The organism is Ruegeria sp. AD9, assembly GCF_056542305.1.
Genome location: NZ_JBQFZP010000008.1, coordinates 1 through 57,671, shown reverse-complemented (window position 1 = coordinate 57,671; position 57,671 = coordinate 1). Strand labels below are relative to the sequence as shown.

The window sequence follows — 57,671 nt, the reverse complement described above, 5'->3', positions numbered from 1 at the left end:
TCGGCGCACGTCAACGCGGGGCGCAGATTCACCGTTTCACGCCGGTCACTGCAACCGAGCAGCAGAAGGATGGCAGCTGGATCGTCAGAACGCCAAAAGGTGACATCAGGACACGCTGGGTGGTGAACGCAGCGGGCCTGTGGGGGCGCGAGGTTGCGGCACTGGCCGGAATCGAACTGCCGCTGCAACCTACAGAGCACCAGTATTTCGTAACCGAATCCATGGCTGATGTAAAAAGCCACGGCACCCGTCTGCCATCTGTGTCAGACCGGGATGGCGAGTATTACCTGCGTCAGGAAGGCAACGGCCTGCTGGTCGGCGCTTATGAGAAAGATATGAGGTTCTGGGCCGAAGAAGGCACGCCGCTGGATTTTGCCCACGATCTGTTCCCTGATGATCTGGAACGGATCGAAGAGAACATGATGAACGCCATCGAACGCCTGCCTGCGGTTGGTGAAGCCGGGATCAAGCGTGTCATCAACGGCCCGATGATCTGGTCACCGGATTCAAATGTTCTGATGGGGCCGGTGCCTGAGGTCGACGGCTATTTCTGCTGCAACGGTATCATCCCCGGCTTCTCGCAATCGGGCGGCATGGGCCTGATGGCGGCGCAGTGGATCATCGAGGGTGAAACGGAATACGACATGTTCGCCTGGGATCTGGCGCGTTTTGACAGCTGGGCCACCAAGGCGTTCACCAAAGCGCGCGTGGCAGATCAGTACAGTCATCGGTTCGCGATCCATTTCCCCAATGAAGAACGCAGCGCCGGTCGTCCGGCACGTGTACGCCCGATCTATGAGGCGCAGAAAGCCATGGGCGCGGTTTTTGGCCTGAACGCCGGTTGGGAACATCCGCTGTGGTTTGCCGCAACGCCCGGCACCAAAGACACCAATGGCTTTACCCGTCAGAACTGGTGGGGACCGGTGGGTGAGGAATGCAGGATGTTGCGCGACCGTGCCGGGATCATCGATATCTCGAATTTCGCCAAGTATCTCTGCAAGGGTCCGGGTGCGGCAGACTGGTTGAACGCCGTCTTTGCCAATACCATGCCCAAAACCGTCGGCAGATCCTGCCTGACCCCGCTGATCTCGAAACGCGGCGGTATTGCAGGCGACTTTACAGTTACCCGCGCGGCTGATGACGAGTTCTGGGTGATCGGCTCGGGCATGGCAGAACGGTATCACAAGCGCTTTTTCAAACAGGTTACGCTGCCTGAGGGAACCACTTTCGAAAGCAAAACCGAAGCGATGTGCGGCTTTAACGTGGCCGGCCCCAGGTCCCGCGACATCCTGCAACGTCTGACCAACACATCGCTGGCAACCGAAGATTTCCCGTTCATGCGGTCCGCCAAGATTGAGCTGGCGGGAGTTCAGGTTCTTGCCCTGCGCGTCTCCTTTACTGGCGACCTGGGGTGGGAGCTGCATTGCGCCACCCAAGATCAAGCACGACTGTACAATGCCTTGATTGAGGCAGGCAAAGAGTTCGGGGCTGGCCCTGTTGGCAGTCGGGCACTGATGTCTATGCGGGTCGAAAAGGGCTATGGGTCTTGGAGCCGCGAATACAGCCCGGAATACTGGCCGCATGAAGTGGATCTTGATCGCCTCTGCAAATTCGAAAAGGACTTCCTCAACAAGGCAGCTGCGCAGAAAGTATTGCAGAACCCGGCTCGGGAACACCTGGTGATCCTGCACCTTAACGAAACGGATGTGACAGCATCTAACGCGGATGCAACAGGTGGCGAGCCGATCTTCAAGAACGGTGAAGGGATCGGCCGGGTGACCTCGGGCACCTATGGCTACACTGTCGGAATGTCGTTGGCCTTGGGATATGTAAAAAACGCCCAGCCAGGTGATGAGGTCGAGGTTATGGTTCTGGGGCGACCGCACAGGGCCACAATCCTGCATGAACCGCCCTTTGATGCCGCGGGAAAAGCGCTTAGGGCTTAAAACAGCAATAGTTCAAGGCCTTGTCCTTCGGGGTATTCCGCCACCTCTGCCGGGATGATCGCCAATCCATCCGCTTGCGCAAGCAAAGCAACACGACCACTGTAGGACGGTTCCATCAGACGCAATCGGGGCCGTCCGTCCGGTGTATGACTGTCAATCTGAACCGGACGATATTCCTGACGGCCCGCGGTGCGGTGCAAGGGTTCCGACAGAACTGCCTGTACGGCTGCCTGCGGGGTATGGTGCAGACCGGCGCGGCGCGCCATCATCTGCGATCCGATTATCTGCCAGGTCACAAAAGCAGAAACCGGGTTACCCGGAAGGCCGATGTAAAGTGCACCGCCACGCCGACCAAATATGATCGGCTTGCCCGGTTTCATTGCGACTTTCATCACATCCGTCACGCCACCGATCTCAGTGAACAGACGCGGCATATGATCCTCATCGCCGACAGAAACACCACCGGTCGTGATGATCAGGTCAGAGGTTTCAGTCGCGTCCAGCAAGACCTGTTTCAAAAGCTCGGGGTCATCTTCAACCTGCCCCTGGTCCGTGAGGTCAATCCAAGGCTTCTGCAACAGCGCAAGCAGCATGTAACGGTTCGAGTTATAGATCTGCCCCGGCCCAAGGGGCTCGCCCGGTTGGCGCAACTCACTGCCGGTTGAAAAGATCGAAACCTTCAGCTTGCGAAGCACCACGACCTCGCCATACCCGGCGGATGCAAGGGCTGCCACCTCACGCGGGCCAATCTCGCAGCCGCGCCGCAGGATCGGCGCTCCGGCATGAAGGTCTTCACCGGCACGCCGGATATGTTGTCCGGGCTTTGGACGGCGGCTGAAGCGAATTTGCCCCTCAACAACATCACAATCTTCCTGCATGACGATGGCGTCGTAATCAGAAGGAACAGGCGCTCCGGTAAAAATCCTCAGTGCACTGCCCGCAGGCGCAGCATGAGACCCGCTGTCCCCCGCCGCGATGCGACCCTCCACCGGCATCTGGAACAGGTCGTCATCGCCAAGATCAGCAGTTCGAACCGCATAACCATCCATTGCCGAATTGTCGAAAGCGGGCATATCGACCTTGCTGAAACAGTCGCGGCCCAATATTCGCCCTATTGCAGCGGCCAAAGGCAGCGTTTCGGTTTCTTTGACCGGATCAGCAGCAGACAGGCCACGGTGCAGGGCCTCATCCACGCTCAGATATATATGCGCGTGTCGATCACAGCCGCATCCATCAGCCATATCCAGCCTCCAACTCTGCGAACATGTCTTCCGCCCATTCTAAGGTGGGCTAGGTTCGCTCAACCGACACGACATCCGCGGTACTGTCATTGACATAGGTCACGTGTCACCGCGTTGCGTGTTTCGAAACCACGGGTTGGCTGGCTAAGCGCGGCTTCCTATACAGTAGCTTCTCGGATGGCTCTCAGGCCGGGATCAGCTCTTCCTGATATGCGAACAGCGCCGGTTGCCCACCCGTATGCAACAGCACAACCTTCTGACCCTGTTGAATGGTGCCGTTTTCACGTAATTCCAACAATCCCGCAAAGGTTTTAGCCGAGTAGACCGGATCCAGAAAAATACCCTCGGCGCGCGCCATCTGTGCAAGCGCCTTCCGTGTGGACGGGCCTATCCGCCCGTATCCAGGGGGTAATGCGCCGTCCCATGTGAGGATGTCTTTCATGACCAGAGCCGGGTCAAACTCCATCATACCCGCCAACCGTTCCAATACCTTTTGCAACCGTGCATGTTGCTGGCGACGGTCGCGGCGAACGCAAATGCCATAAACAGGTGCCGTGTTGCCAGCCAGACGCAGCCCGGCCAGAAACCCGCCGTGGGTCGAACCGCTGCCGGATGGCACCACTGCGACGTCGAAATCGGCGATCTGATCCAGTAGTTCGGCAGCCCCGGCCACATAACCCAACGCCCCCAAGGGCGGATGATCGATGCCCAAGTTAATTACATATGGCTTTCGGCCCTCAGCGATCAGCTGATCTGCCCGCACGTGAAGGGCATTGTCGGCCCCGGCCTCGTCTTCTCCGGTGTGGTAGTGCATGTGCTCGGCACCCAGAATCCGGGCCAGAAGAACATTCCCCGAGGAATAATAGTGCTCTCCCATATCGGGCACGCGCTCTTCCAATTGAAGTACGGCCTCCATCCCAAGCTTCGACGCAGCCATGGCAGCCGTGCGCACGAAATTGGACTGCACAGCGCCGGTGATCAGAATGGTGTCTGCCCCCTGTTTCTGTGCCTCGCCCATATAGAACTCAAGCTGCCGGGTTTTGTTGCCGCCAAAGCTCAACCCTGTCAGATCATCCCGTTTGATCCACAATTCCAGACCAAGCTGGTCGGACAAACGATCAAGCCGTTCGACCGGCGTGGCAGCTGTCATCAGTCTCGCGCGGGGATAACCGGCTAGTTTCTGTTCAATCGTCATGTCTGCGTTCTATCACCTCACCCATTCAGGATCGCGCCGAATAGGGCATATCCAGCAAGAATAGTAAGGATAGTGATTGCCGGAAAGATCGCAGACCGGAAATGGCCAGTTTACTGCCCAGAGAAACAGCCACACGGCTCTATTTTTCGCTCGGGTCGCTTTCCGCGTAATTCCGTAATACATCCATGTCTGCAATTTCCGCGTGGTTTCGGTTGATCTTCACCCCGACTGGTTTCAACCTCGAAAACGCTCGGCTCAGGCTTTCGGGTTTCATCCCCAGACGTCCGGCGATCAGCATCTTGTCATACGGCAGTTCAACTTCGCACTGGCCGGCATCGCTATCACACAGATTCAGCAGAAATTCCGCGACACGCTGCGCACCTGTCTGGGCCTTGAGCTGTTCGAGCTGCGCCACAAGGGAATGCAGGTGCGTGAATGTGGCCGCCAGAATCGACACGCAGATTTCCGGATCTTGCTTCATCAGCGACAGCAGCACCGGACTTGGAATGTGCATGATCTCGCAGGGAGATACCGCCTCGGCCGAAACGGGATAGGGCACATTGCGCAGCGCAACGGCTTCACCAAAGCTTTCACCGCGCGTGAAAACACTCACCACGGCTTCGGCACCGGTCGGGGAAATGCGAAACAGCTTGACCCAACCAGCCAGTACAACATGTACGGCCCTGGCTTCTTCCTCTTGCAGAAAGATTGTCTCGCCCCGGTCGTATTGCCGCCAGACGGCCTGACGCAGCAGAGTATCGACATGTTGCTCTGGCAGGCTTCGCAAGAGCAGTGACTGCCGTGCAACTATCTTTTGTGCCTCGTGTGACAAGAAGGCAGCCCCTTATTCGTCCGTTCCGGGAACACCCCCGGATGATCAACCCCGTGACATGCTATGCCAAAGCCAGCGCGGGGGTGCCACCCTTTTCTCGGTCTCCAACTTGACTATTGTCATGTAAGGGCGCGAACCACTGGCATAGGTTCAACGAAATTTCAGTTATCCGGGGAGCACGCCAGATGGACTTCGAGCGATTTTTCAGCCACAGCCTCGACACTTTGAAAGACGAAGGCAACTACCGGATTTTCATCGACCTGCAACGCCGCTGTGGCGCGTTTCCGAACGCGCGTCAAACTGACGGACCGGTCCAGCGGGATGTGCGGATCTGGTGCTCGAATGACTATCTGGGCATGGGGCAGCACCCTTCGGTGATCTCTGCCATGCACGACGCACTGGATCGCTGCGGAGCAGGCGCTGGCGGTACGCGCAATATCTCGGGCACCACGCATGATCACGTTCTGCTGGAGGCTGAGCTGGCTGATCTGCATGAGAAAGAAGCCGCGTTGCTGTTCACCTCGGGATATGTGTCGAACTGGGCTGCTTTGGGGACATTGGCCGCGCGAATTCCCGGGCTGATCGTGTTTTCTGACGCGCTCAACCACGCCTCGATGATCGAAGGTATCCGGCATTCGCGTGCCCAGAAGGTGATTTGGAAACATAACGACCTCGCGGATTTGGACGCCAAATTGGCCGCAGCGGATCCCGACGCACCCAAGATGATCGCATTTGAATCGGTTTACTCCATGGATGGCGATATCGCTCCCATCAAGGAAATCTGCGATCTGGCTGACAAATACGGCGCGATGACCTATCTGGACGAAGTTCATGCCGTCGGCCTTTACGGCCCGCGCGGTGGCGGGATTGCTGAACGCGATGGATTGATGGATCGCCTGACGGTCATCGAAGGTACATTGGGCAAAGCGTTCGGCGTGGTTGGTGGGTATATCGCGGCCTCAGCCGCGCTGTGTGATTTTGTCCGCAGCTTTGCCAGTGGCTTCATCTTCACGACTGCCCTACCCCCATCGATTGCAGCCGGCGCTGCCGCATCGATCCGGCATTTGAAGCATTCAAGTGCAGAGCGTGACTTGCAAAAGACCCGCGTGGCGCAGGTACGCGCCCGATTGGATGCCGAGGGCATTCCGCATTTGCCCAACCCCAGCCATATCATCCCGGTGATGGTTGGCGACCCGGTGAAGTGCAAGTTCATTTCGGACACCCTGCTTGAGGAGTTTGGCATCTACATTCAGCCGATCAACTACCCAACAGTTCCAAAAGGAACCGAGCGCCTGCGGATCACGCCGTCACCCGTTCATACAGACGAGGATATCGATCATCTGGTGGGCGCATTGTCGGCGCTGTGGCAGCGCTGTCAGATCGCGCGGATGCCAATGGCCGCACAATAACCTAAGCGTCCCTTTGCTTGGTAACCTGCCGCCCCTTTTGGGGCGGCTTTTTTCAGATCAGGTAAAGTGCGAAGATCACAGCAGAGAACCCCGTCAAAACCATGGTGAAACCCCGCAGCCAGCCCGGGCTTTCAGCCAGGTCCAGATATCGGGCCAGGATCACACGGGCTTTGATCAGGGCAAGGAGCAGGATACCACCTGCAATGAGTTCGCCAGGCGTTTTCATCAGGGTCAAAAGCGTTGAGGCTAGACTGAGTGCCAGAAGCACCAGCCATGCGCTGGTGAGTGAGTTCGGACGCCTCCGGCGGGAGTATTTAGCAAAAGATGAAATTGCCGACATCTTGGTTATCCCAGAAGATAAATCACGGGAAACAGCAGGATCCAGACCAGATCGACCATGTGCCAGAACTGTGCGCCCGCTTCGATGTTACGAGGATCATCGCGCCACGCGACCAGCAACAGGATACCCACCCCGGCCAGAACATGCGCCGCGTGAAACCCCGTTAACAGGTAGTAGAACATGAAAAACGGGTGGGTTTCATAGGTAATGCCTTGCCCCGCCTTTCCAGCGTATTCCACGCTTTTGACAACCAGGAATGCAATCCCAAGTACAGCCGCACCTGTCAGGGCCAGCCTGGCCTTGAACCGGAATGCTGCGCGGCGCCAGTTCAGGGCCTGTGCGGCCAGATAACCAGATGTGACCAGTATTGCAGTATTGAAGGCTGCCCCTGTTCGATAAAGATGCGACTGCGCCTCGGCAAAGCCTGCGGGGTCGGTCAGGCGAACGCCCATGAACGCGATCAGCCCGGCACCAAAAACCAGCAGCTCACTGATAATCAGAACCCACATCAGCAATTCGCCCGGAAGCTCGTCGATGAAAGAAGTTTCGCTCATGCTCCGACCAGTTGGCGGTAGATCTGCGGTAGGGCCATGGTCAAGCGGTGTGGGTCAGGAATAACCGCAAACCCACCCTGTCCGAACATGCGCGGGAACCAGCTTTTGCCGGTTTTGTCGATGGTGACGCCAAAAACCGATTGCCCGGCGCGGCGTGCCTCGCGCACGGCCATGCAGGTGTCTTCAATACCGTGGCGCCCTTCGTAATGGTCAAGGTCATTGGGTTTGCCATCGGTGATCACCAGCAACAGGCGGCGTTTGCGGGTCTGGCTTGCCAAATCCTTTGAACAGTGGCGGATCGCGGCCCCAAGTCGTGTGTAATGACCGGGTCGCAGCGATGCGATACGTTGTTCAACTTTGGCACCCATCGGCTCATCAAACCGCTTGCACCGCTGGATATAGACGCGCTGGCGTTTCAGCGAACTGAAGGCATGAATGGCGAAATCGTCGCCGCAGGCGTTCAGGCCCCAGGCCAAAGCGGCCAGAGCTTCACGTTCAATGTCGATCACGGCGCGACCGGTTACGGCACTTTCAGTGGAACGGCTGACATCCAGCAGGATCGAGACTGCCAGGTCGCGCGCCTCGGGGCGGGATTGTTGCCAAATGCGGTCGTTGCTTTCGCCACTGGCCATGCGGTCAGTTTCGGCACGCACGGCGGCTTCGATATCCAGCTGGTCACCATCAAGATGGCCGCGTGTCATCACACGACCGGGGCGCAGCGCCTCGAACTGGCGTTTGACCGCGCGGATGCGGCGAGCGGTGGCTGGGTCCTTGCCAAACGCGGCAGCATCGTCGCGGATATCTGCATCCGACAGCAGGACGTTGACGTGATCTGGCAGATACCGGCCCGAGCGCACGTCCCATTCGGGATAGAGGATGCGGCCGGACAGACGCTCGCGGTTCACATCCTCGGGTGCCAGATCAAGGTGCAGCTTCAGCCGCGTTGGGGGGGCTTTTGATATCTGACCCAGGCCAATCTCTTCCTGATCATCGGCCGCTTTCTTGGCGTTGTCGGGATCGTCATCGTCGATGCGGCGGTTGATGTTCAGGAACTCGGCCCAGCTGAGGATGGCTTCGAACTTGTGCAGGATGAAACTGTCGCTGCGCTCGGCTTGATCCGATTTGCGACGGCGGGCGCGGTGGGTTTTCTCGCCGGATTCCTCGGGCGGACCTTCGGTTTCGGGGTTTTCCACCTCGTTATGTTCGGAAAAGCCAACCGCGCGCAGTTCGGGCCATAGGGGAACCGGGCGCATAGGCTGATAGCCGCGGGGGGCGATCAGGTCCTCGTCCAGTGTCAGAAGCTGCTCGGCTTTCGCCGACAGCGGTTGAGGGTCACCCAGCCTATGTTGGATAAGTTCTTCGACTGCCGCCTCAACCGGTGGTAGGTTGGGGATATCGCGCTGATGCAGCACGCCCTTGCAAAGCTCGGTATATAGCGGGCGCAGGCCGGGGGCGTCGTCCAGGGTCGCATCAACCATGCCCTGCGCGGCGATCAGCGCGCGCAAGTCGGCGCGCAGCGGATCGTCTTCATCAATTCGCGTTCCGGCATGGGCAGCCGCAGCGGCCAGCCAGACATACAGCGCGCCGTTTGCTTCGCGGGCTGGAAAAACCGCCAGCCGGTCCGGTAGGCGCAGAACTTCACCGTCGAACGAGGCGCGTGGCATCAGTTCTGCCTCTGTCGCCAGACGACGACGCCAACCCAGACGGTGGTGTGAAACCTCGGGCGAGACCGGGCGCAATTCTACGCCCGGACCACCGCCCAGCCCTCGAAAGAGGACGGCCAGCCGCCCCGCGACCTCAGAGAGGTCGACCGCGGCTCCATCGTGCACCAGGGGTGCATCGAGGCGGCTGGCAAGGGTGTGCCACAGTTTCCCGATCGTTTCTTCGGGTTCCCATGGCTCAAAATCGATCTTGACCATCGGCCGGCCTCACCCAAAGACAGCCGTAACAAGATCGAGGAGCCCGCGTTTGATATCCTCGTCATCTGTCAGAGGTTCGATCATGGCGGCAAGGATGGCGCGGTCGGTGGACATGCCTTGTGCGATCAGTGTCGCGGCATAAACAACCAGTCGGGTGGAAACGCCTTCCTCAAGATCCTGACCCTTGAGCCCGCGCAGCTTACCCGCCAGCCGCACCAGCGGCTTGCAACGTTCCAGCGGCAGACCGCTTTCCTGTGCAACCACTTCGGCTTCCATCTGCGCGGACGGGAAATCGAACTCCAAAGAGATGAAGCGTTGCCGAGTCGAAGGTTTCAGGGTTTTCAGGATATTCTGGTAACCGGGGTTGTACGACGCCACCAGCATGAAGCCAGGTGCGGCCTCAAGCTCTTCGCCGGTGCGGTCGATTGGCAGGATGCGCCGGTCATCGGTCAGCGGGTGCAGAACGACAGTGACGTCTTTACGGGCCTCGACCACCTCGTCGAGGTAGCAAATCGCCCCTTCGCGCACTGCCCGGGTGAGGGGGCCATCGACCCAGACGGTTTCCCCGCCTTTCAGCAGATAACGGCCAATCAGGTCGGCAGCCGCCAGATCATCATGGCAGGCGACGGTATAAAGCGGGCGGCCAAGTTTTGCGGCCATGTGGGCCACAAAGCGGGTCTTTCCGCAGCCCGTCGGACCTTTCAGCAGAACTGGCAAGTCGTTGTTATAAGCCGCGGTGAACACATCGCATTCATCGCCTTGGGGCAGGTAGAAGGGGGCGTTTGCCGCCCCCTCTTTCAGTTTTATGGAGCCATCCATATCCATTACTCCGCAGGGGTTTCGGCGGCGCCGGGTTCAATAACTTCTTTCCGGGGAACCCAGATCGAATAGATGAACAGCAGCGCACCAAGGACCACGACGATACCGGAACCCAGACGCATCCAGTAGAAGATTGCGATCTGGTCTTGTACGTCCATGAAGTAATCTCCGACCACACGTTGCATGTGCGTCTGCACGGTTCCGCCGAAGGTCAGCACGAAGGTCATAAAGACCATACCGCTGGTCATCAGCCAGAACGATCCCATGTTCAGCACCTGATTGTAAGGATCACGGTTCTTGAGGATCGGCATCGCATAGCTGAAGATCGCCAGGTTGAGGCAGACATAGGCACCGTAAAAGGCCAGGTGACCGTGGGCCGCAGTGATCTGTGTGCCGTGGGTATAGTAGTTTACCCCGTGCAGCGTATGCAAGAAACCCCAGACGCCGGCACCAAAGAAGGCAAGCGTTGCACAACCCAGAGACCACAGCAGAGCGGCTTTGTTGGGATGATCACGACGACCTTTCCAGACCATGACGAAGGCAAAGGCCATCATCGCGAAGAACGGGATCACCTCGAGGCTTGAGAAGATCGACCCGATCCACTGCCAGTAACCGGGGGTACCGATCCAATAGTAGTGGTGACCTGTTCCAAGAATGCCCGAGAACAGCGCGGCGGCGACAATGACATAGAGCCATTTTTCAACCACCTCACGGTCCACACCGGTCAGCTTCAGCATCAGGTAGGCCAGAATTGAGGCCATGATCAGTTCCCACACACCTTCGACCCACAGGTGGACAACATACCACCAGTATTGCTTGTCCAGGGACAGGTTGCCCGGGTTGTAGAAGGCAAACAGGAACAGCAGCGCCAGACCCCACAGGCCCAACAACAGGATATTGGTGATTGCAGTCTTCTTGCCCTTCAGAACGGTCATCGACACGTTGTAAAGGAACATCAGCGCGGCGACGACGATACCGGCCTTGACCCATTTGGGTTGCTCAAGGAACTCGCGCCCTTCTTTGCCCAGCAGCCAGTTGCCTTCGAACAGGTTGAAGACATAGGTCAGAACCACGCCCAACGTACCGACCACAAGGATGATCAGCTGCAGATAAGCCAACTTGGGCGAATGGATTTCACGCTCGGATTCTTCCGGAATAAGGAAGTAGGCTGCACCGAAGAAGCCCAGTATCAACCAGACGATCAGCGCGTTGGTGTGCAGCATCCGCACGATGTTGAACGGCAGAAGCTCGCTCAGGAAGTTCGGGAATACATAGATGAAGCCGGCCAGCAGGCCGCCGATCACCTGTATCGCGAACAGTGCCATGGCTACCGCAAAGTAGGCATAGGCGATTTTTTGGGATTCGTATTTCATTGCTCCATTCCCCTTCTCAGCCAGCCTCGTTGGGCGGCCAGTCCTGAGCGTCGATATTGTCCGTCCAGATCAGGAAGTTGGTCAGATCCCGGATCTCTTCGTCGCTGAGGTTGAATTGCGGCATCTGCCGACGACCGGGAATGCCGGTGGGTTGTGCCTCCATCCAGCCCTTGAGGGATTCAAAGGCCGATTCCGGGTCGTCCAACACGCCCCAACGTGTCATCACATTGCCGACCTCAGGGGCAAAGTACGCCCCTTCACCAAGGATCGTGTGACAGTTGATACAGGCGTGTTTTTCCCAAACATGTTTACCCCGAACCACACTTTCGTCGAGCTTCGCGGCATTTTCAGAATTGACGATATACAGGTGTGAATGGGCTGATAGAGCCAGAAAGATGAGGATGAAGAACAGTGACCCGCCATAGAATATATTGCGAGCCATGCTCTTTGTCATGACTTCTCGCATCGCGCTCTCCTTTGCGCAGATTAGCTAGTGCAGGCAACATGACGTGCGGGTCACAGGACTGCCTTAACGAAAGTCAAGACTTCTAAAGTATCCTCAGGAACAAGATCAGACATCCGCAAACAGCGAAAATAGTGAAATGACCTTGGGGTTGCCTTTAAATCTTAGGCAATTGTGAACACTTTCGCGTCGACTTTTTGACATGAAGGACCTATTCAACCACCTGAGAAAAAGGTGAAAAATTCCGTTTCAATGATTGATGGGTAAAAATGGCGAACTATTCCTATATCGGTTATACCCCTGGTGTAATCACGGTGAATACGATTGGGCCGGACACGGTTACGTTGGATGTCAATTTTGATCCTGACACGGATCGTCGTTTGTTCAGTGTGACTGACGCAGCCGGTGGTTTTATTCAAAACGGAGGTGGAGCACCTGTTGTCGATACAGGGGATGTTTTCAACGGTGACCGCTTTGACGACGAAGACGGCGATGACCTGACGCAGACCGGTACTATCACCACCCTCGATGGTTCGACCACCTTTTTAAGCGGCCCAATATACTTAGAAGAATCGTACGTGCTGTCCAAACCAGGCGGAGGCACAATTACTGTATATCGCGTCGAAGTTGACGGCGTATTGGGCGGCTATATTACCTCTGAACCTCTTGTGCCCGGTACGACCTACTCGATGAACATCGTGAATGTCACGCCGACCAATGCGCCCGACACAACTGACCCTGCTGCCATTATTGACGTGCCGTGCTTTGCTGCCGGAACACTTATCATGACGCCAGAAGGTCCGATACCCATCGAGGATCTGAAGGTGGGTGACATGGTCGTCACTGCCGACAATGGACCGCAACACATACGTTGGATCGGGACGCGAAACCTATCGCATGAAGAGCTGGTGAAAAAACCCAAGCTGCTACCAATCCTCATCAAGGCCGGGGCCTTGGGGTGTGACTTGCCAAAACGCGACCTGCTTGTTTCGCCACAGCACCGCATACTGGTTCGATCCCGAATCGCCGTCAGAATGTTCGACGCAGAGGAAATCCTGGTCCCCGCTCGTATTCTTGTCGCCAGCCCTGGTATCAGCGTTGCAGATGACACCGTGTCAGTCACATATCTCCATCTTTTGTTCGACCGCCATGAAATCATCTACGCAGAAGGTGCCCCGTCAGAAAGCCTTTTTGTCGGCGCACAGGCTCTGTCCAGCGTTCCCCCAGAAGCAAGGGCGGAAATCTTCGACCTGTTTCCGGAACTAGAGACCCCAAACTACGTTCCTCAAGCTGTGCGGCACATACCTGAAAACGGAAGACGCGCACGTGCGCTCGTGTCCCGCCATGTAAAGAACGAACGCCCCTTGATATTCTGAATAGTAATACGCGGTTAAGGTTCCGTGTCAGCCGTGCTTCGCTGCGCGCGGGCCTGTCAGCGCGGGCCACATGGCAAACAGGTACAACCCGATTGCGGCAATCCATAACCCGTCAGCCGTCAGCATGGCCGTCATATATCCACCTGCCAGCCCGGACCCCAACCAGCGGACCAAAGCCGCCGCCGCCATCAGCCCGTATCCGACCGCCATTGGCGACGGTGCAACAAGGGGCCGGCCGCTGTGGCCAAGGGCGGCGCGGCTCATGACGGCAAGGGTCATGCCACCAACGCACCCGATCCCCAAAATGTGAAGCGCGCCGATCTCATTACCATATCCGATGACGGCAGACCCCCACAGCAACAACCCAAGGGCCAGCATCATCAGGCCCAGGTGCAAAGCAATCAGGATCGGCTGCCGCAGCGCCCAACCCGCTCTCCACCGTGCCATGCGCATCAGTTGGGCGCCGCCCAGCAGCAACGCGCAGATACCCGCCAAGGAAACACTGCCCAAGGTCAGCACCAACAACGGCAGCATAAGGGCAAGCGCCATCACGGCCTTTTCCAGCACCGCGTTTGAAACCGGCCACAGGGCTTCGGGCACACCGTCGCGTTTCATTGCATTGCGCGTAAAGGCTGGAGTGATACGCCCCCCCAGTATCGCTATCATTGAACACAAGGTCAGCAGCCCTGCGCGCACCCCGGTATTCAACGTGTCTGTGGTGAGTCCAATCCATTCCAGATGAACCATCAGGTTGGCCACCCATACCAAACTCAGAAGATACAGAAATATCATGTTCTGTGGCTTGGGCCTGCGTACCAGCTGGCTGGCAATTTTCAGGACAAGAATTGGAACAAAGCTCAGGTCGATAATTGCGACGGCAATCGGAGAGAGCGACCCTGATAACCACACCACCAGCCGCCCCGCCATCCAGATCAGCGCTACGACCGTGACAAAACGCGCCCGCACTTCGGGCGTCCCGGTCCAGTTCGGAACTGCCGTCAGAAAGAACCCACCCAGCGCTGCTGTTGCATAGCCAAAAATCATCTCATGGGCATGCCACATGACCGGGGGCATTCCATAACTTTGCTCGTCATAAGGTAAAAGCCCATCCAGTGAGGCCAGCCAAATACCCCAGGCGACACCAGCAAATACGCCATAAAGACCGGCGGAAAGGAAAAATACCCGAAATCCTTCGCTGAAAATGCGCGATATTGCAGATGACATGCCTGCTCTCCATGGCCCATCTCGTCATTCAACAAGCAGTACCGTCCGACGGGATTGAGGCACTTAACCGAAATCAAGACGTAAAAACATGTGAAAAAAAACAGGTTTTATCGCTGAAATCTGCACCTGGTTTTTGTCCAAAGAGCGAAGTTAGCGCCGCGCCCGTTGACTTTGGTCAAGGATGACAATCCCGTGATGGATCAGTCTCCGCATTGCCTCACCACGCAAATGGAGAGTGATCATGTCACTTGGAATCAGCTACAACAAGACCGGCCGCGCTTTTGGGGTCGGATTGGCAATGTTGTTGGGCAGCGTCGCTGCTCCAGCTTTTGCCGACGAGCCAACACTTAGCGACGAAGCCTTTGAAGCTTCGAAACAACTGTACTTTGAACAATGTGCAGGCTGCCACGGGGTTTTGCGCAAAGGCGCTACCGGTAAAAACCTGGAACCGCATTGGAAGAAGACCGCAGCCGACGGCACCGTAACCGAAGGCGGCACCCTGAAACTGGGTCAGGAACGCCTTGAGAAAATCATCGCCTGGGGAACTGAAGGCGGGATGAACAACTTCTCGGACATCATGTCTGAGCAGGAAATCAAGGATATGGCGACATACATCATGATGGAGGCCCCAAAGCCGCCTGAAATGTCGCTGGAACAGATGAAGGCAACCCGCAAGGTCTACGTCGAAGAAGCGGACTATCCGACCGAACCGCTGCACGGCCGCAACTGGGAAAACTTCTTTGTCGTCATCGAACGTGACGTCGGCAAGGTTGCAGTCATTGACGGCGACACGAAAGAAGTGCTGACGCATATTCCGACCGGCTATGCCGTGCACGTCCTGAAGGCTTCGGAGCATCACAACATCACCGAACCCGAAACGCCGGGCCGTTTCTGGTATACAATGGGCCGTGACGGCAAGATGACCAAGATCGACCTCTGGCAAACGCCGGACAAGATGCTGGTTTCGGAAGTCAAGATCGCCTATGACGCGCGCGATGTCGCCGTGTCCGGTGACGGCAAATACGTCATCGGCGGTGGGTACTGGCCGCCTCACTTTGCGATCGTTGACGCGCAGACCATGGAGCCGGTCAAAGTCGTATCGACCCGTGGCACCAACGTAGATGGCGAGTATGTGGAAGAAGCCCGTGTGGCCGCTATCTACACCACGCCGAACGAACCCACCTGGATCGTTGCCGTGAAAGAGCTGGGGCAGCTCTGGCAGGTTGACTACACAGACCTCGACAACTTGCGGATCGACAAGATCAACTCGGCCAAGTTCCTGCATGACGGGTTCTTCGACCCGACAGGCCGGTACTTCCAAATCGCGGCTAACGCATCGAACAAGATGGTCGTTGTCGATACTGAAACGCACAAGCTTGAGGCGATGATCGACACCGCTGCTCTGCCGCACCCCGGTCCGGGCGCCAACTGGATTGACCCGAATTGCGGACCTGTGGCGGGCACAACCCACCTGGGTGTCGGTACCGTGACAGTCTGGGGCAACGACCCAGAAGGTCATCCGGATCAGGCCTGGAAAACCTGTTACGAGGTGGAAACCGACGGCCCCGGCCTGTTTGTCCGCACCCACCCGAACTCGGATTACATCTGGGCTGATCAGACCAAACACCCCGAGCCGGAAATTCAGCAATCGGTTCAGGTCATCTCGAAAGAGACCGGCGAGATCGTGAAAACCATCCAGATCACCGAAGACGAAGGCAGTGCCGCTGTTCACTTCGAATTCAACGCCGATGGTACCGAGGTCTGGGTTTCCAAGTGGAACCTGTCGGACTCGAAGGAACCCAACGGTCAGATTGTGATCTTCGACGCCAAGACATTGGAAGAGATCGGTCGGATTGACGGACTTTACGCCCCGACCGGCAAATTCAATGTCTACAACCGGTCGAACCACGTCACCTGACGGGTTCGCAACCTAAACCGGAAAGGGCGGGCCCCTCGCCCGCCCTTTCCTCGTTTGACAGATCCGCCAAACTCACCGGCCTGCCACCCAAGGCCAGACAAGACAGCCAAAACGGAGCCCGGATATGACTTCCGAACCGGATAAGAAAAAACCGATCTGGCGCCGGTATTTCCTGTGGGGAATGCCCGTGGCCGGCATTGCTGCGGCTTTCGCCGCCGGCATCATCTTCTGGGGTGGGTTCAACACCGCCATGGAAGCCACGAATACCAAGGAATTCTGTGTCTCGTGCCACGAGATGCGGGATTTTGTTTATGCGGAATACCAGGGCACGATCCACGACGTGAACCGGTCGGGCGTTGGTGCGGTCTGCTCGGACTGTCACGTGCCCAAGGACTGGACCCACAAAATCATCCGCAAAATAAAAGCCTCGAAAGAGCTTTATGGAAAGATGGTCGGCACCATCAACACCCGCGAGAAATTCGAAGCCAAGCGCATTCATCTTGCCATGAATGAGTGGGAGAGGATGAAATCGACGGACTCGCGTGAATGTCGAAACTGCCATGACTTTGAATCGATGATGCCCGAATTCCAGCGTCCCCGTGCGCGTCAGCAGCACCTGAACGCAATGGAAACCGGTCAGACCTGTATCGACTGCCACAAGGGCATTGCCCACTCGAACATCCGAGATCGCGCAACCGACGAGTATCTGGAGGAGCTTGAGGCGCCAAATCCGGCTTTCATCCGACAAATACCGCCAGAATACCTTGCCAGTCTTGAGCGGATCGAAGCCAAGGAAGCTGCCGAGGCCGAAGCTGAGAAAGCTGCAAAGAAAGCCCAGCAGGAGGCCGTTCAGGCCCAGATTGCAGCAGCAGTTGACGCGGCTGTCGCGGAAGAGCGGGCAACGGCTGCAACCGATGGTTCGACAACACCTGCCGGCAGTGAAAGCGGCGATGTCGGTGGCAACATCGACTGGAATGCGGTGGCCAGTGCGGAACTGAAACTGTTCTATCCGGGCCAGGCGTCATTTGAATGGGTGCAGAACGGAAAAACCCATGGCGGGGCCCGTCCGCTGACCAAAGGTGGCGATCAATGTTCGACCTGTCATGCCAAGGAACTGGATGCGATTGGTAACAAGATCGTTGCCGGTGGCGAACTGGAACCCACTCCGATCCCCGGCAAACGCGGTGTGATCGACGCAACCGTTCAGGCGGCACATGATGACGAAAACCTGTACATCCGTCTGCAATGGCCGGATTCAGGGCACAACCCTGCTCCGTTTGTTGATGGCGGCAAAATGGACCCCGAAAACCAAATCAAGGTCGCTATGATGATCACCGGAACCGGCATCGAGCTGGGCGATCAGGTCGGGTGCTGGGCGTCGTGCCACGCCGACAACACCTATATGCCCTTTGCGCCTGAGGCGGATGCAATTGCCGCAAACGGGGATGTTTCCGGTCGCCTGACCGCTCAGGACACCGTGACCAAGTACCTCAGCGAAAGCCGCACCGAGATCGAAATCAAAGGCAGGGGCGGCAAGGCTTTGGGCGGTTGGGACAAGTTGCAGGCCGCAGAACAGATCGAACAGTATCTGGCTGATGGCACCTATCTTGACCTGATGCGTGTCTACGCGGACGGCAGTGCCACAAATGGTTATCTGCTGGAACAGCGGGTGGTCAATGATGGTGAGATTGCAGCCTCGGCAAACCTGTCTGGTGGCATGTGGACGGTTGTTTTCACACGTCCGCTGAACTCAGGCGCACCCGGCGATGTTCCGCTGGAGGCCGGTCAAACCTATACGGTCGGTTTTGCCATCCATGATGACTTTGCCGCCGCACGGTTCCACCACGTAACGCTGGATACCAGCCTAGCGCTCGACGACGACAGCGCGTTTATCAACGTGGTCAAGCAATAACAGTTTGGGGCCGGTTCTCCCGGCCCCAATTACTTTGGAAAGGAGACATGGACCATGAAACCCCACCGCCTTCTTCCCGCGCTGCTGCTTCTTGCCGCGCCAGCCTGGTCAGATGAAACCGCCGAGATCTGCGCCGAAGCCGAAGAACGTTATGTCGAGCTGTTCGGCCACCCCTCGGCCTCGGTCGAGGACGCCAAAGTGGTTTTGATGTACAACTACAATTTCTGCCCGTTCGAACTGACCGTAAAGGCAGGTACAACTGTCCGATGGGTGAATGTCGACAAGCGCACCAGCCACAGTGTGTTGCTGAAAGATGGCAGCGAACCCGAAAGCGACCGGTTGTTCCCGGAAGAAACGGTTGAAATGACCTTCCTGACACCCGGCCCTCAGGATTATCTCTGCGGGCCCCATTGGGAGACACAGAACATGATCGGGGTGATCACTGTCGAGCCCTGATCCCGGGTGTTTTCATAGGCTGAACAGAGGGGCGCGGGCGCAAATCCCGCGCTCCTTAACTTATGTCAAGGAGGTTGGTTTTCGATTGCGCCAATCTGCCCTCATGACACGCCCGGCCTACCCAGCAACGTCCCGCAAAAGCATTGGATTCGCGCAGGAAACCCCGGGTTTCGAAGACATTCAGACCCAGCGAGTTTGAACATGAGCGGTAAGGTTTTTCTGATTGGTGCAGGCCCCGGCGACCCCGAGCTGATGACGCTGCGTGCCCTGCGAATGCTGCAGGAAGCAGATGTGGTGGTCTATGACAGGCTGGTGTCTGCTGATATCCTGAATCTGCACGCCAAAGGCGCGCGGCTGATCCCTGTTGGGAAAGCGCCCAAATGCCACACCGTCCCACAGGACCGGATCAACGAAATCCTTCTGGAAGAGGCCAGCGCAGGTCACACGGTCGCCCGTCTGAAAGGTGGCGATCCGATGATCTTTGGCCGCGGCTCGGAAGAAGCCGCTTATCTGATGGCCCATGGCGTGGCGGTCGAATACGCACCGGGGATAACGGCGGCGCAGGGCGCGTCCTGCTCGACCGGCGTGCCGCTGACCCATCGCGGTCTGGCCACCTCGGTTCAATATGTTACCGGACACCGGCAGGCAGACAAAGTGCTGGATCTGGACTGGAAACGCCTGGCCGACCCGGACACGACACTGGTGGTCTATATGGGTGTGGCCAATATCGGCCAGATCGCCATGGGGCTGATGACCGAAAACCTACCGGGATCAACACCGGTTCTGGCCATCGGAAATGCGACGACACCCGATGAACGCCGGCTGGTGTCACGGCTGGACCAATTGGCCAACGACGTGCGCACCTCCGGGTTGAAGGCACCAACGCTTTTCATCATCGGCAAAGTTGTCTCACTCTACGCCGAACAGCCCGTGGCGAACATTCTGGAACGGGCTCATGGCTAAGCTAGGGTGCAGAAATCGTGTGCCGTGTCCCGCGCCGAACAGAAATGTGCCCGGCCACAAGGGGTGGGTTGCCCGAACCTTTCTGACAACTGCGGTTCTGGCCGCAACGTCCGCCTTTGCTGCCGATGTCATTGATCCCAACGCACTGAAAAGACTTGTGCATCAGGATTGCGGCTCGTGCCACGGGTTATCACTGAAAGGCGGCCTGGGGCCTGATCTGCGCTCGAAAACACTGGAGCATTATGACGCCGAGGTTTTGACCGGCGTCATCCTTGACGGCATCCCCGATACGGCGATGCCCCCGTGGCGGCCCCTGATCAGCGAAGAAGAGGCCGAATGGATTGCCCGATACCTGCTGGAACAGGAGGCACGATGAAATACCTTATCCTCAGCCTTGCGGCGACATTGATGATGACCGCGGCCCAGGCCGAGCCGATGGCGACAGGAGACCTTGGGCTGGTGATCGAACGTGCCAGCGGATCGGTCCTGTTGGTGGACCAGTCCGACCGTGCCGCTCTGGCCCGGATAGAAGGATTGGGCGACCTGTCCCACGCCTCGTTGGTCTATTCACCGGATGAACGTTTTGCCTTTGTCTTTGGCCGCGACGGTGGATTGACCAAGGTTGACATTGTCACCCGCCAGATCGTGAACCGCGTTGTGCAGTCCGGAAACGCCATTGGCGGCGCGATCTCGGACGATGGTACGCTTGTGGCGGTATCGAATTACGAACCCGGCGGTGTGCGCGTGTTTGATGCGCAAACGCTGGAGATGGTGGCTGACATTCCCACTGGCAGCAAAACGATTGGTTTGGTCGACGCGCCGGGCCGCCGCTTCGTTTTCACCATGTGGGACACGGGCGAAACATGGATCGCGGATTTTGCACGGGGGGCGCCCGAGATCACCAGGATCACCGATATCGGCAAGAACCCCTATGACGCGCTAATCACTGCCAATGGCCGCACCTATATCGCCGGCCTGTTTGGCGAGGATGGCCTGACCGCGCTTGACCTGTGGTCCGACAACCCGGAACCGATCCGCGTTCTGCCCGGCTATGGCCGTGGTCAGGAGGAAATGCCGGTCTACAAGATGCCCCATCTGGAAGGTTGGGCGCTGACAGGGTCCGAATTCGTCTTGCCCGCCGTTGGCCACCATGAGGTTTTGTGGGTAGACGCCGCCACTCTGACCGAGACCGGACGCACACAAACCCACGGACAGCCGGTCTTTGCCATGGCCCGCCCGGACGGGCGACAGGTCTGGGTTAACTTTGCCCACCCGCTGAACGATACCATTCAGGTCATCGATACTGTCAGCAAACAAATTATTCACGAATTCAAGCCCGGCCCGGCCGTTTTGCACATGGAGTTCACACCACGCGGGCACGAAGTCTGGATCAGTGTGCGCGATGCGAACAAGGTCATGGTTTATGACACGCGTAGTTTCGAAAAACTGCGTGAGATCGAGGCCGAAAGCCCGTCGGGCATCTTCTTTACCGCGCGTGCGCACAAAACGGGTCTGTAAGTCATGCAACACATTACAGACCCGATCGACCGTCGCTTACTGGATGAATTTCAGCGCGATTTCCCGGTAATCGAACGCCCGTTTCAGGTTCTTGGAAACGCAGTTGGGCTTGACGAAAGCGAAGTCATCCACCGCCTGACCAGAATGCGCACCACGGGCCGCATCACGCGGGTTGGCGCAACCATTACACCCGGCGTGGTGACGGCCAGTACTCTGGCGGCAGTCTCCGTCCCGGAGGAGCGGCTGGAGGAGGTCGCCGCCCTGATCGACGCCGAACCGGGTGTAAACCACAATTATCAGCGCGAGGACGCCTGGAACCTCTGGTTCGTCGCAACCGGCCCTGATCGGGCACATGTGGATGATACCCTCGCACGGATCAGCCGGGTCACCGGGCTGCGTGTTCTGGATTTGCGGCTGGTGCGCCCTTTCAACGTTGATCTCGGGTTCCGCATGATCGGCGGGGTCAAAACCGTGCCCACAGCACGTCAGGTGGATGCGTCTGCGATGCGCGAGGGTGATCGGTGTCTGCTGCAGACGCTGAGCTCGGGTTTGTCTCTGGTCGCCGAACCTTATGCAGATTTGGCACATTCACTGAACCGGGACGTTGATGATGTGATGGCGCGAGTCATCGCGTTGCATACTGCCGGTATCATTTCGCGGCTGGGCGTCATCGTACGTCACCGGGCTCTTGGCTGGTCCGCCAATGCGATGGTTGTCTGGGACTTGCCAGCAGAGCAGATCGACACAGCCGGCCCCGCTTTGGCGGCTTTCCCCGGTGTGACCTTGTGTTACGAGCGCAACCCGGTGCCCGGTGTGTGGCCATATCGCCTGTATTCCATGATCCACGCGCGGTCCCGCAGCGAAGCATTGGACGTACTGGCCCGTGCGACGGCCTTGCCCGAACTGACGGGTGTACGGAACAAGGTTCTGTTCTCAACCCGCTGCTTCAAGCAGACCGGTGCGCTGATTCAAACCAAGGAGGTCGCCGCATGACGCTGGACCAAACCGACCGTGCGATTCTGAACCGTATGCAGGACGATCTGCCACTGGTTTCACATCCTTACGCAACAGTCGCCAAAGAACTTGGACTGACCGAGGCCGAATTACTGGCACGCCTGACGCGCATGAAAGAGTCCCGTGTCATCACACGTTTTGGGCCGTTTTTCGATGCCGCAGCAATGGGCGGTGCCTTTTGCCTCTGTGCGATGGCCGTTCCGGCTGGGGAATTCGAAGCGGTCCTGACCAAAGTCAATGCACATCCCGAGGTCGCCCATAATTATGAACGTACGCACCGGCTGAACATGTGGTTCGTTTTGGCCACGGAAACGCCCGAAGGGATCGAGGCCGCAGCCGATGCAATCGAACGGGAAACGGGGATCGAGGTTCTTTGTTTCCCCAAACTTCAGGAATTCTACATCGGCTTTCGGGTGGCGGCATGATCGACGCAACAGACAGACAGATTATCCAAGCACTGCAGGGCGGATTGCCGCTGGTTACCGCCCCATATGCTCAGGTTGCTGATGATCTGGGGATGCAGGAAGCCGACCTGCTTGAGAGGCTGTCAGCCCTCAAAGCACGCGGCGTAATCCGCCGCATCGCAGCCGCCCCTAACCACTACAAGCTGGGAATGACCTCGAACGGCATGACTGTCTGGGATGTCGAAGATGACCGCATCGCCGAATTGGGCGCTCAGATCGGTGCTCTACCCTTTGTCACCCATTGCTATGAACGCCCGCGCGCCTTGCCCGACTGGCCCTATAACCTGTTTGCCATGGTTCACGGTTCGGATCGGGATGAAGTCGAGGAAAAACGCGCCCAGATCACTGCGATCCTGGGTGACGCCTGCCGGGTCAAGGATATCCTCTATTCCACGCGCATCCTGAAAAAGACCGGTTTGCGCCTGAAAAAGAAAGGCTGAGACGATGTTTCGCCTGACCGAATACATGCACCAGCTGGTCAAACCGACCCCGGTGCGAAAACGCCGCCCCGGCCCTGTGAAACCGGTGGTGATCTGGAACCTGACGCGGCGCTGCAATCTGAAGTGCCGTCATTGCTACACCGTCTCGGCGGATGTTGCGTTCCCGGGCGAGCTCAGCCACGAGCAAGCCATGGTAACCCTTGAGGATCTGGGCCAGTTTCGCGTCCCGGCCCTGATCCTCTCGGGTGGGGAACCACTGGACAGGTTCGATTTCTTCGACATTGCCAAACGTGCCCGAAACCTTGTGCCGATGCTGGCGCTGTCGACCAACGGGACACGAATTCATGATGAGACCGCCGACATGATTGCCGATGTCGGATTCAACTATGTTGGCATCTCGTTGGATGGGATCGGGGCCACGAATGACTGGTTCCGCGGTGTTGAAGGGGCTTTTGCAGACGCCCTGCGCGGTGCGCGTGAATGCAAGAGGCGCGGCATCAAGGTTGGCTTGCGGTTTTGCCTGACCGAAGGCACGCAGCATCACCTGCCGGACCTGCTTCAGCTATGCGACGACGAGGGCGTCGACAAGTTCTACCTTTCGCATCTGGTTTATGCCGGGCGCGGTGACAAGAACCGCGGCGAGGATGCCGAACATCAGCGCACCCGCAAGGGAATGGATCTGCTGTTGGAGCGCGCGTGGGAGGCTGCCTCGGGCGGTCGCCCGCTGGACATCGTGACCGGCAACAATGACGCAGATGCGGGGTATTTCCTGAACTGGATTCGTACGCATTTCGACGCTGACAAGGCCGCGCATGTCCGCGAGCATCTGGCCGCTTGGGGAGGAAATTCCAGCGGTTTGGGCGTGGCCAATATCGATAATCTGGGCCGGGTCCATCCTGACACGTACTGGTCCGATTACACAGTAGGCAACGTTAAGACGACATCGTTTTCCGAGCTTTGGACCAGCGACGATCCGATGCTGGCTATGCTGCGCACGCGTCCGCGCCCCCTTAAAGGGCGCTGTGGGGCTTGCGAGCTAAAGGATGTCTGCGGTGGCAACACCCGCATCCGAGCCCTGCAACTGACCGGTGATCCCTGGGCCGAAGATCCGGCCTGTTACCTGACAAACGAAGAAATCGGTGTTGACGACGCAGGCGAGCGTCTGCAGGTTACGCCGTTCCGGGGGAAAAGCCATGATCCGGCGCATCAATTCTTTTAGTTCCGTCTGCTCTGAGCCTTCGACATGGGCGCCAGAGACACCTAAGGGGGCCTCCGGCGGGAGTATTTTTGAAAAGATGAAGCTCGTGTTGATGTGTTCTGTGCTGGGCGCTAGTGGTGCCTGGGCGGATGCACCAACGGATTATGCTGAACATTGTGCGTCCTGCCACGGTGAAAACCGCTTGGGCGGCGTCGGCCCGGCCTTGATCCCCGAGACGCTCCAGCGCATGCGCGGGCCCCGCATCTCAGCGGTAATAGCCGAAGGGCGCGCGGCGACGCAAATGCCTGCTTTCTCGCACGAACTTGACGCTTTGCAGATTGAAGAGCTGGCCGGCTGGCTAAAATCACCGCTGGAAACCGACCCCGAATGGGGCGAGGCCCATATCATGAACAGCCGCACGCTGGATGACGGTTACATCCCCGTTGAGGCGCCAGTGTGGTCAAGTGACCCGATGAACATCACCCTGGTGGTCGAAACCGGGGATCATCATGTCAGTGTGCTGGACGGTGACACGTTTGAGGTTCTGGACCGGTTCGAGACACCCTTCGCGGTTCACGGCGGGCCGAAGTTCAGCCCGGACGGGCGTTACGTATTCATCATGTCCCGGGATGGCTGGGTTCAGAAATACGACATCTGGGCCCTGCAACAGGTGGGGCGCGTACGGGCAGGGCTTAACAGCCGTAACATCGCAATGTCCGGCGACGGCAAGTGGCTGGCCGTTGCGAATTATTTGCCCAACAGTCTGACCTTGCTGTCGACCGAAGACCTGTCGGTGGCAAAAGTCATTGCGATCAAAGGAAAAGCGGGAAAATCCAGCCGCGTATCCGCGGTGTATCAGGCCCCCCCGCGTGAGAGCTTTGTTCTGGCGCTCAAGGATGTTCCCGAGATCTGGGAGGTCTTCTACGGAGCCAACCCGCCGCAATCCGGGCTGGGTCACGACTTTCGCATAGAAGGGCAGTTCAAGAACCCCGATCCTTTCCCGGTGCGCAAGATCACAACGCCCGACTATCTGGACGATTTCTTTTTCGATCAGGGCTATGAATACGTCATGGGTGCCGCGCGCGATGGCAAGGGCGGACAGGTGATCGACCTTGTTATTGGGCACAAGGTGGCCGATCTGGACTTGCCGGGGATGCCGCATCTAGGCTCGGGGATTACGTGGAAGCATGGCGATACGACCGTTATGGCCACGCCGCATCTGACTGACGGCACGGTGTCGGTGATCGACATGGGGACTTGGGAAACCGTCAAGCGGATCAAGACCGAAGGGCCGGGATTCTTCATGCGGAGCCACGAGAATTCGCCTTACGTCTGGGCCGATGTCTTCTTTGGCCCCAACAAGGATGCCATGCATGTGATCGACAAACAAAGCCTTGAAATCATAAAGACTTTGCGCCCTGCCCCGGGCAAGACCGTGGCACATGTAGAGTTCACAAAGGATGGCCGCCACGCGCTTGTGTCGATCTGGGAAGATGACGGCGCGGTGATCGTTTATGACGCACAGACGCTGGAAGAAGTGCGCCGCCTGCCGATGCGTAAACCATCTGGGAAGTACAATGTCTGGAACAAAATCACCTTCTCGGAAGGCACCAGCCACTGAGGGCAAATGGCCGGTCTGGAAACTGGCCATTCTGCTTTATCCAGCCACCATGTTGACCGTGGCTATCAACCTGTTTCTGGCCGGGCTGATCCTGCACAGTGCCGGATTCTCAGCGATAAAACCGGTTCCGGCGATCCTGTGGTCAATCCCGTTGGGCATTCCGGCGACATGGTTGGCTGGGCGCTGGGTTCGAGGGTTGATGGATGAAGCTGACGGGTAGCTGCAAATTCGCGAGCACCTGATCTAAGTCAAGTCTCCGCCTAACAGAATCCCATAGGGTTCGGGAAAGAACGCCGAGTTGGATTCTCAATGCCCACCTTCCACCCCTCGCATAGCTTGTTTGATCGCGTGTCCCGTGCGGTGTGTGGTTTGGTGGGCATTTTCCTGTTGCTTTTGCAAATGCTTGGTCCGGTGCTGGCGAGTCCCGGTGAGAGCATGTGGGTGGAGATCTGCTCGGAGGCGGGCGCGGTCTGGGTCCAAGTTGACCTTGAAGAAGGGGACGACGATCCAACCGCGCCCTGCCCAAAATGCGCGGACTGTGCGCTTTGTGCGGTGACGTCAGCACCTATGCCGGGCGCTTTGCTGTCCGCAAGCGTCGGAAATGTTCAAAATGTACGCATTGAACATGGGGAGCAGTGCATTTTGTACAGCCCCAAACACCTGTGGCCCGAAACCCGAGGGCCCCCGTTTGCGACCCAAGAAGAATCTGAACGCGCCCCGCGCGCGTCCATGGCGTCCACCCAATTGTTCGGAGGTGCGCCGTGGTCGTAAGTCGCGCAATCCATTTCCTTCTGGCCCTCGTTCTGTCCTGCAGTGTTGCAATCAGTGCACGCGCCGACAGTCTTGCCAGCTTTCTTCCCGACATTGATCCGGCTGACCTGGCCCCGGGTGCCGACGCGTTTGGCCCGGTACGCAGCGACGTGAAGGTTGCCCCTGTCCTTCGGGGTGGCGAGACGATCGCATGGGCTTTTCTGACTTCGGACTTTGTCGGCACGACCGGCTATTCCGGCAAACCCATTCACGTGGTTGCCGCCATTGATGCGGACGCTGTTCTGACCGGCGTTCAGCTGGTCAAGCATTCCGAACCCATCGTGTTGATCGGCATTCCCAATTCCCGCATGGTCGAACTGACCGAAGGCTATGCGGGCCTTGACCTGAAACGAGAGGCCGAGACCGGGGGTGAGGGGCATGACCTCGACATTATCTCGGGCGCGACCGTGACGATCATGGTGATCGATGACAGCCTTGTGCGCGGCGGGATCAAAGTGGCCCGCGCGCTGGGGCTGGGTGGATTGTCTCCGGTACAAGCTGGAGGTCCGCAGCGCGAAGTCGACATGGCGCAGGATGCCATGTACGACTGGACCACATTGTCGGGAGACGGCTCGGTCCGGCGGATGACGCTGGATGTCGGGCAGGTCAATGCCGCCTTTGAAGCCACAGGGGATCAGCGCGCGATCAAGCGACCCGAACCGGGCGAGCCGGATGACACGTTCATCGACATGCATATGGCGCTTGTTTCGGTGCCGTCGATCGGCAAGTCACTGCTGGGTGAGGCCGAATACCGGAACCTGACCAACTGGCTGGATGAGGGCGAACAGGCCATTCTGGTACTGGGCCGCGGGGCCTATAGTTTCAAGGGATCGGGCTATGTCCGGGGTGGGATCTTTGACCGGATTCAACTGATCCAGGGCGACGGCTCAGTGCGGTTCTTTGACAAGCAGCAGCGCCGTCTGGGTGAGGTTGCAGCGCCAGATGCCCCCAGCTTTACCGAACTGGATATCTTCAAGATCCCCGCTGATGCCGAGTTTGACCCGGCCGAGCCGTTCCGCCTGCAATTGCTGGTGCAGCGTGCCGTCGGGGCGGTTGAAAAGACCTTTCTGACCTTCGATCTGGGATACAAGCTGCCGGAACAGTACCTGTTGCCAGTCACCACCCCATCGGTTGTGGATGATGCAACCGGCGAAGCGGCCGCCAAGGCCGCCCTGTGGCAGCGCATCTGGAAGGATCGCACTGTAGAGATCGCCGGGCTTGGTGTCATGCTGCTGGTGCTGACGGCCACGTTCTTCTTCCAGTTCCACGCCACGATGAATGCGCGCGTCTTTTACTGGTTCCGCATCGGGTACCTGACGATGACCCTGTTCTTCATCGGCTGGTATGCCAATGCACAGCTGAGCGTGGTGAACCTGATGGCGCTGGCGGGCAGTTTGCGCACCGGGTTCTCGTGGGACGCGTTCCTGCTGGATCCGCTGGTCTTTATCCAGTGGTTTGCCGTGGCCGCCGCCCTGTTGTTCTGGGGTCGCGGAGCCTATTGCGGCTGGCTGTGCCCGTTTGGCGCGCTTCAGGAGCTGACCAATAAGATCGCACGGGCGTTTAAAGTGCCGCAATGGACTTTGCCCTGGGGTCTGAACGAGCGGCTCTGGCCTGCAAAATACATGATCTTTTTGGGTCTTTTTGGTCTGAGTTTCGTGTCGATCCCGCTGGCCGAGCAATATGCCGAGATCGAGCCGTTCAAGACCGCGATCATTCTGAAATTCATGCGCGACTGGCCGTTTGTGGTCTTTGCGCTGGTCCTGCTGGGGATCGGGCTGTTCATCGAACGGTTCTATTGCCGCTATCTTTGCCCGCTGGGCGGAGCGCTGGCGATCCCTGCCCGTATCCGCATGTTCGACTGGCTGCGCCGCTACAACGATTGTGGCACGCCCTGTCAGACCTGCGCCAATGAATGCCCCGTTCAGGCGATCCACCCCACCGGTGAGATCAATCCGAACGAGTGCGTCACCTGCCTGCATTGTCAGGTGCTCTATCAGTCCGAGGACAAATGTCCCGTCGTTATCCGCCAACTGAAACGGCGGGCCAAGACCGGGTCGGTCACACCTAAGACCCCCCTCGGGCAACCACCGGCGAACCATCCAAACGCCAAACCGAAAACCGTTTCCTAAAAGGAGGAACGACCATGTCGGACCAAGAAAACAAACTGAACATCACGCGCCGCGGTATGCTGGGGGCCACTGCCACCGGTGCCGTCATCGCCGGGACCGGTCTGGGATCGACCCTGATGACCGCGAAAGAGGCCAGCGCTGCCGCCAAGCAGCATCTGGAGCCGGGCGAGCTGGACGAATATTACGGCTTCTGGTCGTCGGGCCAGACCGGCGAACTGCGCATTCTAGGCGTGCCGTCCATGCGCGAGCTGATGCGGGTGCCGGTGTTCAACCGCTGCTCGGCCACGGGCTGGGGCCAGACCAACGAGTCGCTGAAGGTTCTGACCGAGGGCCTGCTGCCTGAAACCAAGGAGTTCCTGGCTGCAAACGGCAAGGTCACCTATGACAACGGCGACCTGCACCACCCGCATATGTCGTTCACCGACGGCACCTATGATGGCCGTTATCTGTTCATGAACGACAAGGCCAACACCCGCGTGGCCCGTGTGCGCTGTGACGTGATGAAATGCGACAAGATCATCGAGATCCCGAACGCGCATGACATCCACGGCCTGCGTCCGCAGAAATTCCCGCGCACCGGCTATGTCTTTGCCAACGGTGAGCACGAGGCCCCGCTGGTCAATGACGGCCAGATCCTTGATGATCCGTCACAATATGTGAACATCTTTACTGCCATCGACGGCGACACCATGGAAGTTGCATGGCAGGTGATGGTGTCGGGTAACCTCGATAACACCGACTGCGACTATCAGGGCAAATACGCCTTCTCGACCTCGTATAACTCGGAAATGGGTATGAACCTGGCCGAGATGACCGAGAACGAGCTGGACCATGTGGTCGTGTTCAACCTCAAAGGTATCGAAGAGGCCGTAGCGGCCGGGAACTATCAGGAACTGAACGGCGTCAAGGTCGTGGACGGGCGTAAAGAGGCGGGTGGAAACCTGACCCGGTACATCCCGATCCCGAACTCGCCACACGGTGTGAACGCTGCGCCTGACAAGAAACACATCATGATCAACGGCAAGCTGTCGCCGACCGTGTCCGTAATCGATGTGGAAAAGGTCGATGCGCTGTTCAGCGAAAACGCCGATCCGCGTTCCGCTGTTGTCGCCGAGCCGCAGCTGGGTCTTGGCCCGCTTCACACGGCGTTCGACGGCAAGGGCAACGCTTATACCACCCTGTTCCTGGACAGCCAGGTGGTGAAGTGGGACATCGCCAAGGCGATCGAGGCCTATGCGGGTGCTGATGTTGACCCGATCGTCGACAAGGTCGACGTGCATTACCAGCCGGGCCACAACTCGACCTCGATGGGTGAAACTGCCGAAGCCGATGGCAAGTGGCTGATTTCGATGAATAAATTCTCGAAAGACCGCTTCCTGAACGTAGGCCCGCTGAAGCCCGAAAATGAGCAGCTGATCGATATTTCCGGCGACAAGATGAAGGTGGTCCATGACGGCCCGACCTTTGCCGAGCCGCATGACTCGATCATTGTTCACCGGTCCAAGGTGAACCCGGTGAATGTCTGGGACCGCAACGACCCAATGTGGGAAGAGGCGCGCGCGCAGGCTGCGGCTGACGGCGTCGATCTGGACGAAGGTGCCGAGGAACCGATCCGGGACGGCAACAAGGTGCGGGTCTACATGACCTCGACCGCACCCGTGTTCAGCATGGAGAAGTTCACCGTCAAACAGGGTGACGAAGTGACCGTTTATGTCACCAACCTGGATGACGTGGACGATGTGACCCACGGCTTCTGCCTGTCGAACTTCGGTATCGCGATGGAAGTTGCACCGCAGGCCACGGCCTCGGTCACGTTCATTGCCGACCGTCCGGGCGTGCACTGGTTCTATTGCCAGTGGTTCTGCCACGCGCTGCACATGGAGATGCGCGGCCGGATGTTTGTTGAGCCGCGGAGCGCATAAACATGCGTTGGCCCCTGCTCATACCGCTCCTGCTCGGCTCGCCCCTTTGGGCGGCGGACTGGGATGTGCCCAACCGGGCGGGGGCCATCAACGAGATACTGGCGCAGGCGGCGGATGGAGACACCCTTCGCCTGAGCCCCGGCGTTTACGTCGAGCAGTTGGTTCTGGACCGGCCCGTGACCCTCGACGGGCTGGGACAGGCCACCATCGACGGACAAGGCCAAGGCAGCGTGATCACAGTGACCGGGCCGGGCGTGACCCTGCGCGGGCTGACGGTGATCGGATCAGGCTCGGATCATGACGGGATCGACAGCGGCATCCAGCTGACCAAGACGGCGCGCGCGCCGGTGGTCGAGGATAACGTGCTGCTGGGCAATCTTTACGGCATCGACATACACGGTGCGAAGGACAGCATCGTACGACGCAACCGGATTGAAGGGCGACAGGATCGCCACATGAACGCGCGTGGCAATGGTGTCTATGTCTGGAACGCGCCGGGTGCAGTGGTTGAAGGCAATGACATCCGCTATGGCCGCGACGGGATCTTTGTGAACTCGTCCAAGAAGAACACCTTTACCGGCAACCTATTCCGCGATCTGCGGTTTGCCGTTCACTACATGTATGCCGACGACTCGGTCGTCAGCGACAATGTCTCGATCGGCAACGATCTGGGCTATGCGGTGATGTTCACGACCAATGTGCGGGTCGCCAACAATGTCTCGATCGGGGACCGCGAACATGGCGTGATGCTGAATTACGCCAACAAGAGCGTCATCACCGGCAATGTGGTGAAAGGTGCCAAGGAAAAATGCACCTTCCTCTATAACTCGAACAAGAACGAATTCACCGACAACTGGTTTGAGGGATGCGGCATCGGCATCCATTTTACCGCTGGCAGTGAACGCAACCGCATCGTCGGCAATTCATTCATCGGCAACCGGACGCAGGTGAAATATGTCTCGACCAAGTGGGTCGAGTGGTCCGAAGACGGGCGCGGCAACTACTGGTCCGATTTTGCCGCCTATGATGTGGATGGCAACGGCATCGCCGATGTCCCCTATCGACCCAATGACAGTATGGACCATGTGCTGTGGACCCAACCCGCAGCCAAATTGCTGCTCGGCTCGCCTGCCGTGCAGCTGGTACGCTGGTCGCAATCAGCCTTCCCGGCACTGTTGCCGGGGGGTGTGATGGACAGCAACCCATTGATGCAAGCCCCTGAACCCCCAGCTATGAAAAAGGTGCCTCATGACGGATAAGGCCCTGTCAATTGACCATGTCAGCAAGAACCGGGGGAAAACCTGCGTTCTTGACGATATCACCCTATCCCTTGCCCCCGGTCAGCGCGTGGCGCTGCTGGGCCATAACGGCGCGGGAAAGTCGACCCTGATCAAGTCCATCCTTGGCCTGACGCCCATTCGGGACGGGGCCATTCGGATCGGGGACGCCACCCCTGGCAGCGCGCAGGCGCGACAGGATACGGCGTATCTGCCCGAGGCGGTCTCGTTTCACCCGGCGTTGACCGGGCGCGAGCAGCTGACACTGTTTGCGAAACTGTCCGGGTCAAAAGCCGATGTGCCCGGCCTGTTGGAGCGCGTTGGTCTGAGCGATGCATTGGATCGCAGGATCGGGGCTTATTCCAAGGGGATGCGGCAACGTCTGGGGCTGGCGCAGGTGCTGCTGGGACAGCCGAAAGTGGCGCTGCTAGACGAGCCGACATCCGGCCTGGACCCGATCTCGCGGCAGGACCTTTATGCCATCATTGATGAATTGGCCGCGCAGGGTACCGCAGTGCTGATTGCCAGCCATGCTTTGACCGAGGTTGAGGCGCGCACCGACCGGATCGCCATCATGCGCAAGGGTCGGATGGTCGCCGATGACACGCTGAACAACCTCTCGGCGCTGGCCGGGCTGCCGATCCGCCTGAAGGTGCGTGCCAGCGCCAATGCGGATGCCTTGGCCGCCGAACTGGGCGGCAACCGGATCAACGGCGCGTCCGTTGAGCTGCTCTGCACACCCGAAGACAAGATGGAGGCCCTGCGCCGGATCGCCGGGTTGGGCGATGCGGTGGCGGATGTGGAAATGACACCGCCCAAGCTGGAGGACCTTTATCGCCACTATGCACAGGAGGAGAGGACATGACCCGCTTCCTTGCCATCACCCGAACTGAAATGCTGATCCTGCGCCGCAACCGCTGGCTGTTGGTTGCCACGCTGATCATGGTGCTATTCGCCTTGGCGCTGACCTTTGCGGGCAGTGCGCCCACCGGCACATTGGGTGTTGATATGCTGACCGTATCGGTCGCGTCGATGACCACGTTGTCGGTCTATCTTGCGCCTTTGCTGGCGCTGATGATTTCCTTCGATGCCATCGCGGGCGATGTGGACCGGGGCAGCCTGTCGCTGCTGCTGTCCTATCCGGCCGGGCGCGGGGAAATCCTGTTGGGCAAGTTCTGCGCCCATCTGGCCGCGCTGGCCTTTGCCATGACCGTCGGTTTTGGCACCGCAGGTGCGGTAGCCGCTTACTTTGGTGGTGCGGGGCCGGAAAGCCTGATGGCGCTGGTGCGACTTGTCCTGACCTCGATCCTGCTGGGCGCCGTGTTTCTGGCGCTTGGATACCTGCTGTCCGCTTTGGCGAGGGGCGCCACGGCGGCGGCGGGTCTGTCGGCCGGGCTTTGGCTGGTTTTTGTCGTCCTTTATGATCTGGGCCTGTTGGGGGCTGTCGTCATGGACAAGGGCGGCGCCTTCACCCAATCCGTCTTTCCATGGGTGATGGTGGCCAACCCGGCCGACGCTTTCCGCTTGTGGAACATCGCCGCGACGGAAGGCGTGGCCATGGCTTCGGGCATGACCGGGGCCGCACAGGCCCTGCCGGTCTGGGCCGCGCCCGCGTCGCTGCTGATCTGGCCGGTGCTGGGCTTTGCCCTTGCAAGGCTGGCTTTCCGGAGGGTTGAGCCATGAGACGTCTTGCCCTGATCGCATTGCTCGCACTGGCGGCCTGCAAGGAAGAGCTGGCCGAGGCCCCCGACCCGGTCGATCTGACACCCGATGCGCTGAGCTATTTCTGCCAGATGAATGTCGCCGAACATGGCGGCCCCAAGGGGCAGGTTCATCTGGAAGGCTATCCGGCCCCGCTTTTCTTTGCACAGGTGCGGGACATGGTGGCCTATCTGAAAAGCCCCGAGCGCGATGCGGATATCACGGCCATCTATGTCAGCGATATGGGCGTTGCGCCAAGCTGGCGGCAGCCGGGGATTTCGAACTGGATCGCTGCGGATGGTGCGACTTTTGTGGTTGGTGCCGATGTGGCCGGCGGCATGGGCGCGCGCGAAGTGGTGCCTTTTGCCGATCCTGCCGATGCCCAGGTTTTCGCGAATACCTATGGCGGGACCGCGATGCGCCTGCCCGACATTCCTGATGCCGAAGTGCTTGGCCCGGTCGATCTTGATCTGAAGTTGGAGACCCCCGTATGACCGCCCTGTCCCGTCGCCGATTTCTAATCATTTCGGCCGCCTGTGCGGCCTCCCCGGCCATGGCCTTTGACACGCACTGGCGCGGCACCGCCCTTGGGGCTGCCGCCAGCCTGCGGCTGGTCGGGCTGACAGATGCCGAGGCCGCACCAATCATTGCCGCCGTCGAGGGTGAGGTGACCCGGCTGGAGGATATCTTCAGCCTGTACCGTCCGCAGTCACAGCTGAGCCGCCTGAACCGCGACGGTGTTTTGACCGAACCCGCGCCTGAGCTGTTGAATGTGCTGAGCCTGAGCAGTGCGCTGCATCAGGCATCCGGCGGCGCATTCGACCCCAGCATTCAACCCCTGTGGTATGCCTTGGCAACAGGCGCTGGCCCAGAAGATCTGGCTGCCGCCCGCGCTGCTGTGGGCTGGGAACGGGTGTCTTTCGATGCCGCGTCGGTGCGACTGCCGGTGCCGGGTCAGTCGGCCCTGACGCTGAACGGTATCGCCCAGGGAGCGATCACGGATCGGATCGCTGCGCTGCTGCGTGGCTTTGGCCTGCGTGATGTTCTGGTCGACATGGGAGAGGTTGCCGCCTTGGGTGTGCGTGGCGACGGCACGCCCTGGAAAGCCGGGTTGGCCGCGCCGGACCAGCGGGTTTTGAAACGGGTCGCGCTGCGTGACCGCGCGGTCGCGACATCATCGTCGCTGGGGACGCAGCTGGGACAGGGTTTGGGCCACATCATCACCCCGGACGGACCTGCAAACCGGGACAGAACGGTTTCGGTTTCTGCCCCTGACGCGGTGATCGCAGATGGGCTGTCTACTGCGATATGCGCGGCGCCCGAAAGCCAAGTCGCTGAAATCTTGAGATATTTTATCGGAGCCCGTGTCGAGCTGAATGTATGACGCATGGTCGCAAATCTCAGGTGGGTCAGGAAAATTCACCAAGAACATGATATTCGCGAAAAACATGATATAGGTCAATTCGTGCGCTGCTTCGCGCAGTTAGGAAGTAAGGACGCGAACCAATCTATCCACACTCGAGTCGCCAGCCATGAGCCAGTTGACCAGCAGACGCGCTTTTCTGAGCGCACGTATCCTACGGGAGGATCCTGATGCGATCCGACCGCCGGGCGCGGGCGTGACAGGCTTTGCCGATCTGTGCACAGGCTGTGAAGACTGCGCCGGGGCCTGCCCGGAAGACATCATCACATTCGACGACAGCGGCTTTCCGGTTCTGGATCTTTCCGCAGGCGGCTGCACCTTATGCGGTGCATGTGCCGAGGTTTGCCCGACCCCGGCGCTGTTGCCCGAGCGTGTGGCCGAGTGGCCGTGGCGCGCACGGATCGAGGCCGCAAGCTGTCTGTCGATGAACGGGGTGAGCTGCCGCCTGTGCCAGGACACTTGCGAACAGGAAGCCATCCGCTTTCGCCTGCAACTGGGCGGGCGGGCTGAACCGGCGCTTGAAACCGAAACCTGTATCGGATGCGGCACATGTTCTGCCGCGTGCCCTGCCGGGGCCATCACGATGCACCGCCCCGCCCCTTTGCACCCGGAGGTGACCCAATGAATATCTGTGGCTGTCTTGTCCACATCGCCCCCGATCACACCGACGCCGCGCGCGCGGCGATAACCGGCACCGATGGCGTCGAGCTTCATGCCGAGGCCGAGGATGGCCGGTTCGTCGTGGTTGTCGAGGATACAGCCGAACGGCTGGCCTCGGAAACCATCATGGATCTGCACCAGATCCCCGGCGTGATCTCATTGTCGCTGACCTATCACCATTTCGAAGATCCCGCGGAGGCAGCTCCGCGTCCTGATGCTCCAAGCCAACCGTCCAGCAGGAGGCCCATGCAATGACCATCTCTGAATCCCGTCGTACATTCCTGAAAGCGTCCGCAGCGGCTGCCACGGCCTCGGCTGCCGGCATCCCACTGGCCGCTGGTTCGGCCAGCGCTCAGGCCGCCGCGCCTGATATCCGCTGGGACAAGGCCGCCTGCCGGTTCTGCGGTACGGGCTGTTCGGTTCTGGTGGGCACCAAGGATGGTCGCGTAGTCGCCACGCAGGGCGACCCGGATGCGCCGGTCAACCGGGGTCTGAACTGTATCAAGGGCTATTTCCTGTCCAAGATCATGTATGGCAAGGACCGCCTGACCACGCCGCTTTTGCGCAAAACCAACGGCGAATATGACAAGAATGGCGAGTTTGAGCCGGTCAGCTGGGACGAAGCCTTTGACGTCATGGCTGCCAAGTGGAAAGAGGCGCTGGCCAAGAAAGGCCCGACCAGCGTGGGCATGTTCGGTTCTGGTCAGTGGACCGTCTGGGAAGGTTATGCGGCGGCCAAGATGATGAAGGCCGGGTTCCGGTCGAACAACATCGACCCCAACGCGCGTCACTGCATGGCGTCGGCCGTGGTCGGCTTTATCCGCACCTTCGGCATCGACGAGCCTATGGGCTGCTATGACGACCTTGAGCACGCGGATACGTTTGTTCTGTGGGGGTCGAACATGGCCGAGATGCACCCGATCCTGTGGTCGCGTCTGACCGATACGCGCCTGACCAAGCCGGGATGCGAAGTGCATGTTCTGTCGACCTTCGAGCACCGCTCGTTCGAGCTGGCCGACAATGGCATGGTGTTCAACCCGCAGACCGATCTGGCGATCCTGAACTATATCGCCAATTACATCATCCAGAATGGCGCGGTGAACGAAGAGTTCGTCAAGAACCACGTCAATATCACCAAAACAGCCACCGATATCGGTTATGGCCTGCGCGACAATCATCCGCTGCAACAAGAGGCCGCGAACCCCAATGTCGGCAAGATGGAACCGATCAGCTTTGAGGAATATGCCGAGGCGGTATCGGAATACACGCTGGAATACACTTCAGAACTGTCCGGTGTTCCGGCGGACAAGCTGGAGCGTCTGGCCCAGCAATATGCCGACCCGAACCGCAAGGTCATGAGCCTGTGGACCATGGGGTTCAACCAGCATACCCGCGGGTCGTGGGTGAACTCGTTGATGTACAACGTGCACCTGCTGGTGGGCAAGATTTCCGAGCCCGGAAACTCGCCCTTCTCGCTGACCGGTCAGCCGTCGGCCTGCGGAACCGCGCGTGAGGTTGGCACCTTTGCCCACCGTCTGCCTGCCGACATGGTTGTCATGAATGACGAGCACCGCAAGATTTGTGAAACCGCCTGGAACGTGCCTGCGGGTACCATTCCGGCCAAGCCCGGCTTTCACGCCGTGCAGCAGCACCGCAAGCTGAAGGATGGCGATCTGAACGCCTATTGGGTGCAGTGCAACAACAACATGCAGGCCGCACCGAACATCAACGAAGAAGGCTATCCCGGGTATCGCAACCCCGAAAACTTCATCACCGTATCAGACCCCTACCCGACCGTCACGGCCGTGTCCGCCGACCTGATCCTGCCTACCGCCATGTGGGTCGAGAAGGAAGGTGCCTATGGCAACGCGGAACGCCGTACCCAGTTCTGGCGGCAGCAGGTCAAGGCACCCGGCGAGGCCAAGTCGGACATGTGGCAGGTGATGGAATTCTCGAAACGCTTTACAGTCGAAGAGGTTTGGGGCGAAGAGTTGCTGGCCACCATGCCAGAGCATCGCGGCAAGACCATGTACGAGGTTCTGTTCGCCAATGGCAGCGTCGACAAGTTCCCGCTGTCGGAAACGGCCGAGGGCTTTGACAACGACGAATCCGAGCATTTCGGGTTCTACGTTCAGAAGGGTCTGTTCGAGGAATATGCCAACTTCGGGCGCGGCCACGCGCACGATCTGGCTCCGTTTGAAACCTATCACCAAGCCCGTGGCCTGCGCTGGCCGGTCGTGGATGGCAAGGAAACGCTGTATCGTTTCCGCGAAGGCTATGACCCTTATGTGCCCGAAGGTGCGGGCGTGAAGTTCTATGGCAAGAAGGATGGCAAGGCGAGCATCATCTTTGCGCCTTACGAACCTGCGGCCGAGGAACCGGATGCCGAATATGATCTGTGGCTGTGCACCGGTCGTGTGCTGGAACACTGGCATTCGGGGTCGATGACACGCCGTGTGCCAGAACTGCACCGCGCCTACCCGGCGGCTGTGGTTTACATGCATCCGCAGGACGCCAAGGATCGGGATCTGCGCCGGGGTCAGGAGATTGTTCTGTCCACCCGTCGGGGCGAGGTCACCAGCCGGGTCGAAACCCGTGGGCGCAACAAGGTGCCGCGCGGTCTGGTGTTCATGCCGTGGTTTGATGAAGGCCAGCTGACCAACAAGCTGACGCTGGACGCGACCTGCCCGCTGTCGAAAGAGACCGACTTCAAGAAATGCGCCTGCAAGGTCGAGCGCGCATAGGCAACAAGGATCGTACGGGTATATCCTCATGTCTTTTGCCGACAAACCCCTTTCGCCGCAGCGGCGCCGGTTCCTGCAGGATTCGGCGCGGGCGGCGGGCGGCTGCGTGGTCGCCGGGACGGTGCTGGCCTATCTGGCCCGCGACGCCCGCGCCCTGCCAGCCGAGGCTTTGCGCCCGCCCGGCGCGCTGCCGGAAAAGGAGTTTCTGTCGGCCTGCATCCGCTGCGGATTATGCGTGCGGGATTGCCCATACGATACCCTGAAACTGGCCGAGTTGGGCTCGGACGCGGTGGCGACGGGAACACCCTTTTTCACCGCTCGGGATATTCCCTGCGAGATGTGCGACGACATCCCATGTGTCGCCGCATGTCCGACCGGGGCACTGGATCCCGCGCTGGACAATATCGACGATGCGAAGATGGGGGTCGCGGTTCTGGTCGATCAGGAGAACTGCCTGAACTTCCTCGGGTTGCGCTGCGATGTCTGTTACCGCGTCTGCCCCGTCATCGACGAGGCGATCACGCTGGACACCACGCACAACACGCGGTCGGGCCATCACGCGATGTTCATCCCGACCGTCCACGCCGACCGCTGCACCGGTTGCGGCATGTGCGAGAAAAGCTGTGTTCTGCCCGAGGCCGCCATCAAGGTGCTGCCTGCCCGGCTGGCGCGGGGCAGTTCGGCAGAGCACTACCGCAAGGGCTGGGAAGAAAAGGCCGCGAAAGGCGCGCCGGTGGTCGAGGGGATCATCGATCTGCCGGACCGTTTGCCCGGACCGGGCACGGACAATCTGGTCACGCCCGGCGGCTTTGCGCCGGGATATGATCTGCCGGGGGTGGGACAATGAGCGCCCGCACAGATATGCCCACAGGTCACGAGGCCATCGCCAGCAAGGGCTGGATCGGCGCGCATCGCTATCTGCTGCTGCGCCGTGCAAGCCAGCTGTTCTTTCTGGTTCTGTTTCTGCTGGGCCCATGGTTCGGCATCTGGATCGTTCAGGGCACGCTGGCCGGGTCGCTGACGCTGGACGTGCTGCCTTTGACCGATCCGTTCATCCTGTTGCAGAGCATGGTTGCAGGCCACTGGCCCGAGGTGACGGCACTGATCGGCGGGGCGATCGTTCTGGTGATCTACGCGCTGATCGGCGGGCGGGTATATTGTTCCTGGGTCTGCCCGATCAATCCGGTGACGGATGCGGCCAACTGGCTGCATCGCAAGCTGGACCTGCCGAAGGGCTGGCAACCAAAGCGCGGCACGCGCCTGTGGATTCTGGCAACCGTCCTGCTTGTTTCGGGTCTGAGCGGCATGATCGCGTGGGAACTGATCAACCCGATCACCATGCTGCATCGCGGGCTGGTCTTTGGAATGGGCTTTGTCTGGGCCCTGATCGCCGCCATCTTTGTCTTTGACGTTTTTGTCTCGCGCCACGGATGGTGCGGGCACCTGTGCCCGGTGGGCGCGTTCTATGGCCTGATCGGAGCAAAAAGCCTGCTGCGGATCAGCGCCACAAACCGCGCCGCCTGCGATGACTGCATGGATTGTTACGCGATCTGCCCTGAAAATCAGGTGATCTCGCCCGCGCTGAAGGGCAAACCGGGAAGTACCCCGCTGATCCTGTCACCCGACTGCACGAATTGTGGCCGCTGCATCGATGTCTGCGCGGTCGACGTCTTTACCTTTACTCACCGGTTCGACGACCACGTCGTCCAACCTTTCGATCCAGTTGCCGCGCCCGAGCCGCGCGCCGCCAGACCTATCTAGGGGAGTGCCAAGATGAAAAAATCGATCGTTACAGGCGGAATTGCCCTTCTACCCGTATTATTGCTGAGCGGTTGGGCCGTCGCGCAATCTGCTCAGGTTGAATCCCTGCGCGGTGCGGACGTGGATGAGCCGGTGCCGCTGGACCAGATCCACCGCAATGTCGAAGGGCGGCAGCAGCGCAATTACCGGCAGCAACCGCCATTGATCCCGCATTCGGTTGAACAGTACCAGATCGACATCCGTACCAACCAGTGCCTGTCCTGCCATGACTGGACCAAAGCCGGTGACCGCAACGCACCGACGCTGTCGATGACCCATTATCTGGACCGCGAAGGCCGCGAACTGGATCGGATCGCCGGAACCCGGTATTTCTGCAACCAGTGCCACGTACCGCAGGCCGACGCCCCGCCGCTGGTCGACAACGTGTTCCAGCCCTCCGCCGGCAATTGATCCAACGCAAGACTGAAAGGAGCACCGACATGGCCGACTCCCCTGAAAACCGCGGCTTGCTTGGTCGCCTCTGGAACGCGATCTGGACGCCGACGGTGCTGTTCAGTTCAGGCTTTCTTGTCCTGGCCGGATTTCTGGCCGGTATCCTGTTCTGGGGTGGATTTCACTGGACCCTTGAGCTGACGAATACCGAAGAATTCTGTACTTCGTGCCACACGATGGAAACGAACCTGGGCGAATATCGCGAAACGGTCCATTACAACAACCATTCCGGCGTTCGTGCGATCTGTTCCGACTGCCACGTGCCGGATGAATGGAGCCACAAGATCAAAGCCAAGATCATGGCCGTCAAAGACGTCTATCATGAGCTGGCCGGAACCATCAGCACACCCGAGCAATACGAGGCGCATCGCCTGAGCATGGCTTCGGCCGTGTGGAAGAAGATGAAGGAATCGGACAGCCGCGAATGCCGCAACTGTCATAACTTCGACTACATGGACTTTACCATTCAGGAAACACGGGCCGCGTCGGAACACCAGCGCGCCATTGACACCGGCATGACATGTATCGACTGCCATCAGGGCATCGCGCATAATCTGCCCGCAAACTATCTGGAACAGTACCAGAAAATAAGCGAGGCCGTGGAGGGCGAGGTTCTGCAGGAACATGCATCCGCCTCTGGCGACGACATTCGCGCGTTTCTGAACAACAGCTCGAATTGATGTGGGGACGGACATGCTAGACTTACTTGGAACAATCGGCGCCAATGTCCTGGGCCTGCCCGGCATACTGGGACTGGCGCTTGGAATGATGACCCGCAAGCTGTGGTTGGGCGCGGCACTGGGGGCCGTTGTCGGCATGCTGGAAACGCTGGTTTTTGCGGGCTTTCAGTTTGCTCATGTGGAAGCGGTGGAACTGGGCATCTCGATTCTGGTCGGGCTTTGCGCGGGCAGCCTTGGCACTGCCATCCGCCTGAAAGGCGCAACCGTCTGAAGAAGACACCGGTTCTGCCCATTTGGTGGAACCGGTATCCTGTCAGGTAAACTTTCCAGCGCCAAAGCGGATGCTTGTGTCGCACGCGACGCGACTATTGACGTAGGGGAAGCGCTTAAGGCGCGCGTCAGTGTCGAAAATCGGCAGGGTCTGATTTTCGCATTTCCACAACTTCGATAAAAGCGCACGAGGCCCTGGCGCCTATGGGAAAACACCCTTCCCCATTACGCGCGGCAAGGCAGTATGCCGGGCCCAGTTTTGCGCGTGAAAAATCAATATGAAACTGAAAGCCAATGATTTGACACGAAAAACTCAAAGTGGAGTGGAATTTCAACCCTACATCTGTCACAGCAGATAACAAGTTAACAATGGTGTCCCTGCGTCATGTGGATTGAACGTAAATTCCTCTCTATTTTTGCTTATACAAATACAATATGTTTTGAGGGGAGTAAGGGGAGAAGGAAAATGGGCGGGGGCGCAGAACGATGACGGGGGTCCTTGAGGCATCGCCGCGTATCTCAAAAGTTCTTCGACTGGCTGATCTGGAAAACCATGCCACCCTGTTTCGGCAGGAAGGCGTGGATGATGATATTCTGGACGAGTTGACAGATCCCGAACTGCGCGATCTGGGGCTAACGGTTGGCGAAAGAAAGCGGTTTCGCAAGGCGCAGGCCCGTCTGAAATCTGAGGAGGCATCGACCCGGCAGGAGCTTAGGTCCGAAGCCGAGCGGCGACAGCTTACGCTGGTTTTCTGCGATCTAGTGGGGTCCACGCAGCTGGCCCAGCGGTATGACCCGGAAGACCTGATGCAGATCATGAACCTGTATCTGGATACGGCGATCGGCACCCTGAAACAGCATGGCTGTCACCTGGCCTACAGGCAGGGTGACGGGATCATGGTCTATTTCGGATATCCAAAAGCCATGGAGGACGATGCCGAACGCGCCGTTCGCGCCGTGCTGGAGACCATTGAAGCCGTACAAAACCTTGAAAACAGGTTTGGCGAAAAACTGGATCTGCGGGCGGGAATTGCCACCGGTATGGTCGTTGTGGGGGTGGTCTCGTCAACAAGTCTTGGGTCGCAGGACTTTCTGGTCGGTGAAACCGCGAACCTCGCATCCCGCCTGCAAGGTCTGGCCGAGCCGGGCGAGGTGGTCGTTTCCGCAGAGACGTGGCGGTTGACACAAGGCGCATTCGAATTCGAGCCCCGTGGCAGCCACAACCTGAAAGGATTTGACAATCAGCGCACTGTCTATCGCGCCATTTCCGAAAGCGTCGCGACCAGCCGGTTCGATGCGCGTGTCGGACAGTCAGCTGTTGATCTTGTCGCCCGGGGCGACGATCTTTCAGTCCTAACGCAGCTTTGGAAAGATGCACAGGCGGGGTCCGGCAGGTTCGCGTTTGTCGGCGGCGCCGCAGGCATTGGCAAGTCGCGGCTGATCAAGTCCCTGTCTGAAACAATTGGCGTCAAACCCTTTACGTTGCAGTGTATTCCGCATCTGGCCAGCCTTCCGCTTCATCCGATCGTGGGAGAGTTGAGGCGGGTTTCAGGCGACAAGTCCGATGATAGCATCAGGGCCGCGATTTCCGATTTTGTTCAGGCGGCCTCTCGTCTGAACGACACGGATTTGCCTGTTCTTCTGGATATGGCCGGGGTCGAAACGGGCGCAGCGCCGGATCCCGACCCCCTGAAGAAGGCCCGCAAGTCGCTGGACGTGTTGTTGCGCAGCATTGGCAGCCTGTGCGACAGGCGCGGCACCTTGCTGCTGGTGGTGGAGGACGTGCACTGGGCTGACGCAACCACGCTGGACGTGCTGGAGGCGCTGGCATCAGGACTGGACGGGTTCCCGATACTGGTGGTCCTGTCGCATCGCCCTGAATATGAGCCGCCAGAGCATTACGAAGGCCGCGCGGCGCGCATCGATCTGACGCCTTTGGCCAGCAGTGAAGCCTCGGAACTGGTCCGGCGCGTGGCCGAGCCATACAGTTTGCCGGTCATCCTGATCAGGCAGATTGTCGAGAAAGCCGATGGCGTGCCGCTTTACATCGAAGAGATGACCAAGGCGGTTCTGGACCAGCTGCCGCAAGATGCGCCGATCAACGCCGAGGTTCTGGATGCCCTGAGTATCCCCGCAACCCTTCAGGATTCGTTGATGTCGCGTCTTGACCGGATGGAAAACGCCAAGCCCATTGCGCAGCTTGGGTCTGTTATCGGGCGCAGTTTCACCTCGGCGATGATCCAGGCGGTGGCGCAGGAAGACATGGATGTGGAAAGCGCGCTGATGCAGCTGATGGCGGCTGGCGTTGTGCTGATCACGGGCGAAGCCGGAACGGCCACCTATACGTTCAACCACGCGCTGGTTCAGGATACGGCCTATAACTCGCTGCTGCGCGAAGACCGGCAGAAGGTTCACCTGAAAATCGCACGGGCCTTGCTGGCCGGACATAACGCATTCGGAAGCCCCGCCCCCGATACCGTGGCGCATCACTGCGACCATGGCGGGTTGAAGGATGAGGCGGTGTCCAACTGGTTTACGGCAGGCGAACAAGCCCTGTCGCGGTTGGCGAACCTGCCTGCGATCTCGGCGTTTCGCGCGGCCCTGCGCAATATCGGAACGATGCCCGCCAATGCCGAGCGTGACGGGTTCGAGCTTCGGGTGCAGATGAATATCCTGCCGGCTTACATGGCGATTTATGGATGGTCCTCCGATCAGGTCGGAGAGACAGCCGCCCGCGCGATGGAGCTTGCCCATGCATTGGGCGATGGCGAAACCCTTTTTGCGGCCACCTTCTGCCGCTGGACCAATTTCTTTGTCGCGGGCCAGATGAACCGCGCAATGGAGATGGGACAGGCCCTGGACGCGATGGCCGGTATGAGCGGCGACACTGTTCCCAACGTGCTGGCGGCCCGCGCGCTGAGTTTCACGCATTACTTCCGTGGGGAATTCGAGGATTGCGAGCAGCAGCTTGACCGTGCCTTTGCCCTGATCACGCCTGAGCTGGACATGGCCATGATGCCGATGACCCAGTCCTCGACCACGGCGTCATTGCTGGCCATTCAGGGGTGCCTGCTGTGGCAGCAGGGCAAGTTCGATGAGGCGGAGGCCGCACGTCTGAAAGCCATCGACGTCAGCCGGGCACTGAACCACGCGCCCAACCTTGTCTACATCATGGGCGCGTGCAGCATGTTCCTGCCCTACGCAGGCGAATGGGACCGGCTGGACGTCACTATGAAGGAAGCCCGCAAGATCGCCGACGAGGAAGGGTTCCTGTATCTTCACGCCATGCAGGATATCTACATGGGTCTTGCGCAGGCGGGAAAAGGCGACATCGAGGGCGTTCCGGCCCATATCGAAGCGTGCATGAACCTGATCTCAAAGTCTGGTGGAAACTTTACTTTTCCGCAGAATCAGATTGTTCTGTCTGAGTTGATGATCGATCAGGGGGATATTGATCAGGCCCTGGACCGGCTGGAAACCGTGTGTGCCCCCGGTTGGGAACGAGGAGAAACGCTGAACAAACCGGAATATCACCGCGTGCGGGCCAAGGCCTTTGCTGCCAAGGGTGATCGGGACAGCGCGATTGCCGAGCTTGAACTGGCATTGGCGCTTGCCCGCGAATGTGGTGCCGTTGTTCAGGAACAACGCGCCGCGGCACTACTGGACAGTTTGACGAAAGCCGAATGAACGAGACGGACTGCCCGGACAAACAGGGCAGCATCACCAAGAGGGATTTACAATGACCGATGCATTGGATTGGAACACCGAACAGTGGAATGCCGTTAACAAGGCCGTCCATGATGAGGCGCTGCGCGCGCGGGTGGCTGCGAGCTTCCTGCCGCTTTATGGGCCGCTGCCAGCGGACACGCAATCTGTTCCCCTGAACAAGCTGGGTCTGATTGACAACGCGTCAGGCGCGGCCAAACGTCTGGAAGTAAATGATTATGACACCCTGCGGCTGACGACGGTTTCCGTCAACGTCTACCTGAAAGGCGCGCAGGTGGCTGATCCGGAACTGGCCGCGGCCATGATCATGTTCCGCCGGGCCGCCGCCGTCGTGGCCAAGGTTGAGGATGACATCATTTTCAACGGCCAGCCGGGCACCGGCGAAGCCCCCAGACATGCCGGTGGCGCACCTGCCGATCTGCCGCCGATCTATACCGTCAGTGGAGGCGGCAAATATCCGGGGCTGCTGGAGGCTGGCGAAGGTCAGTCCATATCGATCAACGGGAAGAAAAAGCCCTGTTCCGGCCCCGAGGTTTTCGAGGCCGTGGTTGCGGGCATCAATAAACTGGAAGCGCACGGATACCTTGGGCCTTTCGCCTGCGTGATGGGCAATGGATTGTTTCAGGCCGTGACCACGCCAATTGAGAACTCGATGGTGCTGCCGCGTGACAGTATTCTTCCGTTCCTTGACGGCCCGTTGCTGCGATCGGGCACCCTGCCCGCAAACAAGGCTGCACTTGTATCACTGCAAGGTGCGCCGGTCGAGATTGTCGTGCCTTCGGATATCGCGGTGAAATATCTGCAAACCTCGTCTGACGGCGAACATATCTTCCGCGTTCAGCAGAAATTCCATCTGAGGATCAAGGAAGCACAGGCGATCTGCACCATCACGTGTTGACCGGAGATCTGGTCATGGGGGAGTTTACAGACCGGGGCGTGACATTGCGTTGGTCCGAGCTGATCAACGAAAATGGGCTTAATCGGGTGCTGATCGAAGCCGGACCCGCCGTGTCTTCGCATGACGTGGTGCGCGTGATCTGTTCCGAAGATGGCGGCCCCGAGCGCGCCATTCGCGGCTGGCCCTTGCAATGCGACCCCAAGACCGGGTTTCAGCAGTTTGCAGCCATGCTGCCATCTGTGACCCAGGAAAAGACATTGACCTGGCGACCGGTGCTGACGACCGGTGGTCGCGAATATGATCCCGGCCGCGGAAAGGCCCCCGAACCTGCGCCGCCACGCCCGGCAAAGCCAATCACGCAAGTGCCCGCGCTGGAACATGTGGGCAGGTTTGTGGTGCCGTTCAACGACGAGTTCTATCCTTCGGGTGAAACGCCCGACGGTATCTGGCTGCATTTCGGGATCAAAAACGGCGGAACGGTTGACGGGCCTCATCTGAAGGGGACGATCGATCCGCTGGGGGGCGACTGGATGCGCGTGCGGTCCGACGGTGTGGGGCTTTTGCACGCCCGAGCGCTTATTCAACCGGTTGAAGGAGGCGCGCCGATCCTGTTTGAAGATACCGGCGTGTGTGACTTTGGGCCGGATGGGTATGCCGGGCTGGCGAAGGGCAATCTGCCCGCCTCGGCCCCGGTCCGGCTGGCACCGCGATACCTGACATCAAACCCGAATTATGCCTGGATGAACAGGTTGCAGGGTTTCGGCGTCGGGGAAGCAAGCCTGTCCGATATCACCCTGCGCTTTGACGTCTATTCCGCGAAAGGAACATCCGATGGCTGAAAAGGTTGTCATACTGGGCGGTGGCGTGGCCGGAATGAGCGCCGCGCATGAGCTGATCGAGCGCGGGTACGAGGTCGAGATTCACGAGCGCCAGCTGATCCCCGGCGGCAAGGCACGCAGCATCCCCGTGATGAAGGGCGAAGGCGATCACGGGTCCAAGGCGAAACACATCAAGGCGCTTGAAAAATGGGCCGAGATGGACGGTGCCAGTTATCCCCCCGGTGTGAAACGCCCCTGGCTGCCCGGCGAGCACGGGTTCCGGTTCTTTCCGAATTTCTACCGCCATATCACCGATACGATGGCACGCACGCCCTATTATGGCAAAGGCACCTGTTACGATAATCTGGTGTCCACCACTCAGGTTCTGGTCAGCCAGTTCGATGACCCAGGCATCATCGTTCCCGAACGGTTTCCCCGCACGCTGAAAGACGTGGCCGACGTGCTCAAGACGGTTGCATTCACGCTCTCGCCACGGGACCAGATTGCCTATGAGGATGTCGAACATTTCATCGCCTGCATGTGGCGCATCGCGACATCCTGCAAGGAGCGCCGGTTCGACGAATATGAGCGCATCGGGTGGTGGGATTTCATCGGTGCCGAGCAGCGCTCGGAAGCGTATCAGAAGTTTCTGGCGATTGGCCTTACCCGTTCGCTGGTGGCCGCCAAGGCGACAACTGCCAGTACAAAGACCGTGGGCGACATTGCCGTTCAGCTTCAGCTGGGTATCGCGACGCCCGAGCCGCATGGCAACCGGCTGTTGAACGGCCCCACCAACCTTGTCTGGATACAGCCGTGGCTGGATTACCTCAAAAGCAAGGGGGTCGTGTACAAGTTCAACTCAAAGGTCACGGGCATCGACTGCCAGGATGGCCGCATCGTCAGCGCGACGGTTGAACAGGATGGCGAAGAAAAGCAGGTCACCGGGGATTGGTTCATCAGTGCGATGCCGATCGAACGGATCGCGCCCCTCATCACCCCTGCGATGACGGCAATTGACCCGTCTCTGGCCAAGCTGCCCCTGCTGGCCGAAGACGTGCAATGGATGAACGGAATTCAGTTCTATCTGACCAAGGATGTTGAACTGACCCATGGCCATGTCATTTTCATTGACAGCCCCTGGGCCCTGACCGCGGTTTCACAAAAGCAGTTCTGGTCGGCCATCAACTTTGAAAACTGGGCAGAAGGCAAGACCAAGGGCCTGCTTTCAATAGATATCTCGGAATGGGACAAGCCGGGGCTGAACGGAAAAACCGCGCGTGATTGTAGCCGCGAGGAGATTGCGCACGAGGTTTGGGAACAGCTCAAGCGCAGCGTCAACGTGGATGGCCAGACCGTCCTGCGCGACGAGGACATGCATTACTGGTTCCTTGATCCGGATATTGTGCAGGATCCCAACGACCCCAAGCGCCAAACCAATGTGGAGCCGCTGTTGGTCAACCGCATCAACAGCTGGCGGTTGCGCCCTGAGGCGGCCACGTTGATCCCGAACTTCATGCTGGCGTCGGATTATGTACGCACCTACACCGACCTTGCCACCATGGAAGGAGCAAACGAAGCGGCACGTCGGGCGGTCAATGCCATCCTGCAACGCGGCGGATCAAAAGCAGAGCCCTGCCAAATCTGGGACCTGCACGAACCGGATATCCTGAAACCGCTGCGCGCCTATGATTTTGCCCGCTATCAGGCCGGCCTACCCTGGGACAACCGGTTTGCGGTTGCGGTCGAGGCGGCGCTGAGGATGGGACAGGATGCAGTGGGTGTTGAGCGTGGCGGCGAAGGGCCGCTTGCCGTCATTGCGAAACCGGCTACGGAATACTCAAAACCCGGCGGGATTACCGAAGACCCTGCGATTGCGGACGCGTTGCGTATGATCTGCCCTCCGAAAGAGCTGCTTGACCTGATCGTGGCCTACGAGCCGACGGCTGATCTACCGATCCCCGGAGAGGAGATTGCAGAGGATGTTGCCTTTGATCTGGGCCGGGACAGCGGCCAGTCGGGGGTGTTGTCCAAAGCCTTGCCGCTGACGGATGCACCTTTTTCGGCGGCCGGACCCAACCTTGCCGAGACGGGCAGGAACGAGACCAAAACCCGTGTGATCATCACCCAGAAGGGATGACCCTTTGGCCACTGGCACAGCACATTTGGATCCTGCGGCACAGCAGGATTTTCTAAAAACGCTGACCTCTTACGGGGATCGGGCCCGTGAGACGCTTTTGCAGCTGTTGCCGACGGGCGAGCCGCAGGCCTATTTGTACGGGCCGATGCGGGATTACATCGAAACCTCGGGCAAGGGGTTGCGGCCCGCACTGTTGCTAGCCACCTGCGAGGCTTTCGGCGGTGACAGCGAGACCGCGAGGGTGTCAGCCGCTGTTCTTGAACTGCTGCACAACGCGTTTCTGATCCATGACGATATCGAGGATCAAAGCGATTTTAGGCGTGGGCGCGCGTGTATGCACAAGCGTCTTGGGGTCCCTTTGGCCATCAATACCGGTGACGGGATGCAATCGCTGGCCCTGCGCCTGTTGCGCCAGAACCTTGGGCCGCTTGGCCCTGAAACCGGCATGCGCGTGGTGGACGAGTTTGATCATCTGTTGCAGCAGTCCATCGAAGGTCAGGCGCTGGAGCTTGGCTGGATACGGGACAACCGGCTGAACGTGGATGCATCGGATTATCTGACGATGTGTCTGAAAAAGACCTGCTGGTACAGCTTCATTCACCCCATGCGCATCGGGGCGCTGATCGCCCGGCCGCATGATGTCGCGTCAGGCGCGTTGAATCTAGACGATTTCAACGCGTTTGGGTTTTTTCTGGGCGCCGCGTTTCAGATACAGGATGATGTTCTGAACCTCGTGGGATCGCAGGACAAATATGGCAAAGAGATCGGCGGGGACATCTACGAAGGCAAACGCACGCTGATGCTGGGGCGGCTTAGCTTGCAGGCGGACGAGTCCGAAAAAGCACGCCTGTCGGATATGCTGTCAAACCCGCGCGACAGCCGCTCGACGCAGGATGTGGGCTGGGTTCTGGATCGCATGGATCATTATGGCTGCATCAGATATGCACAGGAGGCGGCCAATGACTTGCTGGCCTCGGCCCGTCAGGAGTTTGCGCAGGTTTTTGCGGCCACCGAAGAAGTGCCCCGCGCGTTTCTGGGCCATTTCATGGACTACCTTGTAACCCGTCAGGTTTGAGCGTTCGCCACCTCATACATCACGAGGATCGAAGTTTGCACTGTACCCGTGCAGGCAATCCGGCCGTGATATTCGCCGGGATCGGCAAGGTCCGGCACGGTTACAATGACGGCAACATCCGTTGACTCGCCGGGGTTTAGCTGGATTTGCGGGGGGACAACATTAACCCGGTTTGCTGGAAGAGTGTCGCCGTTCCGGTTGATCAGGTCACCCGGTTCGAACTGTAATGCGACAGGCCCGCCACCGTTTGGTGCGTCAAAGGACAGCAATATGGTCGCGGTGCCGCCGGGGTGGCAAGTTTTGCGGCACGCAAATGGCCCCTCAAGCGGCTGTTTCGTGCCCCGTTCAGCCCCAAGCACGCGGCGTGCGATATCAGAGATCGGTTGCGCGTCCGGCTGCGGAGCGATCGGGCTGACCGGAAGCGGCGTGCTAACGTATGGTTTTCGTTCGAAATAAGGCATACCCAACTGTGCACCTGTGACGCGGATCAGTAAATGGGAAATTTACCGGATCCGCGCGACAAACACACCGCGTTATTATTTGCCTTTCCAGACCGGATCACGTTTTTCAGCAAATGCACGCGCGCCTTCAAGCTGGTCCTCACTGGAATAGAGGACATCCACGCTGCGCAATTGCCGTTTGGTGATGCGGTTCATGGCGTCCTGAAACTTGGCGTCTTCAGCATCGCGCACGATTTCCTTGATGGCCGCATAGACCAGCGGCGGCCCTGACGCCAGCAGGCGGGCGAGTTCCCACGCGCGGTCCATCAGCTGATCAGCGGCAATAATCTCATTCACCAGACCCCAGCGGTTGGCTTCTTCGGCATCAAACCAGCGGCCTGTCAGCAGCAGCTCCATCGCGATGTGATAGGGGATGCGCTTGGGCAACTTGACGCTGGCGGCATCCGCAACAGTGCCCGAGCGGATTTCCGGCAAGGCAAAAGTGGCGTGATCAGCGGCAAGGATCATGTCCGCGGACAAGGCCAGCTCCAGCCCGCCACCGCAGGCGATACCGTTGACGGCGGCAATCACGGGCTTGTTCAGGTCGCGCAGCTCTTGCAGGCCTCCGAACCCACCGACGCCGTAATCTCCGTCCACCGCGTCGCCGTCGGCGGCAGCTTTCAGATCCCAGCCGGGGCAAAAGAATTTTTCGCCCGCACCGGTCAGGATGGCCACACGCAGGTCCGGGTCGTCGCGGAATTCAGCAAAGACTTCGCCCATTCTGCGGCTGGTGATCAGATCAATCGCGTTTGCCTTGGGGCGTTCCAGCGTGACCTCGAGGATTGAACCATCGCGGCGGGTTTTGATCGGGTCCATATCTCAGGCCTTTCTTATCAGGGCGTCCACGGCAACAGCCTTATCCGGCGTGCACAGGAGCGGGTTAATCTCGACCTCGCCAAGCGTGTCGGCATTTTGCATGACATAGGTCTGAACGGCCTCGACCGCGGCAACAATCGCATCCATATCAGCCGCCGGTTGGCCGCGATAGCCCGCCAGCAGTGGGACGATCTTCAATTGACCGAGGGCGGAGCGGATGTCTCCGGGCGGGCTGGGCACCAGCAAGGATACCGTGTCGCGCAGCAGTTCGGTCAGCACGCCCCCTGCCCCAAAGGTCAGAACAAACCCATGCGCAGGGTCACGCACCACGCCAATCAGAAGCTCGGCAACGGTTCCGGTGACCATCTCTTCGATCAGGATGTCTTCGGTGCCGATATCAGCCGCGACAGCCGCGACGTCGCCGGCCCGGATGCCCAGCCGAACGGCGCTGTGTTCGGATTTATGCGCAAGCCCGACACCCTTGACGGCAAAAGGGCCTTCCATCTGGTCCGCTGCGGCACGGGCAGCTTCCGCGCCCCGCACCGTCCGGTTTTGCGGGATGCGTAGGCCGCATTCCGCCAGCGCCGCCTTCGAGGCGCCTTCGGTCAGGATTTGGGTTGGTTCCATCATACCCGGCTGCAAAACGGGCGTTGCGGATGGGGCCTTGACCTGCCCTGCGGCGCGGGTCGCCGACAGCGCCTCGCGCAGCCCCATGAAGGGTACAACACCCCCGACCATCAGCTGTTGTGCGATGTCTTCCGGTAAAAGCTCCGGCAAGGTGGCGACAATCGCGAACCGGGCGCCGGTTTCCGCCCGTACGTTCAACGCTGCCTGCGTTGCGCAGGCCCAATCGGTGGAGTCGGTGGTCGGGTAGTCGACGATCGAGAATGTCATGTCGATATCGTCGCCCGTCATGCCCGACCAAGCCCGCGTCATCGCCAGTTCGTCACGCCAGATATAGGTGTGATAATCCAGCGGGTTGTTCAGCGCGACCATGGGCCCGAGCGCGCCGCGCAGGCGGGTCAGCTTTTCATCGCTCAGCCGTGGAAATTGCAGCCCAGTGCCAACGGCCATATCGGCAATCAGGCTCGCCTCGCCCCCCGAACAGCTGATTGAGGCGATGTTGCCCCCCGGCAGCGGCCCGTAGCAGTGCAACAGTTTAAGTGTTTCAAGGAAGTCAGGCAGCGCCGAAAGGCGTGGAATGCCAAGCCGGTCAAGCAGCGCCTGCGCCCCGGCATCGCTGCCCGCCAGTGACGCGGTATGGGAAACGGTTGCCGCCTGCGCCTGTTCCGATGCGCCGACCTTGAGGGCAACCAGCGGGACGCCTTTTGCATGGGCTTTGGCGGCCAGTGCTTCCCATTCGCGGACGTTCTTGAAGCCTTCGATATGCAGGCCCACTGCGGTCACGCGCGGGTCATCGATCAGGGCCGAGGCGATCTGCGCCTGACTGGTCTGAGCCATATTTCCGCAGGTGACCATATAGGCAATCGGCAGCCCGCGTTTCTGCATGGTCAGGTTGATCGAGATGTTCGAGCTTTGCGTCAGGATCGCCACGCCCTTGTCGACGGGCACAACCCCGTGCTGATCCGGCCACAGCAATGCCCCGTCCAGCGCGTTGATGAAGCCATAGCAGTTCGGGCCCAGAATGGGCATGTCGCCGGCCGCGTTGATCAGTTGATCCTGCAAATCCCCGCCGGTGTCGTCCTCGGCCACGGCTTCGGAAAAGCCCGAGGCGAAGCAGACAGCGCCACCCGCACCCACGCTGGACAGGACTTGAACCGCTTCAACCGTGGCGTGGCGGTTGATGCCGATGAAAACCGCGTCAGGTGCGTCGGGCAGGTCTTCGATATGGCCATAAACCTTGTGGCCCGCAATGTCAGAAGCCTTGGGATGGACCGGCCAGATCTGACCGGCATATCCCATGCGTTCTGATTGCAGAATAACCTGTTGGCACCATGCACCGCCGCCAATGACAGCGATGGATTTCGGGCGCAGCAGCCGGGTCAGGTCTTTGGTCATGGTCAGGCGCCCAGCGGACGCAGAAGATCGCGGCTGATGATGTGGCGCTGAATCTCGCTGGTGCCGTCCCAGATCCGTTCGACCCGGGCGTCGCGCCAAAACCGTTCGATCGGGAAATCATCCATCAGGCCCATGCCGCCGAAGATTTGCAGCGTCGTGTCGGTGACCCGCGCCAATGCCTCGGAGGCATAGAGCTTGGCCGAGGCGATCTCGCGGTTTGCGGGCAGGTTCTGGTCCAGGCGCCAAGCGGCGGCAAGGGTCAGCCAGTCGGCGGCGTCAATCTCGGTGATCATGTCGGCAATCTGAAAGCCCACACCCTGAAACTTGCCGATGGGCTGGCCGAATTGCTTGCGCTCGGCGGCGTAGTTCAGCGCATAATCAAAGCAGCGCCGCGCGCGCCCAACCGAAAAGGCCGCAACCGTCAGCCGGGTCGCGTAGAGCCATTCGTTCATCACGGCAAAGCCGCCATCGACCTCGCCCAGAACCTGCGCATCAGACAGGCGACAATTATCGAAATACAGGATACAGTTTTTATAACCCCTGTGGCTGACGGATTTGTAGCCGTCGCGCACTTCAAAGCCCGGTGTGCCGCGATCCACCAGGAAGGTGGTGATGCGTTTTTTGGGGCCTTTCGGGGTCTCATCCACGCCGGTGGCAACGAAGACAATGAAGAAATCCGCGTGTTCCGCGCCCGAGATGAAATGTTTCGAACCGTTGACGACCCAGTCGCCACCGTCGCGCACTGCCTGACATTTCATGCCGCGCACGTCCGATCCGGCATCCGGTTCGGTCATCGCCAGGGCGTCCATCTTTTCCCCGCGCACAGCGGGCAGCAGATAGCGTTCGCGCTGTTCGTCGTTGCAGGCCATGAGGATGTTCTGCGGGCGGCCAAAGAAATGCGTCAGCGCCATCGACCCACGGCCCAGTTCACGCTCGACCAGCGTAAAATCCAGATGCGACAGGCCCGCGCCTCCCACTTCTTCGGGGAAGTTGCAGGCATAGAACCCAAGATCGATACATTTCTGCTTGATCTCATTGCCAAGCTCCAGCGGGACCGTTCCGCTGCGTTCCACCGCGTCTTCATGCGGGTAGATTTCTTTTTCTACAAAGCTGCGGACCGTCGAGACGATCATGTCCTGTTCTTCTGTCAGACCAAACTGCATGGCGCGTATTTCCTGGATCGGTGGTTGACCAACCAAACGCCATCGCTCATGGTCGCGGCATGCAGAGATAGATCAGTTTCATGCCAAACTCGAAAATATTATCGCAGCAGTACAATGTCCTGCTGTTCAACGGGTTCTCGAACCATTGCCTTGCGAACATGGTCGAACCGTTGCGGGCGGCGAACACCCTGTCGCGACGGGCGTTATATGCGTGGCGCTTCTGTTCGCTTGACGGCAACCCTGTTCAAAGCTCCAGCGGCCTTGTCGTCACCCCGAACGGGGCCATCGGCGATCAACAGGGGGATTTTCTTGTTGTCATGCCGTCATATGGATACATGAAGCTGGATACGCGGTCGACCATGCGTGCCGTGCTGGCAGCGGCCAAGAAACACAAGCATCTGGCCGGGCTGGATACGGGAAGCTGGCTACTTGCCAGTGCCGGATTGCTGGATGACCACAGGGCGACCATTCATTGGGACGAGTTTTCGCGGTTCGAGGAAAGGTTTCCGGCGGTGGAGGCCGTGCGGGAAAGGTTTGTCATTGATGGCAACCGGCTGACCTGTTCCGGGGCCATGGCAGCCTTCGATCTGGCCCTGACCTTGATCCGCCGGGATCACGGCCCGCTGCTGGCGATGGAGGTCGAGCACCTGTTCATGAGCCGGAACGGGCGTGGCCATTATGACCTGCCTCTGAAATCCGAGGACACGCTGGTCAATCGCGCGCTGACTGTCATGCAGGCGCATCTTGAAGCACCGCTTTCGGTCCGGAGTGTGGCCCGGAAAATCGGATGTTCGCAAAAACGGCTTGAAACACGTGTTCAGGCGGAACTGAAAACAACTCCGCAAGCGCTGTATCGGCGTCTGCGCCTGAACCGCGCACGCAATCTGGCCGAGGATACGGAACAATCCATCGCCGAGATCGCGGGGCGCTGTGGATACGAAAACGCCAGTGCCATGACCCGTGCGTTCAAGGCCGAGTTCGGTCAGACGCCGACCGCATTTCGGAACGGAAACCTGTCGAGGCCGTGAACCGGGATTGGCGGGGTGCCGGTTTCAGGTGTCGAACTCGGAAACATCCCTTGCTTTTGTCGTAGCGATTTAAGGCAGCATCCGTTTGCTGGTCAAAATGTGACAAACGTTTTAGGGAGGCAATTTTCGCGAAACGCGGACAGCCGATTTATGTTAGCGCCGTAGTCCGCCCGTCAAAGCGCTGGAGAATATGCGTGGACAGTGCGCCCACGCAAGTCAGGTTTGGTGCGGGCGATCAGGCCGCAGCGATCTGGCTTGCCTTTTCAACCAGCACTTCGGCCTGACGGATCGAGGCATAGTCGATCAGACGGCCATCCAGAGACACGGCACCTTTTCCATCCGCCTCGGCCTCGGCCATGGCGACAAGGATACGCCGTGCCTTGGTGACTTCGGCATCCGAGGGTGACATCACCTCATTGGCCAGCGCGATCTGGCTGGGGTGGATGGCCCATTTCCCCTCGCATCCCAAAACAGCGGCGCGTTTGGCCGCGGCCTTATAGCCGTCGGGGTCCTGAAAATCACCGAACGGCCCGTCGATGGGACGCAATCCATTGGCGCGCGCCGCAACCACCATGCGGGCAAGTGCATAGTGCCACATGTCGCCCCAGTGGGTCAGGCGGCCTCCGTCGGCATCCGGGTCGGTCAGAACCGAATAGTCCGGGTTCACGCCCCCGATGATTGTGGTCCGCGCGCGGGTCGAGGCCGCATAATCCGCGACACCAAAATGAAGGCTTTCATTGCGCTTTGATGCCGCCGCGATCGCGCTGACATTCTGCATACCAAGCGCGGTTTCGATGATGTGTTCGAACCCGATCCGTTTCTTGTATCCCTTGGCGTCTTCGATCTGGGTCACCAGCATGTCGACCGCATACACATCTGCGGCTGTCCCGACTTTTGGGATCATGATCAGGTCCAGACGCTGGCCCGCCTGTTCGACGACATCCACGACATCCCGGTACATGTAATGGGTATCCAGACCATTGATCCGCACCGACATGGTCTTGTTGCCCCAGTCGATTTCGTTCAGCGCCTGAATGATGTTCCTGCGCGCCTGTTCCTTTTCATCGGGCGCGACGGCGTCTTCCAGATCGAGGAAGATGACATCCGCGTCCGATTTCGCGGCCTTCTCAAACATTCCGGGCTGGCTGCCGGGCACGGCAAGCTCGCTGCGGTTCAGGCGGGCGGGGGCTTGTTCAATTGGGTGAAAGCTCATGGTTGGGACCTTTCGGCTTACAGGTTCGGGTAGATGGGGAAGCGGTTGCAGAGATCTGCGACCTGGACGCGGACGCGGGCTTCGACTTCGGAGTTGCCGTCTTCGCCGTTGGCAGCCAGGCCATCGACCACTTCGATGATCCAGTCGGCGATCTGGCGGAATTCGGTCTCGCCAAAGCCGCGGGTGGTGCCGGCGGGGCTGCCCAGGCGGATGC

General features: G+C 59.2%; 51 protein-coding genes and 1 pseudogene (1 of these 52 running past the window's edge). 36 read left to right on the top strand and 16 right to left on the bottom strand.

The window, feature by feature from the left end; all coding sequences use genetic code 11:
- Window positions 1-1,946 carry the 3' portion of a GcvT family protein gene (locus ACR0AM_RS13245; RefSeq protein ID WP_480623147.1) on the top strand. 475 nt of this gene lie to the left of the window's left edge, so only the last 1,946 of its 2,421 coding nucleotides appear in the window; its start codon lies beyond the left edge, outside the window; it ends in the stop codon at window positions 1,944-1,946.
- On the opposite strand, the gene ACR0AM_RS13240 is transcribed toward ACR0AM_RS13245, so the two are convergent.
- The 3 genes from ACR0AM_RS13240 to ACR0AM_RS13230 all read right to left on the bottom strand — a co-directional run bounded on the left by ACR0AM_RS13240 (window position 1,943) and on the right by ACR0AM_RS13230 (window position 5,214).
- Window positions 1,943-3,187 carry a molybdopterin molybdotransferase MoeA gene (locus tag ACR0AM_RS13240; protein WP_480623146.1) on the bottom strand — a complete coding sequence of 415 codons (1,245 nt, stop codon included), beginning with the start codon at window positions 3,185-3,187 and terminating at the stop codon, window positions 1,943-1,945. The two genes, ACR0AM_RS13245 and ACR0AM_RS13240, sit on opposite strands and share 4 nt — an antisense overlap.
- Window positions 3,188-3,371: 184 nt before the next feature.
- Entirely contained in the window at window positions 3,372-4,382 is a 1,011-nt protein-coding gene (locus tag ACR0AM_RS13235; protein ID WP_480623145.1) for a D-cysteine desulfhydrase family protein, read from the bottom strand.
- Window positions 4,383-4,521: 139 nt separating this feature from the next.
- Window positions 4,522-5,214 (bottom strand): Crp/Fnr family transcriptional regulator, encoded by a 693-nt coding sequence (locus ACR0AM_RS13230; RefSeq protein ID WP_480477349.1) that lies wholly within the window; start codon window positions 5,212-5,214, stop codon window positions 4,522-4,524.
- Between the two features lie 185 nt (window positions 5,215-5,399).
- Between ACR0AM_RS13230 and hemA the strand changes: the two genes are divergently transcribed.
- The gene (gene hemA, locus ACR0AM_RS13225) at window positions 5,400-6,623 is read left to right on the top strand and encodes a 5-aminolevulinate synthase (protein ID WP_480623144.1); all 1,224 of its coding nucleotides are present in this window, start codon (window positions 5,400-5,402) and stop codon (window positions 6,621-6,623) included.
- A gap of 52 nt (window positions 6,624-6,675) precedes the next feature.
- Here hemA and ACR0AM_RS13220 read toward each other — a convergent pair whose 3' ends face one another.
- The 6 genes from ACR0AM_RS13220 to ACR0AM_RS13195 are packed head-to-tail and all read right to left on the bottom strand — an operon-like array spanning window position 6,676 to window position 12,094.
- Window positions 6,676-6,963, bottom strand: a complete 288-nt coding sequence (locus ACR0AM_RS13220) for a cytochrome C oxidase subunit IV family protein (RefSeq protein WP_480623143.1) — start codon at window positions 6,961-6,963, stop codon at window positions 6,676-6,678.
- A 5-nt stretch (window positions 6,964-6,968) separates the two neighbouring features.
- Window positions 6,969-7,517 carry a cytochrome c oxidase subunit 3 gene (locus ACR0AM_RS13215; protein WP_480477355.1) on the bottom strand — a complete coding sequence of 183 codons (549 nt, stop codon included), beginning with the start codon at window positions 7,515-7,517 and terminating at the stop codon, window positions 6,969-6,971.
- On the bottom strand, window positions 7,514-9,436 hold the full coding sequence (locus ACR0AM_RS13210; RefSeq protein WP_480623142.1) for a nitric oxide reductase activation protein NorD: 1,923 nt from the start codon (window positions 9,434-9,436) through the stop codon (window positions 7,514-7,516). Before ACR0AM_RS13210 ends, ACR0AM_RS13215 begins: the two co-directional genes overlap by 4 nt.
- Window positions 9,437-9,445: 9 nt before the next feature.
- Entirely contained in the window at window positions 9,446-10,255 is an 810-nt protein-coding gene (locus ACR0AM_RS13205; RefSeq protein WP_480477359.1) for an AAA family ATPase, read from the bottom strand.
- Window positions 10,256-10,260: 5 nt separating this feature from the next.
- Window positions 10,261-11,628, bottom strand: coding sequence for a cbb3-type cytochrome c oxidase subunit I (locus tag ACR0AM_RS13200; RefSeq protein WP_480623141.1), 1,368 nt, complete (start codon window positions 11,626-11,628; stop codon window positions 10,261-10,263).
- 16 nt (window positions 11,629-11,644) lie between these two features.
- On the bottom strand, window positions 11,645-12,094 hold the full coding sequence (locus ACR0AM_RS13195) for a c-type cytochrome (RefSeq protein ID WP_209597154.1): 450 nt from the start codon (window positions 12,092-12,094) through the stop codon (window positions 11,645-11,647).
- Window positions 12,095-12,360: 266 nt separating this feature from the next.
- On the opposite strand from ACR0AM_RS13195, the gene ACR0AM_RS13190 reads away from it, so the two are divergent.
- The gene (locus ACR0AM_RS13190) at window positions 12,361-13,467 is read left to right on the top strand and encodes a Hint domain-containing protein (RefSeq protein ID WP_480623140.1); all 1,107 of its coding nucleotides are present in this window, start codon (window positions 12,361-12,363) and stop codon (window positions 13,465-13,467) included.
- A gap of 27 nt (window positions 13,468-13,494) precedes the next feature.
- Here ACR0AM_RS13190 and ACR0AM_RS13185 read toward each other — a convergent pair whose 3' ends face one another.
- Complete coding sequence (locus tag ACR0AM_RS13185; RefSeq protein WP_480623139.1) at window positions 13,495-14,691, bottom strand: NnrS family protein; 1,197 nt, start codon at window positions 14,689-14,691, stop codon at window positions 13,495-13,497.
- Window positions 14,692-14,932: 241 nt separating this feature from the next.
- On the opposite strand from ACR0AM_RS13185, the gene ACR0AM_RS13180 reads away from it, so the two are divergent.
- The 32 genes from ACR0AM_RS13180 (at window position 14,933) to ACR0AM_RS13025 (ending at window position 50,718) form a co-directional block, all read left to right on the top strand.
- Window positions 14,933-16,609 (top strand): cytochrome D1 domain-containing protein, encoded by a 1,677-nt coding sequence (locus tag ACR0AM_RS13180; protein WP_480477367.1) that lies wholly within the window; start codon window positions 14,933-14,935, stop codon window positions 16,607-16,609.
- Between the two features lie 124 nt (window positions 16,610-16,733).
- Window positions 16,734-18,521, top strand: a complete 1,788-nt coding sequence (locus ACR0AM_RS13175; protein WP_480623138.1) for a NapC/NirT family cytochrome c — start codon at window positions 16,734-16,736, stop codon at window positions 18,519-18,521.
- Window positions 18,522-18,575: 54 nt separating this feature from the next.
- Window positions 18,576-18,977, top strand: coding sequence for a cupredoxin domain-containing protein (locus ACR0AM_RS13170; RefSeq protein WP_480488725.1), 402 nt, complete (start codon window positions 18,576-18,578; stop codon window positions 18,975-18,977).
- 201 nt (window positions 18,978-19,178) lie between these two features.
- The gene (gene cobA / locus ACR0AM_RS13165) at window positions 19,179-19,940 is read left to right on the top strand and encodes a uroporphyrinogen-III C-methyltransferase (RefSeq protein WP_480623137.1); all 762 of its coding nucleotides are present in this window, start codon (window positions 19,179-19,181) and stop codon (window positions 19,938-19,940) included.
- A gap of 46 nt (window positions 19,941-19,986) precedes the next feature.
- Window positions 19,987-20,316 (top strand): c-type cytochrome, encoded by a 330-nt coding sequence (locus tag ACR0AM_RS13160; RefSeq protein WP_480623136.1) that lies wholly within the window; start codon window positions 19,987-19,989, stop codon window positions 20,314-20,316.
- Window positions 20,313-21,458 (top strand): cytochrome D1 domain-containing protein, encoded by a 1,146-nt coding sequence (locus tag ACR0AM_RS13155; RefSeq protein ID WP_480477377.1) that lies wholly within the window; start codon window positions 20,313-20,315, stop codon window positions 21,456-21,458. Before ACR0AM_RS13160 ends, ACR0AM_RS13155 begins: the two co-directional genes overlap by 4 nt.
- A 3-nt stretch (window positions 21,459-21,461) precedes the next feature.
- The gene (ahbB, locus tag ACR0AM_RS13150; RefSeq protein ID WP_480623135.1) at window positions 21,462-22,451 is read left to right on the top strand and encodes a siroheme decarboxylase subunit beta; all 990 of its coding nucleotides are present in this window, start codon (window positions 21,462-21,464) and stop codon (window positions 22,449-22,451) included.
- Window positions 22,448-22,897: an Lrp/AsnC family transcriptional regulator gene (locus ACR0AM_RS13145; RefSeq protein ID WP_480520488.1), complete on the top strand. Its 450-nt coding sequence runs from the start codon at window positions 22,448-22,450 to the stop codon at window positions 22,895-22,897. The genes ahbB (ACR0AM_RS13150) and ACR0AM_RS13145 overlap by 4 nt, the downstream gene beginning before the upstream one ends.
- Complete coding sequence (gene ahbB, locus ACR0AM_RS13140; RefSeq protein WP_480623134.1) at window positions 22,894-23,376, top strand: siroheme decarboxylase subunit beta; 483 nt, start codon at window positions 22,894-22,896, stop codon at window positions 23,374-23,376. The genes ACR0AM_RS13145 and ahbB (ACR0AM_RS13140) overlap by 4 nt, the downstream gene beginning before the upstream one ends.
- A gap of 4 nt (window positions 23,377-23,380) precedes the next feature.
- Complete coding sequence (gene nirJ / locus ACR0AM_RS13135; RefSeq protein ID WP_480623133.1) at window positions 23,381-24,595, top strand: heme d1 biosynthesis radical SAM protein NirJ; 1,215 nt, start codon at window positions 23,381-23,383, stop codon at window positions 24,593-24,595.
- 76 nt (window positions 24,596-24,671) lie between these two features.
- Complete coding sequence (locus tag ACR0AM_RS13130; protein WP_480623132.1) at window positions 24,672-26,195, top strand: cytochrome D1 domain-containing protein; 1,524 nt, start codon at window positions 24,672-24,674, stop codon at window positions 26,193-26,195.
- A complete protein-coding gene (locus tag ACR0AM_RS13125; protein WP_480494072.1) occupies window positions 26,152-26,415 on the top strand; it encodes a hypothetical protein in 264 nt (87 codons plus the stop codon). The genes ACR0AM_RS13130 and ACR0AM_RS13125 overlap by 44 nt, the downstream gene beginning before the upstream one ends.
- Window positions 26,416-26,956: 541 nt before the next feature.
- Window positions 26,957-29,134, top strand: a complete 2,178-nt coding sequence (locus ACR0AM_RS13120; protein WP_480623131.1) for a 4Fe-4S binding protein — start codon at window positions 26,957-26,959, stop codon at window positions 29,132-29,134.
- 14 nt (window positions 29,135-29,148) lie between these two features.
- Window positions 29,149-31,056, top strand: coding sequence for a TAT-dependent nitrous-oxide reductase (gene nosZ, locus ACR0AM_RS13115; protein ID WP_480484303.1), 1,908 nt, complete (start codon window positions 29,149-29,151; stop codon window positions 31,054-31,056).
- 2 nt (window positions 31,057-31,058) lie between these two features.
- Window positions 31,059-32,315, top strand: a complete 1,257-nt coding sequence (locus ACR0AM_RS13110) for a nitrous oxide reductase family maturation protein NosD (RefSeq protein WP_480588486.1) — start codon at window positions 31,059-31,061, stop codon at window positions 32,313-32,315.
- Entirely contained in the window at window positions 32,305-33,198 is an 894-nt protein-coding gene (locus ACR0AM_RS13105; RefSeq protein ID WP_480559916.1) for an ABC transporter ATP-binding protein, read from the top strand. Before ACR0AM_RS13110 ends, ACR0AM_RS13105 begins: the two co-directional genes overlap by 11 nt.
- Window positions 33,195-34,016: an ABC transporter permease gene (locus ACR0AM_RS13100; RefSeq protein ID WP_480477397.1), complete on the top strand. Its 822-nt coding sequence runs from the start codon at window positions 33,195-33,197 to the stop codon at window positions 34,014-34,016. The genes ACR0AM_RS13105 and ACR0AM_RS13100 overlap by 4 nt, the downstream gene beginning before the upstream one ends.
- Window positions 34,013-34,528, top strand: coding sequence for a nitrous oxide reductase accessory protein NosL (locus ACR0AM_RS13095; RefSeq protein WP_480623130.1), 516 nt, complete (start codon window positions 34,013-34,015; stop codon window positions 34,526-34,528). The genes ACR0AM_RS13100 and ACR0AM_RS13095 overlap by 4 nt, the downstream gene beginning before the upstream one ends.
- Window positions 34,525-35,418, top strand: a complete 894-nt coding sequence (locus ACR0AM_RS13090; RefSeq protein WP_480623129.1) for an FAD:protein FMN transferase — start codon at window positions 34,525-34,527, stop codon at window positions 35,416-35,418. Before ACR0AM_RS13095 ends, ACR0AM_RS13090 begins: the two co-directional genes overlap by 4 nt.
- Window positions 35,419-35,566: 148 nt before the next feature.
- Window positions 35,567-36,082 (top strand): ferredoxin-type protein NapF, encoded by a 516-nt coding sequence (gene napF, locus ACR0AM_RS13085; RefSeq protein ID WP_480494067.1) that lies wholly within the window; start codon window positions 35,567-35,569, stop codon window positions 36,080-36,082.
- Window positions 36,079-36,372 (top strand): chaperone NapD, encoded by a 294-nt coding sequence (locus tag ACR0AM_RS13080; RefSeq protein WP_480606874.1) that lies wholly within the window; start codon window positions 36,079-36,081, stop codon window positions 36,370-36,372. The genes napF and ACR0AM_RS13080 overlap by 4 nt, the downstream gene beginning before the upstream one ends.
- Window positions 36,369-38,861 carry a nitrate reductase catalytic subunit NapA gene (napA, locus tag ACR0AM_RS13075; RefSeq protein WP_480520463.1) on the top strand — a complete coding sequence of 831 codons (2,493 nt, stop codon included), beginning with the start codon at window positions 36,369-36,371 and terminating at the stop codon, window positions 38,859-38,861. The genes ACR0AM_RS13080 and napA overlap by 4 nt, the downstream gene beginning before the upstream one ends.
- Before the next feature lie 28 nt (window positions 38,862-38,889).
- Window positions 38,890-39,708, top strand: a complete 819-nt coding sequence (gene napG / locus ACR0AM_RS13070; protein WP_480520461.1) for a ferredoxin-type protein NapG — start codon at window positions 38,890-38,892, stop codon at window positions 39,706-39,708.
- Complete coding sequence (gene napH / locus ACR0AM_RS13065) at window positions 39,705-40,622, top strand: quinol dehydrogenase ferredoxin subunit NapH (RefSeq protein WP_480477411.1); 918 nt, start codon at window positions 39,705-39,707, stop codon at window positions 40,620-40,622. The genes napG and napH overlap by 4 nt, the downstream gene beginning before the upstream one ends.
- 12 nt (window positions 40,623-40,634) lie before the next feature.
- A complete protein-coding gene (locus ACR0AM_RS13060; protein WP_480477413.1) occupies window positions 40,635-41,072 on the top strand; it encodes a nitrate reductase cytochrome c-type subunit in 438 nt (145 codons plus the stop codon).
- A gap of 29 nt (window positions 41,073-41,101) precedes the next feature.
- Complete coding sequence (locus ACR0AM_RS13055; RefSeq protein WP_480477415.1) at window positions 41,102-41,794, top strand: NapC/NirT family cytochrome c; 693 nt, start codon at window positions 41,102-41,104, stop codon at window positions 41,792-41,794.
- Between the two features lie 13 nt (window positions 41,795-41,807).
- Window positions 41,808-42,065: a hypothetical protein gene (locus tag ACR0AM_RS13050; RefSeq protein ID WP_480477417.1), complete on the top strand. Its 258-nt coding sequence runs from the start codon at window positions 41,808-41,810 to the stop codon at window positions 42,063-42,065.
- 485 nt (window positions 42,066-42,550) lie between these two features.
- Window positions 42,551-45,751: an adenylate/guanylate cyclase domain-containing protein gene (locus tag ACR0AM_RS13045; protein ID WP_480623128.1), complete on the top strand. Its 3,201-nt coding sequence runs from the start codon at window positions 42,551-42,553 to the stop codon at window positions 45,749-45,751.
- A gap of 52 nt (window positions 45,752-45,803) precedes the next feature.
- The gene (locus ACR0AM_RS13040) at window positions 45,804-46,688 is read left to right on the top strand and encodes an encapsulin (RefSeq protein ID WP_480477421.1); all 885 of its coding nucleotides are present in this window, start codon (window positions 45,804-45,806) and stop codon (window positions 46,686-46,688) included.
- Window positions 46,689-46,702: 14 nt separating this feature from the next.
- Complete coding sequence (locus ACR0AM_RS13035) at window positions 46,703-47,527, top strand: DUF3237 domain-containing protein (protein ID WP_480494059.1); 825 nt, start codon at window positions 46,703-46,705, stop codon at window positions 47,525-47,527.
- A complete protein-coding gene (locus ACR0AM_RS13030; RefSeq protein ID WP_480623127.1) occupies window positions 47,520-49,643 on the top strand; it encodes a hydroxysqualene dehydroxylase in 2,124 nt (707 codons plus the stop codon). The genes ACR0AM_RS13035 and ACR0AM_RS13030 overlap by 8 nt, the downstream gene beginning before the upstream one ends.
- A gap of 4 nt (window positions 49,644-49,647) precedes the next feature.
- Window positions 49,648-50,718, top strand: coding sequence for a polyprenyl synthetase family protein (locus tag ACR0AM_RS13025; protein ID WP_480623126.1), 1,071 nt, complete (start codon window positions 49,648-49,650; stop codon window positions 50,716-50,718).
- On the opposite strand, the gene ACR0AM_RS13020 is transcribed toward ACR0AM_RS13025, so the two are convergent.
- The 4 genes from ACR0AM_RS13020 to ACR0AM_RS13005 all read right to left on the bottom strand — a co-directional run bounded on the left by ACR0AM_RS13020 (window position 50,709) and on the right by ACR0AM_RS13005 (window position 55,216).
- Complete coding sequence (locus tag ACR0AM_RS13020; RefSeq protein ID WP_480477429.1) at window positions 50,709-51,179, bottom strand: hypothetical protein; 471 nt, start codon at window positions 51,177-51,179, stop codon at window positions 50,709-50,711. The genes ACR0AM_RS13025 and ACR0AM_RS13020 overlap by 10 nt on opposite strands.
- 75 nt (window positions 51,180-51,254) lie before the next feature.
- Window positions 51,255-52,034, bottom strand: coding sequence for a carnitinyl-CoA dehydratase (locus ACR0AM_RS13015; RefSeq protein ID WP_480623125.1), 780 nt, complete (start codon window positions 52,032-52,034; stop codon window positions 51,255-51,257).
- Between the two features lie 3 nt (window positions 52,035-52,037).
- Window positions 52,038-54,053: an acetate--CoA ligase family protein gene (locus ACR0AM_RS13010; protein ID WP_480623124.1), complete on the bottom strand. Its 2,016-nt coding sequence runs from the start codon at window positions 54,051-54,053 to the stop codon at window positions 52,038-52,040.
- 2 nt (window positions 54,054-54,055) lie between these two features.
- Window positions 54,056-55,216, bottom strand: coding sequence for an acyl-CoA dehydrogenase family protein (locus ACR0AM_RS13005; RefSeq protein ID WP_480520441.1), 1,161 nt, complete (start codon window positions 55,214-55,216; stop codon window positions 54,056-54,058).
- An 80-nt stretch (window positions 55,217-55,296) separates the two neighbouring features.
- Here ACR0AM_RS13005 and ACR0AM_RS13000 point away from each other — a divergent pair, with 80 nt between their 5' ends.
- Entirely contained in the window at window positions 55,297-56,244 is a 948-nt protein-coding gene (locus ACR0AM_RS13000; protein ID WP_480623123.1) for a GlxA family transcriptional regulator, read from the top strand.
- Window positions 56,245-56,479: 235 nt separating this feature from the next.
- Here ACR0AM_RS13000 and ACR0AM_RS12995 read toward each other — a convergent pair whose 3' ends face one another.
- Window positions 56,480-57,457 (bottom strand): HpcH/HpaI aldolase/citrate lyase family protein, encoded by a 978-nt coding sequence (locus ACR0AM_RS12995; protein WP_480623122.1) that lies wholly within the window; start codon window positions 57,455-57,457, stop codon window positions 56,480-56,482.
- A gap of 17 nt (window positions 57,458-57,474) precedes the next feature.
- Window positions 57,475-57,671, bottom strand: a pseudogene (gene glyA, locus ACR0AM_RS12990) (serine hydroxymethyltransferase); the annotation flags it as partial.

Coding starts and splice junctions, on each gene's coding strand:
- ACR0AM_RS13040 (WP_480477421.1), top strand. CDS start 45,804: ATGACCGATGCATTGGATTGGAACACCGAACAGTGGAATGCCGTTAAC.
- ACR0AM_RS13050 (WP_480477417.1), top strand. CDS start 41,808: ATGCTAGACTTACTTGGAACAATCGGCGCCAATGTCCTGGGCCTGCCC.
- ACR0AM_RS13110 (WP_480588486.1), top strand. CDS start 31,059: ATGCGTTGGCCCCTGCTCATACCGCTCCTGCTCGGCTCGCCCCTTTGG.
- ACR0AM_RS13095 (WP_480623130.1), top strand. CDS start 34,013: ATGAGACGTCTTGCCCTGATCGCATTGCTCGCACTGGCGGCCTGCAAG.
- ACR0AM_RS13145 (WP_480520488.1), top strand. CDS start 22,448: ATGACGCTGGACCAAACCGACCGTGCGATTCTGAACCGTATGCAGGAC.
- ACR0AM_RS13045 (WP_480623128.1), top strand. CDS start 42,551: ATGACGGGGGTCCTTGAGGCATCGCCGCGTATCTCAAAAGTTCTTCGA.
- ACR0AM_RS13185 (WP_480623139.1), bottom strand. CDS start 14,691: ATGTCATCTGCAATATCGCGCATTTTCAGCGAAGGATTTCGGGTATTT.
- ACR0AM_RS13205 (WP_480477359.1), bottom strand. CDS start 10,255: ATGGATGGCTCCATAAAACTGAAAGAGGGGGCGGCAAACGCCCCCTTC.
- nirJ (WP_480623133.1), top strand. CDS start 23,381: ATGTTTCGCCTGACCGAATACATGCACCAGCTGGTCAAACCGACCCCG.
- napF (WP_480494067.1), top strand. CDS start 35,567: ATGAGCCAGTTGACCAGCAGACGCGCTTTTCTGAGCGCACGTATCCTA.
- ACR0AM_RS13210 (WP_480623142.1), bottom strand. CDS start 9,436: ATGGTCAAGATCGATTTTGAGCCATGGGAACCCGAAGAAACGATCGGG.
- ahbB (WP_480623134.1), top strand. CDS start 22,894: ATGATCGACGCAACAGACAGACAGATTATCCAAGCACTGCAGGGCGGA.
- ahbB (WP_480623135.1), top strand. CDS start 21,462: ATGCAACACATTACAGACCCGATCGACCGTCGCTTACTGGATGAATTT.
- ACR0AM_RS13220 (WP_480623143.1), bottom strand. CDS start 6,963: ATGTCGGCAATTTCATCTTTTGCTAAATACTCCCGCCGGAGGCGTCCG.
- ACR0AM_RS13060 (WP_480477413.1), top strand. CDS start 40,635: ATGAAAAAATCGATCGTTACAGGCGGAATTGCCCTTCTACCCGTATTA.
- ACR0AM_RS13190 (WP_480623140.1), top strand. CDS start 12,361: ATGGCGAACTATTCCTATATCGGTTATACCCCTGGTGTAATCACGGTG.
- ACR0AM_RS13080 (WP_480606874.1), top strand. CDS start 36,079: ATGAATATCTGTGGCTGTCTTGTCCACATCGCCCCCGATCACACCGAC.
- ACR0AM_RS13240 (WP_480623146.1), bottom strand. CDS start 3,187: ATGGCTGATGGATGCGGCTGTGATCGACACGCGCATATATATCTGAGC.
- napH (WP_480477411.1), top strand. CDS start 39,705: ATGAGCGCCCGCACAGATATGCCCACAGGTCACGAGGCCATCGCCAGC.
- ACR0AM_RS13005 (WP_480520441.1), bottom strand. CDS start 55,216: ATGCAGTTTGGTCTGACAGAAGAACAGGACATGATCGTCTCGACGGTC.
- ACR0AM_RS13170 (WP_480488725.1), top strand. CDS start 18,576: ATGAAACCCCACCGCCTTCTTCCCGCGCTGCTGCTTCTTGCCGCGCCA.
- ACR0AM_RS13035 (WP_480494059.1), top strand. CDS start 46,703: ATGGGGGAGTTTACAGACCGGGGCGTGACATTGCGTTGGTCCGAGCTG.
- ACR0AM_RS13180 (WP_480477367.1), top strand. CDS start 14,933: ATGTCACTTGGAATCAGCTACAACAAGACCGGCCGCGCTTTTGGGGTC.
- napA (WP_480520463.1), top strand. CDS start 36,369: ATGACCATCTCTGAATCCCGTCGTACATTCCTGAAAGCGTCCGCAGCG.
- nosZ (WP_480484303.1), top strand. CDS start 29,149: ATGTCGGACCAAGAAAACAAACTGAACATCACGCGCCGCGGTATGCTG.
- ACR0AM_RS13175 (WP_480623138.1), top strand. CDS start 16,734: ATGACTTCCGAACCGGATAAGAAAAAACCGATCTGGCGCCGGTATTTC.
- hemA (WP_480623144.1), top strand. CDS start 5,400: ATGGACTTCGAGCGATTTTTCAGCCACAGCCTCGACACTTTGAAAGAC.
- ACR0AM_RS13195 (WP_209597154.1), bottom strand. CDS start 12,094: ATGCGAGAAGTCATGACAAAGAGCATGGCTCGCAATATATTCTATGGC.
- ACR0AM_RS13105 (WP_480559916.1), top strand. CDS start 32,305: ATGACGGATAAGGCCCTGTCAATTGACCATGTCAGCAAGAACCGGGGG.
- ACR0AM_RS13100 (WP_480477397.1), top strand. CDS start 33,195: ATGACCCGCTTCCTTGCCATCACCCGAACTGAAATGCTGATCCTGCGC.
- ACR0AM_RS12995 (WP_480623122.1), bottom strand. CDS start 57,457: ATGAGCTTTCACCCAATTGAACAAGCCCCCGCCCGCCTGAACCGCAGC.
- ACR0AM_RS13015 (WP_480623125.1), bottom strand. CDS start 52,034: ATGGACCCGATCAAAACCCGCCGCGATGGTTCAATCCTCGAGGTCACG.
- ACR0AM_RS13030 (WP_480623127.1), top strand. CDS start 47,520: ATGGCTGAAAAGGTTGTCATACTGGGCGGTGGCGTGGCCGGAATGAGC.
- ACR0AM_RS13055 (WP_480477415.1), top strand. CDS start 41,102: ATGGCCGACTCCCCTGAAAACCGCGGCTTGCTTGGTCGCCTCTGGAAC.
- ACR0AM_RS13010 (WP_480623124.1), bottom strand. CDS start 54,053: ATGACCAAAGACCTGACCCGGCTGCTGCGCCCGAAATCCATCGCTGTC.
- ACR0AM_RS13155 (WP_480477377.1), top strand. CDS start 20,313: ATGAAATACCTTATCCTCAGCCTTGCGGCGACATTGATGATGACCGCG.
- napG (WP_480520461.1), top strand. CDS start 38,890: ATGTCTTTTGCCGACAAACCCCTTTCGCCGCAGCGGCGCCGGTTCCTG.
- ACR0AM_RS13000 (WP_480623123.1), top strand. CDS start 55,297: ATGCCAAACTCGAAAATATTATCGCAGCAGTACAATGTCCTGCTGTTC.
- ACR0AM_RS13020 (WP_480477429.1), bottom strand. CDS start 51,179: ATGCCTTATTTCGAACGAAAACCATACGTTAGCACGCCGCTTCCGGTC.
- ACR0AM_RS13235 (WP_480623145.1), bottom strand. CDS start 4,382: ATGACGATTGAACAGAAACTAGCCGGTTATCCCCGCGCGAGACTGATG.
- ACR0AM_RS13090 (WP_480623129.1), top strand. CDS start 34,525: ATGACCGCCCTGTCCCGTCGCCGATTTCTAATCATTTCGGCCGCCTGT.
- ACR0AM_RS13130 (WP_480623132.1), top strand. CDS start 24,672: ATGAAGCTCGTGTTGATGTGTTCTGTGCTGGGCGCTAGTGGTGCCTGG.
- ACR0AM_RS13215 (WP_480477355.1), bottom strand. CDS start 7,517: ATGAGCGAAACTTCTTTCATCGACGAGCTTCCGGGCGAATTGCTGATG.
- cobA (WP_480623137.1), top strand. CDS start 19,179: ATGAGCGGTAAGGTTTTTCTGATTGGTGCAGGCCCCGGCGACCCCGAG.
- ACR0AM_RS13200 (WP_480623141.1), bottom strand. CDS start 11,628: ATGAAATACGAATCCCAAAAAATCGCCTATGCCTACTTTGCGGTAGCC.
- ACR0AM_RS13125 (WP_480494072.1), top strand. CDS start 26,152: ATGTCTGGAACAAAATCACCTTCTCGGAAGGCACCAGCCACTGAGGGC.